Annotated in this window: 40 protein-coding genes and 5 pseudogenes; 30 read left to right on the top strand and 15 right to left on the bottom strand. The window is 69.6% G+C overall.

Annotation, left to right across the window (positions count from 1 at the left end; genetic code table 11):
- The 8 genes and pseudogenes from ACH4U7_RS51300 to ACH4U7_RS51335 all read right to left on the bottom strand — a co-directional run.
- Positions 1-725, bottom strand: a 725-nt coding sequence (locus ACH4U7_RS51300; RefSeq protein WP_398534640.1) for a serine hydrolase domain-containing protein, incomplete at its 3' end; no start/stop codon positions are given.
- 74 nt (positions 726-799) lie between these two features.
- A pseudogene (locus ACH4U7_RS51305) lies at positions 800-1,162 on the bottom strand (transposase); the annotation flags it as partial.
- A gap of 273 nt (positions 1,163-1,435) precedes the next feature.
- A pseudogene (locus tag ACH4U7_RS51310) lies at positions 1,436-1,633 on the bottom strand (integrase); the annotation flags it as partial.
- A gap of 74 nt (positions 1,634-1,707) precedes the next feature.
- Positions 1,708-2,088 carry an IS3 family transposase gene (locus ACH4U7_RS51315; RefSeq protein WP_398534641.1) on the bottom strand — a complete coding sequence of 127 codons (381 nt, stop codon included), beginning with the start codon at positions 2,086-2,088 and terminating at the stop codon, positions 1,708-1,710.
- Entirely contained in the window at positions 2,076-2,366 is a 291-nt protein-coding gene (locus ACH4U7_RS51320; RefSeq protein ID WP_398534642.1) for a transposase, read from the bottom strand. Before ACH4U7_RS51320 ends, ACH4U7_RS51315 begins: the two co-directional genes overlap by 13 nt.
- A 381-nt stretch (positions 2,367-2,747) precedes the next feature.
- Positions 2,748-3,791, bottom strand: coding sequence for a LacI family DNA-binding transcriptional regulator (locus ACH4U7_RS51325; protein ID WP_398534643.1), 1,044 nt, complete (start codon positions 3,789-3,791; stop codon positions 2,748-2,750).
- Between the two features lie 159 nt (positions 3,792-3,950).
- Positions 3,951-5,333 (bottom strand): MFS transporter, encoded by a 1,383-nt coding sequence (locus tag ACH4U7_RS51330; RefSeq protein WP_398534644.1) that lies wholly within the window; start codon positions 5,331-5,333, stop codon positions 3,951-3,953.
- Between the two features lie 182 nt (positions 5,334-5,515).
- Positions 5,516-6,436, bottom strand: a complete 921-nt coding sequence (locus ACH4U7_RS51335) for a dihydrodipicolinate synthase family protein (RefSeq protein WP_398534645.1) — start codon at positions 6,434-6,436, stop codon at positions 5,516-5,518.
- Positions 6,437-6,603: 167 nt separating this feature from the next.
- Between ACH4U7_RS51335 and ACH4U7_RS51340 the strand changes: the two genes are divergently transcribed.
- Positions 6,604-6,909 (top strand): hypothetical protein, encoded by a 306-nt coding sequence (locus ACH4U7_RS51340; protein ID WP_398534646.1) that lies wholly within the window; start codon positions 6,604-6,606, stop codon positions 6,907-6,909.
- A gap of 23 nt (positions 6,910-6,932) precedes the next feature.
- Here ACH4U7_RS51340 and ACH4U7_RS51345 read toward each other — a convergent pair whose 3' ends face one another.
- Positions 6,933-8,168: an ROK family protein gene (locus ACH4U7_RS51345; RefSeq protein ID WP_398534647.1), complete on the bottom strand. Its 1,236-nt coding sequence runs from the start codon at positions 8,166-8,168 to the stop codon at positions 6,933-6,935.
- 231 nt (positions 8,169-8,399) lie between these two features.
- On the opposite strand from ACH4U7_RS51345, the gene ACH4U7_RS51350 reads away from it, so the two are divergent.
- From ACH4U7_RS51350 to catC, 26 genes and pseudogenes are all read left to right on the top strand, one after another.
- Entirely contained in the window at positions 8,400-9,578 is a 1,179-nt protein-coding gene (locus ACH4U7_RS51350) for a Gfo/Idh/MocA family protein (protein ID WP_398534648.1), read from the top strand.
- Positions 9,575-10,495 carry a sugar phosphate isomerase/epimerase family protein gene (locus tag ACH4U7_RS51355; protein WP_398534649.1) on the top strand — a complete coding sequence of 307 codons (921 nt, stop codon included), beginning with the start codon at positions 9,575-9,577 and terminating at the stop codon, positions 10,493-10,495. The genes ACH4U7_RS51350 and ACH4U7_RS51355 overlap by 4 nt, the downstream gene beginning before the upstream one ends.
- Positions 10,496-10,524: 29 nt before the next feature.
- Positions 10,525-11,634 carry a Gfo/Idh/MocA family protein gene (locus ACH4U7_RS51360; protein WP_398534650.1) on the top strand — a complete coding sequence of 370 codons (1,110 nt, stop codon included), beginning with the start codon at positions 10,525-10,527 and terminating at the stop codon, positions 11,632-11,634.
- 32 nt (positions 11,635-11,666) lie between these two features.
- Positions 11,667-12,554 carry a sugar phosphate isomerase/epimerase family protein gene (locus ACH4U7_RS51365; protein ID WP_398534651.1) on the top strand — a complete coding sequence of 296 codons (888 nt, stop codon included), beginning with the start codon at positions 11,667-11,669 and terminating at the stop codon, positions 12,552-12,554.
- A gap of 103 nt (positions 12,555-12,657) precedes the next feature.
- Complete coding sequence (locus ACH4U7_RS51370; protein ID WP_398534652.1) at positions 12,658-14,166, top strand: ABC transporter substrate-binding protein; 1,509 nt, start codon at positions 12,658-12,660, stop codon at positions 14,164-14,166.
- A gap of 40 nt (positions 14,167-14,206) precedes the next feature.
- A complete protein-coding gene (locus tag ACH4U7_RS51375; RefSeq protein WP_398534653.1) occupies positions 14,207-15,148 on the top strand; it encodes an ABC transporter permease in 942 nt (313 codons plus the stop codon).
- Positions 15,145-16,914, top strand: a complete 1,770-nt coding sequence (locus ACH4U7_RS51380) for a dipeptide/oligopeptide/nickel ABC transporter permease/ATP-binding protein (protein ID WP_398534654.1) — start codon at positions 15,145-15,147, stop codon at positions 16,912-16,914. The genes ACH4U7_RS51375 and ACH4U7_RS51380 overlap by 4 nt, the downstream gene beginning before the upstream one ends.
- On the top strand, positions 16,911-17,738 hold the full coding sequence (locus ACH4U7_RS51385) for an ATP-binding cassette domain-containing protein (RefSeq protein ID WP_398534655.1): 828 nt from the start codon (positions 16,911-16,913) through the stop codon (positions 17,736-17,738). Before ACH4U7_RS51380 ends, ACH4U7_RS51385 begins: the two co-directional genes overlap by 4 nt.
- Complete coding sequence (locus ACH4U7_RS51390; protein WP_398534656.1) at positions 17,735-18,172, top strand: nuclear transport factor 2 family protein; 438 nt, start codon at positions 17,735-17,737, stop codon at positions 18,170-18,172. The genes ACH4U7_RS51385 and ACH4U7_RS51390 overlap by 4 nt, the downstream gene beginning before the upstream one ends.
- Positions 18,169-18,429 (top strand): hypothetical protein, encoded by a 261-nt coding sequence (locus tag ACH4U7_RS51395; protein ID WP_398534657.1) that lies wholly within the window; start codon positions 18,169-18,171, stop codon positions 18,427-18,429. The genes ACH4U7_RS51390 and ACH4U7_RS51395 overlap by 4 nt, the downstream gene beginning before the upstream one ends.
- Position 18,430: 1 nt before the next feature.
- Entirely contained in the window at positions 18,431-19,048 is a 618-nt protein-coding gene (locus ACH4U7_RS51400) for a response regulator transcription factor (protein ID WP_398534658.1), read from the top strand.
- Between the two features lie 29 nt (positions 19,049-19,077).
- On the top strand, positions 19,078-20,511 hold the full coding sequence (locus ACH4U7_RS51405) for an ATP-binding protein (RefSeq protein WP_398534659.1): 1,434 nt from the start codon (positions 19,078-19,080) through the stop codon (positions 20,509-20,511).
- A complete protein-coding gene (locus ACH4U7_RS51410; RefSeq protein ID WP_398534660.1) occupies positions 20,508-22,886 on the top strand; it encodes a family 78 glycoside hydrolase catalytic domain in 2,379 nt (792 codons plus the stop codon). Before ACH4U7_RS51405 ends, ACH4U7_RS51410 begins: the two co-directional genes overlap by 4 nt.
- A pseudogene (locus tag ACH4U7_RS51415) lies at positions 22,847-22,969 on the top strand (alpha-L-rhamnosidase C-terminal domain-containing protein); the annotation flags it as partial. The gene ACH4U7_RS51410 and the pseudogene ACH4U7_RS51415, both read left to right, overlap by 40 nt.
- Positions 22,970-23,060: 91 nt before the next feature.
- A complete protein-coding gene (locus ACH4U7_RS51420) occupies positions 23,061-24,275 on the top strand; it encodes an amidohydrolase family protein (RefSeq protein WP_398534661.1) in 1,215 nt (404 codons plus the stop codon).
- A gap of 131 nt (positions 24,276-24,406) precedes the next feature.
- Complete coding sequence (locus ACH4U7_RS51425) at positions 24,407-25,561, top strand: acyl-CoA dehydrogenase family protein (protein WP_398534662.1); 1,155 nt, start codon at positions 24,407-24,409, stop codon at positions 25,559-25,561.
- Between the two features lie 16 nt (positions 25,562-25,577).
- Positions 25,578-25,946, top strand: coding sequence for a hypothetical protein (locus ACH4U7_RS51430; protein WP_398534663.1), 369 nt, complete (start codon positions 25,578-25,580; stop codon positions 25,944-25,946).
- A complete protein-coding gene (locus ACH4U7_RS51435; protein WP_398534664.1) occupies positions 25,943-27,208 on the top strand; it encodes a Rieske 2Fe-2S domain-containing protein in 1,266 nt (421 codons plus the stop codon). The genes ACH4U7_RS51430 and ACH4U7_RS51435 overlap by 4 nt, the downstream gene beginning before the upstream one ends.
- A complete protein-coding gene (locus ACH4U7_RS51440; protein ID WP_358634707.1) occupies positions 27,198-27,722 on the top strand; it encodes an aromatic-ring-hydroxylating dioxygenase subunit beta in 525 nt (174 codons plus the stop codon). The genes ACH4U7_RS51435 and ACH4U7_RS51440 overlap by 11 nt, the downstream gene beginning before the upstream one ends.
- On the top strand, positions 27,719-28,480 hold the full coding sequence (locus ACH4U7_RS51445; protein ID WP_398534665.1) for an SDR family NAD(P)-dependent oxidoreductase: 762 nt from the start codon (positions 27,719-27,721) through the stop codon (positions 28,478-28,480). The genes ACH4U7_RS51440 and ACH4U7_RS51445 overlap by 4 nt, the downstream gene beginning before the upstream one ends.
- Before the next feature lie 39 nt (positions 28,481-28,519).
- Positions 28,520-29,473, top strand: coding sequence for a PDR/VanB family oxidoreductase (locus ACH4U7_RS51450; RefSeq protein ID WP_398534666.1), 954 nt, complete (start codon positions 28,520-28,522; stop codon positions 29,471-29,473).
- Between the two features lie 38 nt (positions 29,474-29,511).
- The gene (locus ACH4U7_RS51455) at positions 29,512-30,027 is read left to right on the top strand and encodes a flavin reductase (protein ID WP_398534667.1); all 516 of its coding nucleotides are present in this window, start codon (positions 29,512-29,514) and stop codon (positions 30,025-30,027) included.
- Positions 30,024-31,223 carry an amidase gene (locus tag ACH4U7_RS51460; protein ID WP_398534668.1) on the top strand — a complete coding sequence of 400 codons (1,200 nt, stop codon included), beginning with the start codon at positions 30,024-30,026 and terminating at the stop codon, positions 31,221-31,223. Before ACH4U7_RS51455 ends, ACH4U7_RS51460 begins: the two co-directional genes overlap by 4 nt.
- Entirely contained in the window at positions 31,220-32,323 is a 1,104-nt protein-coding gene (locus ACH4U7_RS51465) for a mandelate racemase/muconate lactonizing enzyme family protein (protein ID WP_398534669.1), read from the top strand. The genes ACH4U7_RS51460 and ACH4U7_RS51465 overlap by 4 nt, the downstream gene beginning before the upstream one ends.
- A 28-nt stretch (positions 32,324-32,351) precedes the next feature.
- Positions 32,352-33,224: a catechol 1,2-dioxygenase gene (catA, locus tag ACH4U7_RS51470; RefSeq protein ID WP_398534670.1), complete on the top strand. Its 873-nt coding sequence runs from the start codon at positions 32,352-32,354 to the stop codon at positions 33,222-33,224.
- A 16-nt stretch (positions 33,225-33,240) separates the two neighbouring features.
- Positions 33,241-33,519, top strand: coding sequence for a muconolactone Delta-isomerase (gene catC, locus ACH4U7_RS51475; RefSeq protein WP_398534671.1), 279 nt, complete (start codon positions 33,241-33,243; stop codon positions 33,517-33,519).
- An 867-nt stretch (positions 33,520-34,386) separates the two neighbouring features.
- Here catC and ACH4U7_RS51480 read toward each other — a convergent pair.
- Positions 34,387-35,502 (bottom strand): integrase core domain-containing protein, encoded by a 1,116-nt coding sequence (locus tag ACH4U7_RS51480; protein WP_398534672.1) that lies wholly within the window; start codon positions 35,500-35,502, stop codon positions 34,387-34,389.
- 122 nt (positions 35,503-35,624) lie between these two features.
- On the bottom strand, positions 35,625-36,362 hold the full coding sequence (locus tag ACH4U7_RS51485) for an SDR family oxidoreductase (protein WP_398534677.1): 738 nt from the start codon (positions 36,360-36,362) through the stop codon (positions 35,625-35,627).
- A gap of 94 nt (positions 36,363-36,456) precedes the next feature.
- Between ACH4U7_RS51485 and ACH4U7_RS51490 the strand changes: the two genes are divergently transcribed.
- The gene (locus ACH4U7_RS51490) at positions 36,457-37,296 is read left to right on the top strand and encodes a LysR family transcriptional regulator (protein ID WP_398534673.1); all 840 of its coding nucleotides are present in this window, start codon (positions 36,457-36,459) and stop codon (positions 37,294-37,296) included.
- Positions 37,297-37,677: 381 nt separating this feature from the next.
- Here ACH4U7_RS51490 and ACH4U7_RS51495 read toward each other — a convergent pair whose 3' ends face one another.
- Together ACH4U7_RS51495 and ACH4U7_RS51500 are read right to left on the bottom strand one after the other, a co-directional pair.
- A complete protein-coding gene (locus ACH4U7_RS51495) occupies positions 37,678-38,337 on the bottom strand; it encodes a hypothetical protein (protein WP_398534674.1) in 660 nt (219 codons plus the stop codon).
- Positions 38,338-38,346: 9 nt separating this feature from the next.
- A pseudogene (locus tag ACH4U7_RS51500) lies at positions 38,347-39,373 on the bottom strand (integrase core domain-containing protein).
- 229 nt (positions 39,374-39,602) lie between these two features.
- On the opposite strand from ACH4U7_RS51500, the gene ACH4U7_RS51505 reads away from it, so the two are divergent.
- Entirely contained in the window at positions 39,603-40,004 is a 402-nt protein-coding gene (locus ACH4U7_RS51505; RefSeq protein ID WP_398534675.1) for a GNAT family N-acetyltransferase, read from the top strand.
- Between the two features lie 358 nt (positions 40,005-40,362).
- On the opposite strand, the gene ACH4U7_RS51510 is transcribed toward ACH4U7_RS51505, so the two are convergent.
- Together ACH4U7_RS51510 and ACH4U7_RS51515 are read right to left on the bottom strand one after the other, a co-directional pair.
- The gene (locus ACH4U7_RS51510; RefSeq protein WP_383154218.1) at positions 40,363-40,791 is read right to left on the bottom strand and encodes a type II toxin-antitoxin system VapC family toxin; all 429 of its coding nucleotides are present in this window, start codon (positions 40,789-40,791) and stop codon (positions 40,363-40,365) included.
- On the bottom strand, positions 40,788-41,039 hold the full coding sequence (locus tag ACH4U7_RS51515; RefSeq protein WP_398534676.1) for a hypothetical protein: 252 nt from the start codon (positions 41,037-41,039) through the stop codon (positions 40,788-40,790). The genes ACH4U7_RS51510 and ACH4U7_RS51515 overlap by 4 nt, the downstream gene beginning before the upstream one ends.
- Positions 41,040-41,204: 165 nt before the next feature.
- Between ACH4U7_RS51515 and ACH4U7_RS51520 the strand changes: the two are divergent.
- Positions 41,205-41,494 (top strand): annotated as a pseudogene (locus tag ACH4U7_RS51520) (integrase); the annotation flags it as partial.
- Positions 41,495-41,608 lie beyond the last annotated feature (114 nt).

Raw genomic sequence — 41,608 nt, forward strand, 5'->3', positions numbered from 1 at the left:
GTCAGCGCGGCGGCGCGGGTGAGGTCGGAGTGGCTGGTGCGGGTGGAGCGGTAGAAGCCGGTGAACTTGCCGGTTTCGCCCATGCGGGCGGCGGCCGCGTGGCGCGGGGTGCCGAAGGTGTGGTCGGCGACGTGGTTGACGAGTTCCTGGCCGGCCCAGGAGGCGCTGCCGTCCTTGCCGTCGCCGTTGTACGCGACGTACACGCCGGTGTCCCGGTCGGGCAGCAGCGCGAGGTTGTCGTGGAAGCCGGGGATGTCACCGTCCTTGACCAGCATGCGGTGGCCGTCCCGATCACGCTGCTCAAGGATGTAGCCGATGCCGGGCAGCCTGGGGTCGTTGGCGAACTGGCGGTGCTGCATGGCCCGGGTCAGCCGCTCACCGAGCACCCGGTGGCCGTCGAGGCTGCCGCCCGCGAGCTGGGCGAGCATCAGCCGCCCCATGTCGGTGGCGGTGGTGACGGCCGCGGCGCCGGTCGGGGTCCAGGCGCCGTACTGGCCCTCGGCGGGCACCTGCCGCTTGCCGTCGGGGCGGTAGCCGTCGGCGCGTGCGGTGGCGATGGCGGCGGGGTGCGGCTGGGCGAAGGAGGTGCGGGTCATCCCGAGGGGCCGCAGGATGTGGCGGTCGACGTACGCGGCGAAGGGCTCGCCCGAGGCCAGCTCGACCAGGTATCCGGCCAGCGCCACGCCGTAGTTGTCGTAGCTGGACACCTTGCCCGGCGGGCGCACCCGGGGCGGCTGGTGTTCGGCCAGGCTGTCGCGGAGCCGCTCGGCCCGGCCGGGCGCGGCCCCCTCGCGGCGCCGTCGTGCTGCCAGGCAGCGCCGAACACCTTCTTCCCCGACCGTTTGAACAGGGTGTCATCGACCGCGACCTGCAGCGGTGCACCGTCCGGGAGAAGACGTGCCACGACCAGAGCCGCCAGGGCGAGGCCGACCTCGTCGGCCGACCAGCGGGTGGTGGAGAACAGGCGGTGACACCGGGCGTGGTGCCACACCCGCTCCAACCCCGTGCCCAGCAACATTCCGCACACCGTGCGGCGGCGCGTCTGTGTGATCAGCCCGGTCAGCAGAACACAGGACGTGCGGAACGTCGGAGTGGTGAAGCAGGAACGGCAGACAGCCAGCAAAGCGGATAAGGACGGCGGTATCGTGCCCACTGGAAGCATCGGCGGATCACTCTCAACTGGGTGAAACAGACACCGCCGATGCTTCTGCCTACCTGTCACATTCCATGACCAGTACAGTCTCGCGCCACCCAATCGAGCGCATCAACGAACACCCGTCCACCGACCCAGTGATCCCAAAAGTGCGAAACACGAGGGACTCTGTCGCCCGATTCAGTCGACCTGGCGAAACCGGCGGACCGCTGGCGGGGAACGCCCAGGTGGCGCTGATCGAGTCGGTCCTCAACGCGGATCGGGCGACAGAGTCCCACAGGGTGGCAGGTGCCGTGCGAGAGCGGAGAGCACGGCACGATCAGCCCATGAGAGCCGCGGCCGCTCGATCTGCCGGCGAAGCACAGCGACCTCATGGCGAAGGGCAAGGATCTCGGCGTTGTTCGCGGCGGTCGATCGGCTCAGCAGGAGGAGGCAGCCCAGTAGTCGGCAGAAGATCAGGTAGAGCAGTCGCAGACCCACGATCAGTGATCATGCCCATACTTGAGCGATCGCAAAGCCCCAGGTCAACCTCCGTAGGGCAATAAAGACACCTTTCAGGCTTTCCGCTTGCCGGGGCGGGTCAGCGAACGGCGTCGGCGTGGCGGCTTGCGGCCCTGCAGACCGAGCTCCGCCATGATCTCGGCGACGGTGTTCTGCGACACCTGCCATCCCTCCTCCCACAGGTCCAGCGTGATCCTCGGCGAGCCGTACGTCTGTCCCGAGCGGTCGAAGAAGTAGCGGATCCGCTCGGCCAACACCGCCCGCCTGGCCTCGCGCTTCGTCGGCTCGGACGGCCGGCGGCGCCACTTGTAGAACCACGCCTCCGACATGCCGAGCGCCCGACAGGAGGTGCGGTGCGGAACGCTGTGCACGGTCTTCTGGTCGCTGATCACCCCGACGAGCACCGCCGGGTCCGCCACAGCTACTTCACCCACAAGACCATGCAGCGTTTGAGCACGTCACGCTCCATGGCCAGCTCCTTGTTGTCCCTCTTCAGCTGGGCGTTCTCCCGCCGCAGCCGCGCGAGTTCCTCGCTCTCACCCACCGGCCCGGCCCCGCCGGCCCCGCGGGCCCGGGACACCCAGCTGGCCAGCGTGGTCTCGTTGATCCCCAGATCCTTCGCGACCTGCGCGATCGGCTTGCCAGTCTCGGTGACGATCCGCACAGCCCCCTCACGGAACTCCGTGTCGAACTTCCGTCTCTTGCCCGCCATGACTCCCAACTTCCCCTGCAGCTGTGGTCTCTACGCTAAGAGGGAAAGGTCACAGGCCCTGGCCTTCTGGAGCTGAAGCCGGCGTTGCGGTGGTCTCCGGCGTCGGAGGACGCGGTGTGTGCCGGGCCGCTGGGGGCCGGTGCGGGTGGTGGCAATAGGCGCCACCACCCGCCGGGCACGCACTGTCGGCAGGCCGCTCGCCGCTGGAACCGCTGGTTGAGGCCGCTGTCGCGGGCGTACGAGGATGGCCTCGACGACTTGCTCACCTCGCCGACCGGGCGGCCGGAGCGGGTGTGGAGGTCGGGCCGGAGGTGTGGCCGAGGATGGTCCGCGCATGGCAGGTGGTGGGTTCGTCGTGCGTCGGGTTGGTGTCGCCTGTGGTCAGGCTGCGCGCACGGTGGTGCGGCGGGGGATGAGGGTGGGGGCGAAGGTCCGGGTCTCGGCGGGTGCGCCGTTGATGAGGTCGATGAGTTGGTCGACGGCTGCGGTGGCGATGGCGTCGAAGGGGACGCGAACGGTGGTGAGCGGCAGGGCCAGACGGGCGGCGAGGGGGATGTCGTTGTAGCCCGCGACGGAGAGGTCTTCGGGTACGCGCAGGCCGGCGCGTTGGACGGCGGCGAGCACGCCGATGGCGGTGTTGTCGTTGACGGCGAACACCGCCGTGGGCCTCGGGGTGAGGGCCAGCAACTGCTGGCCGGCTTCCTCGCCGCTTTCCATGCTGAAGGTGGAGGGCAGGATCAGCCGTTCGTCGAGGGGGAGCCCGGCTTCCCGGAGTGCTTCCTGGTAGCCCGCGCGGCGCCCCAGGGCGCTGGAGGCGTAGGTGGGGCCGGCGATCAGGGCGATGCGCTGGTGGCCGAGGTCGATGAGGTGGCGGGTGGCGAGATAGCCGCCGAGGTGGTCGTCGCCCACCGCGGCCGAGCTCTCCCCGTACCTGCGCAGGGCCAGGACGTGTGGCACACCCTTGTGCGTCAGGTCCTGGCAGAAGCCGCCGTCGGTGCGGGCGGTGGTGAGGATCAGGCCGTCGACGCGGCGCTGGAGCAGGACGTCGCCGTTCTCGTGTTCGCGGGCGGGGTCGTCGTGGGTGGTGGCGACCAGTGTGTGGTAGCCGCGCCTGAGACTGGCGGCCGCGACCTCTTCGTACAGCATGGCCATCACGGTGTCGGTGAGGCGGGGAACCAGCACGCCGATGGTGTTGGTCTGCCGCCGGCGGAGGTTGGACGCCACGGGATTGGGGGCGTAGCCGATGGCGTCGGCGACCTCGCGGATCCGTGCGGCGGACGGGCTGCGGTAGAAACGGTGTTCGCGGTTGAGCGCGCGGGAAACCGTGGAGGGACTGACCCCGGCGGCCCTGGCCACATCGGCGATGGTCGGTGGTTTGTTACCGGCTGCCGCAGGCGTGGAGTCCCTGGCTTCCGGACTGCCCATCGTCTCGATGTCCCCTCTCCCGGCCCGTTCGACACGCGAAGCCTACCCCTTTGTGCAACTCGTTGGAAAACGATTGCACAACCGATGGGCGTCGTTGGTCCGGTAACGCCAACCCCGTCCGCGGAAGGAATCCGCGGACGGGGCGGGTCGGGCACGTGTTCAGGGCGACAGTTCCTCGAGGACTCTTCCCTTGGTCTCGATCGCGAAGACTGTGGTCACCAGGCCGCCGATGAGGGCCACGGCGGCGAAGGCCGTGAAGACGTACCGGATGCCGAGGTCGGCGACGATCCAGCCCACCATGACCGGTCCGATGGAGGATCCGGCCCTGAGCCAGGCGCTGCCGAAACCGGTACCGATGGCGCGCAGTCGGGTGGGGTAGAGCTCGGCGGAGTAGAGGTAGAGCGAGAAGGAGATGGTCTGCAGGATCGCGTAGGCGATGGGGGCGAGGACGACCACCTGGGTGGCGGTGGTCGCGCCGAGTGCTGTGAGCAGGAGCAGCGGCACGGTCGCGACCAGGAAGGCGGTGGCGTACCAGCGTTTGCGGCCGACCCGGTCGATCAGCAGGGCGCAGATGACGGAGGCGACGACGCCGACACCCGAGGTGATCCAGCCGTAGGCAAGGCTGGTCTCCAGCGGGAGGTGGAACACCTTCTTGTAGAGGGTGGGCAGCCAGGTGACCAGGCCGTTGTTGATCGTGTAAACACAGATCCACAGGACCCAGATCATGAGGGTCCGCTTGAGGTAAATGCCGCCGAAGAGCTCTCGCCAGCCCGAGCGGGCCGCGGACTTGGTGTCCACGGGACGGATGGTCGGCTCGGGCAGTGGAAGCCCCTGCCTGGTCGCGTCGTCCTCCAGCTTCCGGATGACGGCGTCGGCCTCCTCGTACCGCCCCTTGGCGGCGAGCCAGCGTGGGGATTCCGGCATCACCCAGCGCAGTGGGATGGCGAGCACGGAGGGGATGATGCCGACGACGAACAGGGCCTTCCAGCCGAAGATCGGCACCAGGAAGTATCCGGCGATCCCGGCGAACATGAGGCCGGTCGGAAAGATGACCTCGTACAGAAGGAAGAAGCGGCCGCGTTTGCGGGCGCCGATGAACTCATTGATATAGGCGCTGGCCACCGGGACCTCACCGCCGGTGCCGATGCCCTGGATGAAGCGGAACACCATCATGGACGTGCCGCTCCACGCGAACAGGCACGCGAGGTCCATCGACACGAAGAGCACGATGGTGATAAGCAGGGTGTGCAGGCGTCCGATCCGCTCCGCCAGCGCCCCGAAGACGAGCGCTCCGACCAGCTGGCCGAGATAGCCGGCCGACAGGATGAGCCCGACCTGGGACGAGCTGAGGTGCCAGGCGTCCACCAGTTCCGGCATCGCGAACGCGATGGCCAGGACGGTGTAGGCGTCGAAGAAGGTGGCGCTGCCGACGATGACGCGGATCAGCATCAGCCGGCGTGTGACGGGGAGTCGTTCGAGGCGGGCCACCAGTGCGGCGCTGGTGGCTCTTGCTGCTCCCGGGTCGGCGACAAAAGTTGTCATGTGGTTCCTCGCCGTTGAGGTGGGGTTGCTGGCCGGCGGGTGGGGACACAGGACCGGCAGCTTTCCGCTGCCGGTCCTGCCAGGGCCCGGCCGGGAGGTCCTGACCGGGTAGGGAAGACCGTGGATCTCGCCACGGCCGGGCGGGGCTGGGCGAGGTCTGGTGTCGAGCGGCGGGATGCCGGTCAGACGATCCCGGCCTGCTTGAGGGCGAACTCGATCTCGGCCACCGCGGTCTCGCCGAGCGGCTGCAACGGCTGCCGGACGGTGGCGTCCTTCAGGATGCCACGGGCCTTCAGGCCGATCTTGAGAGCGACGGTGCCCTCCATATGGGAGCCGCGGTGGTAGACGGCCTTGGTCACTGGCAGCAGCCGGTCGTGGACCTCTCGCGCCTTGGGGTAGTCCTTGGCCTTGCCGGCAGCGATGAGTTCGACCAGCGGCTCGGGGGCCAGGCCGCCGTAGCCGACGAGGGCGCCGTCGACATCGAACATGGTGTGCAGCAGGTATTCGTCGTGGCAGGTGAGGATCTGCAAGCCGGGGAAGTTCTCTCGCAGGACCGGGATCTCGGTGTCCCAGCGACGCATGTTGCGCACCCCGTTCTTGGTGGCCACCACGCCGGGCTGTGCCGCGATCTCCAGCTGGGTCTCCAGGTCGTATGTGGCCTTGGTGGCGTCCGGGTACTGGAACAGGATGCACTGCAGCCCGGACTCCTCGTGGATCGCCCGGTAGCGCTCCTGCGGCGCCCCGGGCTGGAAGCCGAAGCGCAGCCAGCCGTGCGAGGGGTAGACCAGGGCGCCGATCGCACCGGCCTCCGCCGCCCGCTTGGCCTCCAGGGCCGCGGTCTTCGTGCCCTCGCCGGTGATGCCCGCGATGATCGGCACCCTGTCGCCGACGGCCTCGACGAGCGTGCGGATGAGCGCCACCTGCTCCTCGGCCGTCAGGTAGGTGCCCTCACCGGCATGGCCGAGACAGACCAGGCCCTTGACCCCTTCGACGGAGATCAGCCAGCGCGCGAGGTCGGCGTTGGCCGCGTGGTCGACCTCGCCGTCGGCCGTGAACGCGGTGACCGGGGCGGGGACGAGACCGCGCAGATCCATGGGATTCATGACACGCACTCCTTGTGCAATCGATGACGGCATCGATTGCACAACGGGATGCCCAGCACGTCAAGGGGTGTGATGGTGAGAAACAGCGGTGTGGGTTGGGCGGTGCCGGGGCGAGTGTCCCGGCACCACGGTCCGCTGCGACGGGCGGGCCATGGCGGTGTTCTGCAATGGCGTCAATCCGGGAGCACCGTGGCAAGTGTCAGGAGGACCTGCACACCGCTGGTCTGGAGGCGGTGCCGAAGCTGTTGGTGAAGTGCGCGCCGCGGTCCCGGATGGGGAACCTGATTGTCTCGGAATGGTTGCCGAGGTGCATGCGGCAGCTGCGCGCTTGGCAGGCGATCCAGGCGCACGGCCACGTGTCCGCGGCGGAGACAGCGAGCGCCTGGTGCGCGCGCTTCGCCGCGCATTCCGAGATCCCGTTGGGCGTCTTTCTGCTCAACGGCGGCCCGGAGGCGATTTCGGCCGCTCGCTGATCCGGCCCGGTCCAGGATGCGCCCTAAACGCCCGCCCCGGGTGCGTCGGCCAGGAGTCGCGCGATGCCCGCGGGCCCGAAGACGTCCTGTGTGGCGAGGGCGATTCCGCCGTGCAGTCCGGAGCTGCCCTTGAGCTGTGTCGCGGTGATGGTCAGTTTGCGGGTGGCCAGGGGAAGGGCGCGCTGGTACACAGCGGCTCGTACGGCGGAGACCAGGTCGTCGCGGAGTTCGCTCAGCGGGCCGGCCAGGATCACGCTGCGCGGGTTGAACATATGGACCAGCATGGCCACCACCTCGCCGATCTCCGTGGCGGCCTGACGCACGGCATGCAGGGCCGTCGGGTCGCTGTTGGCGATGCGCTCGGCGAGCACGCGCGTGCCGTACAGCAGGTCGTCATCCGTTGACTCGGGGATGCCGAGGCCGCGCAGGACGGCCCGGTGGGAGGCGATCGCGCCGACGCAGCCGATGTTGCCGCAGACGCACAGGACGCTGCCGCCGCCGACGGCCCGGATATGGCCGATGTCGCCGGCGGCTCCGTCGGCGCCGCGGTACACCTGGCCGGTCGCGGTGATGAGCCCGGACCCGATGCCGGTGGAGATCTTGATGCACAGCAGGGGCGTCTCGGCCCCGCCCTGTACGGCTTCGCCCAGGGCCATCAGGTTGACGTCGTTGTCCACCACGGCGGGGGCGCGGAAACGTGTCCGGAGGTGGTCGGCGACGGGGTAGCCGTCCCAGCCGGGCATGCCGGTCGGCTGTACCGCGCAGCCCTGCTGGAAGTCGACCGGTCCGGGCAGGCCGATGACCACCTCGCGTACGCGGTCGGGATCGCGGTGGTGTTTCTCCAGCAGCTCTCGCAGCCGCTCGGTCACCGCGTCCAGCACCGCCTGCGGGCCGGCGTCGATCCGGATGTCGACCGTGCTCTGTGCGATGAGCCGGCGGGTGAGATCGGCGATGGCCACGTGGGAGGCGGCGGTGTCGACGTCCGCGACGACGACGGTTCCGGCCTGTGGGCTGATCGTCAGCACCCGGGGCGGCCGCCCCCGGACGGACCGCCTCGACTCGACCTCCTGCAGGATGCCGGTACCGACGAGGTGGTCGACCTGCTGGCCCACGGTGGACCGGGCCAGGCCGCTGCGCCGGGCGATTTCGGCGCGGTTGGTCGCCTCCCCGGAGACCACGAGGCCCAACACCCGGCGCAGGGCCTGCGAGACCGATCCGGGGGCAGGTGGTTCCTCAGCGTAGCCGTCGTCTTTATGCATTCAAGTGACCGTAATGAAGCATGCTTGTGTTCGTCAACGGTTCTCTTCTCAGGCCTGTACCAATGCCCTCCATCAGGAGTTAATGGGGCATGACGACCGAAGATTGGCCGAACTTAGGCCTTGAAAAAAATTAAATATCCCATCTTGTGCTTGCTGTGTGAACTAAACGATGGTGATGCGCAGCGCGGCGTTCAGGCTGCGGTCGACTGCCGGACGGCGGAGGTGCACACGATGAATGACTCGCTTCGGGTGGTGGTTTCCGGGGCCGGGATGATCGGTGCCGTGCACGCGGCCGCGATCCGGGCGGCCGGGGGCGAACTCGCCGGAGTGGTGGCCTCGACCCCCGAGCGAAGCGCGCGGGCCGCCGATGAGTGGGGAGTGCCTGGCCGCTACCCGGACTTCGCGGCGGTGCTCGCCGACGACAGTGTCTCGGTGGTCCATGTGTGCACCCCGAACGCGCTGCACGTCGGGCAGGCCGAGGCGGCGCTGCGCGCGGGCAAGCATGTGATCTGCGAGAAGCCACTCGCCACCACGGCCGCCGACGCGGAACGGCTGACGCGGCTGGCCCGGGAAGCGGGCCTGGTGCTCGCGGTGCCTTTCGTCTACCGCTACCACCCCCTGGTCCGGGAAATCCGCGAGCGCCGGCTGCGTGGCGAGTTCGGGGCATGGCAACTGCTCCACGGCAGCTATCTGCAGGACTGGATGCTCTCCGAGAACGCCATGTCCTGGCGGGTCGACCCGGCTGACGGCGGACCGTCGCGGGCGTTCGCGGACATCGGATCGCACTGGTGCGACCTTGTCGAATGGGTGACCGGGGTCCGCTTCACCACACTGACCGCGCGGCTCGGCACCACCGTCGCCACGCGCCCCGCGGGCACGGGCGCCAGCTTCGCGACGACGGGCGAGGGCCCGCGGGTGCGGGTGCGTACCGAGGACGTGGCGACGGTGCTGCTGCGCACCGACGGCGGTGTCCTGGGCACGCTGACCGTCTCCCAGGTGTCGGCCGGCCGCAAGAACCGGCTGTGGTTCGAGCTCGACGGCTCGGCCGCGAGCGCGGTCTTCGACCAGGAGAGCCCCGAGACCGTATGGCTCGGCGCCCCGGACGGAGCGCGTGTGCTGGTCCGGGACCCGAACCACGGATCGGCCGAGCAGCGACGGCTCTCCCGGCTGCCCGCCGGTCACGCCCAGGGCTACGCCGACTGTTTCAACTCCTTCGTCGCCGACGCCTACGCGGCGATCCGCGGCGAAGCGCCCGAGGGATTGCCTACCGGGGAGGACGGCGTCCGCTCGGCCCGGATCGTCGAGGCGGTGCTGACCTCCTCCGCCTCGCTCAGCTGGGTCGACGTCGACCCCGCACCGACAGCACCCGTAGCACCGACTGCACTGACAGCCCTGGAGTCCACCGCATGAAACTCGGCATGCTCACCGCCTGCCTGCCCCAGCTCTCCCTCGCCGAGATCGCCTCCTGGGCGGGCGCCGCCGGATACCAGGCGCTGGAGGTCGCCGCCTGGCCCCGCACCGGAGGCCGTGACTTCGAGGCGTCCCACCTTCCGGTGACCGGGTTCGACGACCGCGCGGCCGACGAGACCCGGGCGCTGCTCGGCCGCCACGGCCTGGACATCTCCGCGCTCGCCTACTACGAGAACAACCTCCATCCCGACCCCGGGCGGCGGGCCGAGATCCACACCCACCTCAAGGCGGTGGTGGACGTGGCGCAGGCGCTGGACGTCCCGTACGTGGGCACCTTCGTCGGCCGCGACTGGACCAGGCCCGTCGCCCACAACCTCGGCGAGGCCCAGAAGATCTTCCCCGAGCTCGTCGAGTACGCGGGGGAGCGCGGGGTGCGGATCATCATCGAGAACTGTGTGATGGAGGGCTGGCACCCGGACGGCTATCCGGGCAACCTCGCCTACTCACCAGAGCTGTGGGAGTGGATGTTCTCCCTCGGGCTGTATCTGAACTGGGACCCGTCACATCTGACCTGGATCGGCATCGACCCGGTGACGACCATCGCGCCCTACGCCGACAAGATCGTGCACGCCCAGGCCAAGGACCTCCAGATCCTCCCCGGCAAGGTCGACCGCTACGGCTTCTTCGGCAAGGCGGTCCGGCGCGAGGACCCATGGGACACCGGCTGGTGGCGCTACCGCGTCCCGGGCCGCGGCCAGGTCGACTGGAACGCCGTCGTGGACGCGCTGTACGAGAACGGCTTCACCGGGACCCTCTCCGTCGAACACGAGGACCCGGTGTGGAGCGGCACCGAGGAGAAGGTCAAAACCGGTCTGGAGATCGCCCACCGGACACTGCGCCCCCTGATCGTCGCCTGACCCAACTCACCACGTATCGCAGGAGATTCATGGCTCAGCAACCAGCACGGCACCGCATCGGGATTCTGGGCGCCGGCAACATATTCGGCCGCTACGTCGAGGGCCTGCGCAACTTTCCGGAGCTCGAAGTGGTCCGTGTGGCCGACGTCGAGGAGGCCCGCGCGAAGCAGGCCGCGTCCGAGTACGCCATCCCCGCCTGGGGCGGCGCCGACGAACTGCTCAGCGACGACGCCGTCGAGATCGTCATCAACATCACTCCGCCGCGGTTCCACGCCAAGACCGTCATCGCCGCGCTGGAAGCCGGTAAACACGTCTACGTCGAGAAGCCGATCGCGGCCACCGTCGAGGAGGCCCGCGAGGTCCTGGAAGCCGCCGCGGCCGGCGGGAAGCTGCTGGGCTCGGCCCCGGACACTTTCCTCGGCAGCGCCGTGCAGACCGCCCGGCAGGCCATCGACACCGGCCTGATCGGCGAACCCGTCGGCGCCACCGCCTTCGTACGCTCCAGCCGCGCAGAGACCTGGCACCCGGACCCCCGCGCCTTCTACGGACCGGGTGGCGGGCCCGTGCTCGACATGGGCCCCTACTATCTGGCCGCGCTCGTCAACTGCCTCGGCCCGGTCCGGCAGGTGTCCGCCGCCACCCGCATCGGCGCCAAGACCCGCAAGGTGACCAGCCCCGAGCGGGTGGTCGACGAGATCACCGTCGAGGTCCCCACCCACGCCTCGGCCGTGCTGACCTTCGCCTCCGGGGCCATCGGCACCACCCTGATGAGCTTCGACGTCTGGGACACCGAACTGCCGCGCATCGAGATCTACGGCACCGAGGGCACCCTCGCCCTGCCCAACCCCAACTTCTTCGACGGCGATGTGCGCATCAAGCGCCACCAGGACGAGGACTGGCGGGTGCTCACCCCGGTCACCGAGCTCTTCGGCGCCGTGGACACCCCCGAGCAACACCGCCGCGGACTGGGCGTGCGGGACCTCGCGGGCGCCATCGACGGCGGCCCGCACCGCGCCAATCCGCAGTTCGCCTTCCACACCCTCGAGGTGCTGGCGAGCTTCGAGACCGCACAGCGGGAGAACCGGGTCGTCCAGCTGCGGAGCAGCTGCGAGCGCCCCGAGCCGCGCTACGCCCACTGATCCGTGACCGGCCACTGAAAGGACCACAGACGATGAAGATCAGGCAGGACCGCCTCGCCATCAACCCCCTGCAGTGGGTCGCGAGCGCCGACGGCTGGATCGATCCCACGCTCGCCCCGCCCCTCGACGAGCAGCTGGCCGTCATCCGCGACGCGGGCATCAAGGCCCTGCACAGCGCCGTGCCCGGCGACCTGACCCCGAAGGCGTACGCGGCCCGCCTCGCCGACCACGGCATCAGCCCCGCGCCCGGCTACATCCCCGTCCGGCTCACCGACGACGACGCCGAGCGGCGGACGTTCCGGGACACCGCGGCGCGCGTCGCCGGACACCACGCGGAGCTGGGCGTGGACACGGTCTTCCTCGCCATGGGGATGGCGAAGGACGCGGAGCGGGTGGCCCGTCCCGCGGTCGGCCACCTCGCCGACCAGGGGCGGCTGGAGCGGGTACGGGACCTCCTGGCCGAGATCGCCGGGATCATCCGGGCCGAGGGGATCGCCCCCGCCTTCCACCCGCACGTCGGGACCTGGGCCGAGACCGAGGAGGAGACCCGCTTCGTCCTCGACACCGTCGACGCCTCCGTCCTCGCCTTCGGGCCGGACATGGGCCATCTGGCCTGGGCGGGCGCGGACGCCGCGCAACTGGTGCGCGACTACGCGGACCGCGTGGCGAGCGTCCACATCAAGGATCTGGACCTCGGCCTCGCGGCCCAGGCCAGGGAGGCGGGCTGGGACTACCGCAAGACGGTGCTCGCGGGGCTGTGGTCGGAGCCGGGCCATGGAAACGCGGACATCGAGGGCTTCGTCGGCGCGCTGCCCGACGACTTCGATGGCTGGCTGATCGTCGAGGTCGACCGCGGGGCCCGGCCGACCCCCGAGGAGAGCGTGCGGCTGTGCGGGGAGTGGGCCGCCCAGTACGCGTAGCCGTGACCGGGTTACGCGGAGCTGGACCGGCTTCGCACGGCCGACGGCAGGGCGGTACGGGGGACAACGAGGTGATCCAGTACGTGAACCAGGTGGAGAGAACATGCGCAAGACAGTGGCGATCATCGGCGCCGGACTTCTGACAGCGACGGCGACGGCCTGCGGCGGCGGTACCCAGGCCGCCGGCGGCGACAAGACACTGACCCTCGCCGAGTCGGTCACGGCCACGCCGTGGGACCTGGCCAAGGCGAGCATGGGCCCCGAGGCCCAGTACTACCAGCCGGTCTTCGACACGCTGATCCGGCTCGACGCCAAGGGTGAGCCGACCCCCAACCTGGCCACGTCGTGGTCGTACGACAAGACCCAGACGACCCTGACGCTGAAGCTGCGCACCGGGGTGAAGTTCACCGACGGCACGGCGCTCGACGCGGACGCGGTCAGGCAGAGCCTGCTGCACACCAAGAGCGGCACGGGCACCGCCGCCGGAGAGATCCAGGACATCACCGGTGTCGACGTCGTCGACGCCCACACGGTGGCGATCAAGCTGAGCCACCCCACCGCGTCACTGCTCTCGGCGCTGGGCCAGGTCTCCGGCATGATCGCCGGCCCCAAGTCGCTCAAGAACCCGAAGGTCCCGGTCGGCTCGGGCCCGTACCAGCTGGACACGTCGGCCACCACCGCCGGGCAGACGTACACCTACAAGCGCAACCCCGACTACTGGAACACGAAGGCGTTCCCCTACGACAAGATCGTCGTCAAGTACCTGGCCGACCCGACCGCGCGCACCAACGCGCTGCTGTCCGGGCAGCTCGACGGCGCCACCCTGAACCTCAACCGGGTGGCGACCGTCAAGGGCCGCGGTCTGAACGTCGTCACCTACCAGCCCGGCGACATCGAGGGCCTGTACATCTGGGACCGCGCCGGCAAGAAGGTGCCCGCCCTCGGCAAGCTGAAGGTCCGCCAGGCGCTCAACCACGCCTTCGACCGGCAGGCCATCATCAAGTCGGCCAAGACCGGGCTCGGCACGCCCACCACGCAGCTGTTCGCGCCCGGTGAGGATGGTCACGACGCCGGGCTCGACGACACCTACTCCTACGATCCGGCGAAGGCCAAGAAGCTGCTGGCCGAGGCCGGCTACCCGGACGGCTTCTCCGTCACCATCCCGGACCTCTCCGCGATGTTCCCGCAGGAGCAGGCCGCGCTCACCCAGTCCCTCAAGGACATCGGCATCAAGGTGAAGCTGGACAACCTGCCGGGCGACCAGGTCTTCAGCAGCATGCTGTCCGGTAAGTACGCGATGTCGTACTTCAAGCTGGGTGCGCCCACGGTATGGGACAAGGTCCAGCTTCAGCTGACGAAGAAGTCGACCTGGAACCCCTTCAAGTACGACGACCCGAAGGCCGACGACCTCGTCGCACGCATCGGCAAGGCGACCGGAGCCAAGCGGTCGGAGCTGTTCAAGGAACTCAACACCTACGTGGTCGAGCAGGCGTGGAACGCGCCCTGGAACGTCATCGCCAACGCGTACGCGACCGCGAAGGACGTGAAGGTGACGCCGCAGGCCGGCACCCAGTACCCGCCGATCTACAACTACGCACCGGCGGCCAAGTAGCCACCGGGCCCGCTTCGACACGCGGAAGGAGGAACTGACCGTGCTCGTCTTCTTGTTCCGGCGCATAGCCGCCGGTGCCGTCCTGGTGGTCGTCGTGGCCACCGCGACGTTCCTGTTGCTGAACCTCACGGGCACCGACGTCGCCCGCAACGTTCTGGGCGAGACCGCCTCACGGTCCGCCGTGACCGCCAAGAGCCATGAACTCGGTCTTGACCAGCCCCTGGTGGAGCGCTACTGGCACTGGGTCGAACAGGCCGCGCAGGGAAACCTGGGCAGCTCGTGGTTCACCGGCGACTCGGTGAACCGGTCCCTGATGGACACGTTGCCGGTCACCCTCTCCGTGGTGCTGACCGGCCTGCTGATCGCCGCGGTCCTCAGCGTCGCCCTGGGCGCGGCGGCGGCGCTGCGCGGCGGCTGGGTGGACCGCGTGGTGCAGTTCGCCGCCGTGCTGGGCACCGCGGTGCCCAGCTTCCTGATCGCCCTGGTCCTCGTGGTCACCCTGGCCGTCCAGCTCGGGTGGCTGCCCGCCACCGGCTATGTCGCCCTCGGCACCTCCGCCACCGACTGGTTCCGCTCGATCATCCTGCCCGCGATGTCCCTGGCCGTCGCCGCGACCGCGGCCACCGCGATGCAGGTGCGCGGCGCGATGATCGACGTACTGCGCGCCGACTTCGTGCGCACACTGCGCAGCCGTGGCCTGAGCACCCGCAGCGTGGTGTTCAAGCACGCGCTGCGCAATGCCGCCCCGCCCGCCCTGACCGTCATCGCCCTGCAGTTCATCGGCCTGATCAGCGGCGCCGTCGTGGTGGAGAAGGTGTTCGGCCTGCCCGGCATCGGGACCCTCGCCAACTCGGCCGCCGTACGCGGTGACGCGCCCGTGCTGCTGGGCACGGTCGTGGTCACCGTCGGCATCGTCGTCGCCGTCAATCTGCTGCTGGACATCGCGTACGGCTGGCTCAACCCGAAGGTGCGTGTCTCATGACCGCCGTGGAGACCCCTCCGGCCCCCCAACGGGACGGCGTCGTGCGCCGGGCGCTGCGCGATCCGCTGGCTGTCGGCTGTCTCGTCGTGCTGGCGCTGCTGATCGTCGCGAGCCTGGCGGCACCGCTGCTCACCGGCTACGAGCCCGACCACAGCGTCATGGCGGACACGCTCGCGCCCATGTCGGGCAGCCATCCGCTCGGCGGCGACGGCGTCGGCCGGGACGTGCTCTCACGGCTGCTGTACGGCGGCCGCACCAGCCTCGTGGGCGGCACGCTCGCCGTCCTGGTCGCCTTCGCGGTCGGCGGGCCGCTCGGTCTGATCAGCGGCTTCTACCGCGGCTGGTTCGACGCCGTGGCCGGCTGGATCGTCAATGTCATCATGGCCGTGCCCGCCATCATCGTGATGCTCGTCGTGATGGCGGCCGTCTCGCAGGACCTCAACGTCGCCATGGTCGTCCTGGGCGTCATCATGGCCCCGATGGTCTTCCGCCTCATCCGCGCATCGGTGATCGCGGTCCGCGAGGAGCTGTACGTGGACGCCGCCCGCGTCTCGGGGCTCGGCGACGGGCGCATCATGCGACGCCACGTCCTGCCCGTGGTGATCGCCCCGTCCCTCATCCAGGCGACCCAGGTGTTCGCCGTGGCGATCGGCATCCAGGCGGGGCTCGCCTTCCTCGGCCTGGGCAAGGCGTCCCAGGCCAGCTGGGGCGCGATGCTGGGCGACGCCTTCACGAACATCTACAACGCGCCCGCGCTGCTGGTCTGGCCGGGCGCCGCGATGGGCCTGACCATCCTGGCGTCGAGCCTGCTGGGCAACGCGGTGCGCGACGCGCTGGGCACGGCCGAGCCCCGGGTGGTCAGGCGCCGCAAGCGCGTCGAGCGAAGGTCCGCGGCCCCGGTGGCCGAGGTGGCCGAGGCGCCCGCGGACCGCCTGCTCACCGTGGAGGGGCTGCGCGTCGGCTACCCGAAGCCCGGCGGCGACAAGACCGTCGTGGACGGGGTGAGCCTCGCCGTGGCACGCGGTGAGGTGCTGGGCCTGGTCGGCGAGTCCGGCTCGGGCAAGAGCCAGACGGCGTTCTCCGTCCTCGGGCTGCTGCCGAACGAGGCCGAGGTGACGGCGGACCGGCTGGTCTTCGACGGGAAGGATCTGCTGGGCCTGGACCTCGCCGCGCTGAACGCCCTGCGCGGGCGCGGCATCGGCTACATCCCCCAGGAGCCCATGTCCAACCTGGACCCGTGCTTCCGGATCGGCTCCCAGCTCGTGGAGCCCATGCGCAAGCACCTGGGGCTCTCCCGGGCCGAGGCCCGCGCCAAGGCGCTCGAACTCCTCGCACGGGTCGGCATCCCGGACCCGGAGCGGGTGTTCAGGTCGTATCCGCACCAGATCTCCGGCGGTATGGCCCAGCGCGTCCTCATCGCCGGCGCCGTGTCCTGCGACCCGCGGCTGCTGATCGCCGACGAGCCGACCACGGCGCTGGACGTCACCGTGCAGGCCGAGGTGCTGGACCTGATGCGCTCGCTCCAGCAGGAGCGCGAGATGGGCATGATCCTGGTGACCCACGACTTCGGTGTCGTGGCCGATATCTGCGACCGGGTCGCGGTGATGCAAAAGGGCCGCATCGTGGAGACCGCTCCGGCCCGGCAGATCTTCGCGGCGCCGGAGCACGGGTACACGCGCATGCTCCTGGACTCGACGCTCGAAGGCGGGCCCGCGCGCGGTGAGCTGCGCGCCCCCGACAAGCCCCTCAAGGAGGTGACGTCATGACCTCACCGCTGCTCGAACTCGACGACGTCGTCGTGGAGTACCCCGGAAAGGGCCGAGGCAGGAAGCCCTTCCGCGTCCTGCACGGTGTCTCCCTGGCCATCGAGCCCGGCGAGACCCTGGGCCTGGTCGGCGAGTCCGGCTCCGGCAAGACGACCCTGGGCCGGGCCGTCCTCGGCCTCGCACCCGTCACCGGCGGCGAGATCCGGTACGAGGGGAGGCCCATCTCCCGGCTCGGCAAACGGGAGCGGCGGGGGCTCAGCAAGGACATCCAGGTCGTCTTCCAGGACCCGTTCACCTCGCTCAACCCGGCCATGACGGTCATGGACATCCTCACCGAACCGCTGCTGGTGACCGGTGTCGCGCGCGCGGACGCGGAAACCCGGGTGCAGAAGCTGCTGGACCACGTGTATCTCCCCCAGGACGCGGCCCGGCGGCTGCCCCGTGAGTTCTCCGGAGGCCAGCGCCAGCGGATCGCCATCGCACGCGCCCTGTGCCGGGACCCCAAGCTGATCGTCTGCGACGAACCGGTCAGCGCCCTGGACCTGACGACACAGGCCCGGGTGCTCGACCTGTTCATCGAGATCCAGGAGGCGACCGGTGTGGCGTACCTCTTCGTCACCCACGACCTGTCCGTCGTACGGCACATCAGCCACCGGGTGGCCGTGCTGTACCGCGGCGACATCGTGGAGTCGGGCGACGCGGCCCGGGTCACCGAGTCCCCGGAACACGCCTATACCAAGCGGCTGTTGCTCGCGGCGCCGGTCCCGGACCCGGAACGGCAGGCACAGCGGCGCGCGGAACGGCTGAGGCAGGCCGCCTCATGAACGCGTACGAAGCGTGCTCGGCCACCCTGACCCGGTATCTCGCGCTGTGCGACGTACCGGCGGGTGCTGAGGGCGAGCTGGGTGACCTGTTCACCGAGGACGCCGTCTGGGAGGGCGGCGGCAGCGCCTACGCCGAGAAGTTCGGCCGCACCGAGGGCCGCGAGGCGATCGTCGCGATGCTGACGGCCTATCTGCCGCCCCACCCCCACTTCCGTACCAATGTGCACCTGCTGTTCCCCGGCACCGTCGACGGGGGCGGGCGCGGTGTGCGGGGGAGCTGGCCGATGCAGCAGCTCTCGCGGTACGAGTCGGGCGAGGCCGAGCTCATGGTCGCCCGGCTCGATGTGACCTTCCGGCTCGACCCGGACCGGCCCCGTATCTCCGCCTTCCGCACCGAACGACTCTTCACCGCACCGCTGCCGGGGGAGCGATGAACGACCGCACCATGCTGCTGACCTGCTACGCGGACACCCACAACTACGGCTGGCACCACGTCGACCTGTTCGTGCACGACGGCACGGGCCGGGAGGTCAACTGGGTCCACTGGCAGGTCGACGAGGACGGCCCGGACGGCGCGGACGCGGCGACCGCACGCGTCGAACCCACTCTGCGCCGCACCACCGAGTGGCGGCGCGGGATCAGCGCCGACGGAAGCGAGTACTGGACCGCCCAGGCCGTCTGGAGCGGCTGAGATGTGCCTGGTCTACATCGTGGACGACGACGAGGAGCTGAGCGCGTCGCTGGCCTGGCTCCTCGAATCGATCGGCATCCGCTCGGAGCGCTTCCGGGACGCCCGGACCTTTCTGCGCTCCTACGACCGCGCCCGACCCGCCTGCCTGGTGCTCGACGTCCGTATGCCGGAGCTCAGCGGCTTCGACGTCCAGCGGCTGCTGAACGAGACGGGGGCACCGCTACCCGTCGTCTTCGTCTCCGCGCACGGCGACATCCCGATGTCGGTCCGCGCCCTGCAGAACGGGGCCGTCGACTTTCTGGAGAAGCCCTACGACCCCCAGCACCTGCTCGACGTCGTGCAGGCCGCCCAGCGCACGGCCCGCGAGCGCTTCGCGTGGGCGGCCCGGCAGAGCGAGCTGCGGGCGAAGCTGGACGGTCTGACCGTACGGGAGCGGGAAGTGCTCGCGCTGGCCGTCGACGGTGAGCCGAACAAGCGGATCGCGGGGCGGCTGGGCATCAGCGCCAAAACCGTCGATGTGCACCGTGCCCGCATCCGGGAGAAGACCGGCGCCGAGAGCATCGCCACCCTCGTACACGACGTGCTCCGGCTGGGGCTGCGCCTCCCGGCGGGCGAGTGAGGCCAATGAGGCCAATGAGAGGAACGGCCGTGGATCCCCTCGCCCCCGCCGACTTCCGGGAGCTGACCCAAGCCCTCAAATACTGCGTCCTGCTCCATGACGCCCGCACCTACCAGATCCTGTGGGCCAATCGCGCGGCCTGCGACCTGCTCGGCTGGACCGTCGACGAGCTGAGGCCGCTCAAGGCGCCGGACATGAGCAAGAACGCCCGCCAGTACAGCCGCGAGCTCGGACACCGCTGGCTCGGGCAGGCCGTCGAGCACGGCACCAGCGCCACCGAGTGGTGCTACCGGTCCAAGAGCGGCGAGGAAATCCTCACCGAGGCGATCGCGATCCGCGTCGACCTGCCGGTCCGGACGGTGGTGATGGTCCAGTTCCGCGACATCGCCGAGGAGAAGGCGATCCGGCACGACCTGTTCCGCACCGAGAGTCGGCTGCGCACTTTCCTGGGCAGCCTCGCCGAGGGCATCGTCGTCCTCGACGACGCGGACCGTGTCGTCTTCGCCAGCGAGTCGGCGGTGCGGCTGCTCGGCGACGGCATCTATGGAGCGGACTTCGCCGACTACTGCCGCGACGGCGCCGTGCCGGCCCGAGAGGGCCGCTACCGGTTCGCCGCACCCCGAAGCGCACCGCGCTGGTACGCGGCGACCTGCCAGTACATCGAGATCGAGAGCGATCTGCGCGGCCGGATGCTTCTCTTCTACGACATCACCGACCGGGTGCGCGCAGAGGAGGAGCACCGCCGCGACACCCAGCACCTCGACCACCTCGCCCGGTACAACGCCATGGGCGACATGGCGATGGCCATCGCCCACGAGGTCAGCCAGCCGCTGGCCGCCGCGTACAACTTCGTTGAAGGAGCGCGCGGCCGGCTGGGCAGTGGTGACGAGTCCGTGGTGTGGGGGCTGGACAACGCCGTCCGGCAGATCGAGCGCGCCCGGCGCATCCTGGGCAGCCTGCGGCAGTACGTGGGCCGCTTGGAGCCCTCCGAGCGGCTGACCGACCTCAACGCGATCGTGCGCGACTGCGCGTACTTCATCGAGCTGCGGGCCCAGGAGCACACGGTGGCCGTCGAGCTCGACCTCGCCACCGAGCCGCTGCCGGTGCGCTGCGAGAACGTGCTCATCGGGCAGGTCGTGATGAACCTCGCCTTCAACGCGATCGACGAGATGGCCCGTTGCCCGTCACCCGAGCGCAGGGTGCGCATCGCCACGCGGCCGGTGGCGGACGGGGGCGTGGAACTCATCGTCCAGGACCGGGGCCGCGGCCTGCCGCCCGGCGACCGGATCTTCGACGGCGTCTTCACCTCCAAGGAGAACGGCAGCGGCATCGGCCTGGCACTCAGCCACCGCATCATCACCCGCCACGGCGGCCACATCGACGCCGGCCCGAACCGGCCGCGCGGCGCGGTCTTCCGGTTCACGCTGCCGGCGGTCAAGACACAAGGAAGAGCGAGTCCATGACCGACCATCGCCTCCGCGTCACCGGCCTCGGGGCCGAGCACCACGAAGAACCCCTCGGCATCGGGGAGAGGCGCCCCCGGCTGTCCTGGCGGACGGTCACCGACCGGCCCGGCTGGAGCCAGACGGCCTACGAGATCCGGCTCACCGACGGCGATCGCGAGGTGCGCCGCGCCCACCGCCCGTCGGCCGACTCCGTCCTCGTGCCGTGGCCGGGCGAGGCGCTGTGCTCCCGTCGGCGGATCGGCGTCGCGGTCCGGGTGTGGGGACCGGGGGATCAGGGGCCGTCCCCCTGGTCGGAGATGCTGACGGTGGAGGCCGGGCTGCTGGAACCGGCCGACTGGTCGGCTCGCTTCGTGTCCCCCGCCTGGCCGGAACCCACCGACCGGCAGGTTCCGCCGCCCGTGCTGCGCGGCCGGTTCCGTCCGCGTGCCCCCGCCGTCTCGGCACGTCTGTACGCCACCGCCCACGGTCTCTACGAGGCCGAGATCAACGGCGTGCGCGTCGGTGACCAGGTTCTGGCCCCCGGCTGGACCCACTACACCGAGCGCCTGCGCTACCAGACCCACGAGGTCACCGGGCTGCTGCGCGAGGGCGACAACGAGATCCGGGTCCTGCTGGCCGACGGCTGGTTCCTCCGCGGGCGGCTCGGCATCGGCAGCGGCCTGCGGAACAACTACGGGGACTGGCTGGCCGCCCTCGCACAGATCGAGGTGCGGTACGCCGACGGCACCGCCGAGACCGTCGGCTCCGGCCCCGACTGGCAGACCGCGCACGGCGCGATCCTGAGCTCGGGGATCTACGAGGGCGAGGAGTACGACGCCCGCCGCGGCCCGTCGGACTGGAGCGCGGTGCAGGTCGTGGCGTACGGCCCGGCGCGCCTGGTCGCCCGCGACGGCCCGCCCGTGCGCCGCACCGCGACGCTGGACCCGGTCGCCGCCTGGACCTCGCCCTCCGGCCGGACGATCCTCGACTTCGGCCAGAACCTCGTCGGCCGGCTCCGCATCCGGGTCAGCGGAGAGCCCGGACGTACGATCACCCTGCGCCATGCCGAGGTGCTGGAAGACGGGGGACTCTCCCTCCGGCCGCTCCGGGAGGCGCGGGCCACGGACACGTACACCCTGCGGGGCGTGCCCGGCGGGGAGGAATGGGAGCCGCGGTTCACCTTCCACGGCTTCCGCTACGCCGAGATCACCGGCTGGCCCGGGGAGCCCGCGCCGGGCGATGTCCAGGCCGTCGTCCTGCACACCGACATGCGCCGCAGCGGATGGTTCGAGTGCTCCGAGCCGCTGTTGAACCGCCTGCACGCGAACGTGGTGTGGGGCATGCGCGGTAACTTCGTCGACATCCCCACCGACTGCCCGCAGCGCGACGAGCGCCTGGGCTGGACCGGTGACCTCCAGGTCTTCGCGCCCACCGCGACGTTCCCGCACCGGTGCCCGGGGCTGCTCCGCTCGTGGCTGGCGGATCTCGCCGCCGGGCAGCACCCGGACGGCAGGGTTCCGATGTACGTGCCATACATCGCCACCAGGTTTCCCGAACTGCGCGCCGCGGCCTGGGGGGACGCGGCCGTGATCGTGCCCTGGGTGATGTACGAGAGATACGGCGAACTCCGGATTCTCGCCGACCAGTACGACAGCATGAGGGCCTGGGCGGACGGCATCACGGCGGTCACCGGCGACCGGCACGTGTGGGACACCGACCGGCAGCTCGGCGACTGGCTCGACCCGGCCGCCCCGCCGGACCGCCCGGGCGAGGCCAGGACCGACCCGCACTTGGTGGCCACGGCCCACTACGCCTACTCGGCCGAACTGCTCGCCAGCACGGCCAAGTCGCTCGGCCGCCACGACGACCACGCCCACTACGCCGAGTTGGCCGACGCCGTGCGGGCCGCCTTCCGCGCGCGGTACCTCACCCCGGACGGCCGTCTCACCAGCGACGCGCAGACCGCGTACGCCCTCGCCCTGCGCTTCGGGCTCCTGGCCACGGACGAGCAGCGCGCACGCGCCGGCCGGCGGCTGGCCGAACTCGTCCGCGAGGAGGACTTCCACATCGGCACCGGCTTCGTGGGCACACCGCTGATCTGCGACGCCCTGTGCGAGGTGGGGGAGTACGACACGGCCTACCGGCTCCTGCTGCAGCGGACCTGCCCGTCCTGGCTCTACCCGGTCACCATGGGCGCGACCACCGTCTGGGAGCGCTGGGACAGCATGCTCCCGGACGGCACGGTCAACCCCGGCGAGATGACGTCCTTCAACCACTACGCCCTCGGAGACGTCACCGACTGGCTGCACCGCACCGTCGCCGGACTCGCCCCGCCGCCCCCGGCTACCGGCGCATCCGCCCCCGCCCCCGCCCCCGCCCCGGCGGCGGGCTGAGCCACGCCCGCGCCGCCCACGACACCCCGCACGGCCGCGCCGAGGTGTCCTGGTCCCGCACCGGGGGTGAACTGCGCGTCGTCGTCACGGTCCCGCCCGGCACGACCGCGCTGGTCGATCTGCCGGACGGGCAGGAGCCCGTCCAGGCACCCACCACTTCCGAACGGAGCTGTCATGACCACCCGATACCAGCACGCCACCCTCATCGACGGAACCGGGGCCGCCCCCGTCCCCGACGCGGTCCTCATCGTGGACGACGACGGACTGATCGCGTACGCGGGCCCTGCGGCCACCGCGCCGCCGACGCCCGCCGCCACGACGGCCGACCTGGGCGGGAGGACCCTGCTGCCCGGCTTCTTCGACTGCCACGCCCATCTGTGTATGACCCCGGAACGCGGGCTGATCGCGGGGCTGGCGGCCGACCCGACGGTGACGACCTTCGAGATCGCGGGGCGGCTGCGCGCCACCCTGGAGGCGGGCGTGACGACACTGCGCGACCTCGGCGGTGTCCCCGCGGGATACCGAACAGCGATCGAGCGAGATCTGATCGAAGGCCCCCGGCTGCAGGTCGCTGTGAAGGTGATCAGCCACACCGGCGGACACGCCGACTGCTCGCTGCCCGGCGGGGTCGATGCCGCCCCCCACCTGGGCGAGCTCGCCGACACGGCCGACGAGGCGCGGCTCGCGGTCCGGCGGGTGTTGCGCGCGGGAGCGGACGTGGTGAAGGTCTGCGCCACCGGCGGCATGGGCAGCCCGCACGACGACCCCGACGACGAGGGACTGACGCACGAGGAGATGGCCGCCGTCGTCGACGAGGCGGCACGGCACCGCGGGAAGCCCGTGGCGGTGCACGCCCAGGGGAGCGCCGGCATCCGCAATGCCCTGCGGGCCCGGGTCACCAGCATCGAGCACGGTTACGGGATGACCGACGAACTGTGCGATCTGGCGCTGGAGACGGGCACGTTCCTCGTCCCGACCCTGTCCACCGTCTTCGCTCCACTCGACCCGGCGGCGATGGCCGAGCACCACTACCGCAAGAAGAGCCGCTGGGCGGGGATCAGCAAGGAGAACATCGCACACGCCATCGGCCGAGGCGTCCCCATCGCCCTGGGCACCGACGCCGGAGTCGTCCCGCACGCCCGCAATCTGCTCGAACTCTCCTACCTGGTCGAACTGGGCATGGACACCCTCGACGCGATCACGGCCGGCACCTTGAACGGAGCCCGCCTCCTCGGCGTCGACGACCGGCTGGGCTCCTTGGAGGCCGGCAAGGAAGCCGACTTCGTGGTCGTCGACGGGGACCCGCTCCGCGACGTCGCCGTGCTCGGCAGCCCCGGGAATGTGGTCCTGGTCGCGCAGGCCGGAGTCGTGCGGAAGAACCTCCTGTGACCGACCCTTATCCGTACGGGAAATCCCCTACGCAATGCGGCCAACTCCCGATTGTGGGCGATCGGCCACCCCTCATAGCGTGATGACAAGGCGGGCGGGACAACCGTCCGGCAACGCGAGGGGAATCGCTCATGACGCAGATACTGGATGGAGCGGCGGCGGCCGCAGGGCGGTCGTCCACGGCGTTCGACCGGGTGCTGGCCGTGGTCGCCGAGCGGCGCGGCGAATTCGAGGAGAAGCGGCACATTCCCCGGGATGTGATCGCCGAATTCAAGAACGCGGGAATCTACCGGGCGAGTACACCGAAGAAATTCGGCGGCGACGCCCTGCCGCCCGCCGAATTCCTCCGGATGATCGAACGGATATCGGTCGTCGACGGATCCGCCGGCTGGGTGGCGAGTTTCGGCTCGTCCCTCGTCTATCTGGCCGCGCTTCCGCTTCAGAGCCAGGCCGAGCTGTACGCCTATGGGCCCGATGTGGTCTTCGCCGGCGGACTGTTCCCGGTGCAGCCCGCCGAGCGCGTCGAGGGCGGCTACCGGGTCTCGGGGCGCTGGAAGTTCGCCAGCGGCTGCAAGGGCGCCGACGCCCTCGGAGTCGGCATCAAGGCAGGTCAGGACAGCGCCGGTCGCCCGCTCACCGCCGTACTGCGGCCCGGGCAGGTGGAGATCGTCGAGAACTGGGACGTCATCGGCATGCGCGGCACCGGCAGCCACGACCTGGTCGTCGACGGGGCGGTCGTCCCCGAGGAGTGGACGTTCGTCCGCGGCGGTGAGCCCACCGTCGACGAACCGCTCTACCGCTACCCGACCGTCCCGTACGCCGCTCAGGTCCTGGCCGTCGTCGGCCTCGGCGTCGCCCGCGCCGCGCTCGACCAGGCCGTCGCCGCCGGCGGCCGAGCCGGGTACACCGGGGCGCCCAAGCCCGCCGAGCGCGCCACCTACCGCATCGCGGTGGGCCGGGCGGAGGCCGAACTGCGGTCGGCGCGCGCCTTCTTCTACGAGGCCACCGAGGAGGCGTGGGCGACCGTGGCGGCGGGCGATCCCGCGACCGCCGACCAGGCCAGTGCGCTGCGGCTCGCCTCCGCCCACCTCGCCAAGACCTCCTTCGAGGTCGTACGCGCCGCCTATCAGCTCGGCGGCATCGCCGCCATCGCCGACGGCAGCCCCACGCAGCGGTACCTGCGCGACGCCTCGGTCGTGCCGCAGCACGCCTTTCTGCAGGAGGGCGTGTACGACGGCGCGGGCGCGGTCCTCATGGGCGTCCAGCCCTTCCCCGGCTACCTCTGACAGACAGGAACCCTCCATGCCCGAACCCTCGAATTCCCCGCTGCGCGTGCTGTTCTGCATCGGCGTCAACCAGAACTTCTTCGACCTGCCCACCGGCCAGGGCAAGTCCGTCTGGGACGGCTTCACGACCATGCTCACCCAGCTCTACGAGCTGCCCGGGGTGACCGTCCTCGGCACCATCGACGACGACCAGCACATGGTCGGCCCCTCCGATTCCTGGCCCTGGACCTGTTACGTGTTGGCCGATGTCGTCGACCAGCCGACGGTGGCCGCCGCCTGCAACCTCTTCCGCACGGTCCAGGTCGGCGAGCACGGCCTGTGGCGCTATATGAAGATCGAGGCGCGTCTCGGCCGTCCGCTGCCCGAGCCGGAGGCCGTCCGATGAGCGCGACCCCCGACATCGGCTCGCTGGTCGACTCCGACCGCGTCGCAGGCACCCTGTACACCGACCCGGCCCTCTTCGAGCGGGAGATGGACCGGATCTTCCACCGGACCTGGGTGTGGGTGGCCCACGAGAGCGAGATCGCCAAGGCCGGCGACTTCAAGACGGCGTGGGTCGGCCGCCGCCCGGTCATCGTCACCCGGGACCGCCGCGGCGGGATCAACGTCCTGCTCAACCGCTGCCGCCACCGCGGCGCCAGCGTCTGCGAGACGCCCAAGGGCAACGGCAACGGCTTCACCTGTCCGTACCACGCCTGGTCCTACGCCCTGGACGGCACCCTGCGCGGCATCCCGTACCCCGAGGGCTACGAGGACGTCGTCGAGAAGAAGGACCTGCCGCTCCAGCGGCTCAAGGTCGGCACCTACGCGGGCATGGTCTTCGCCAGCTTCGACCACGACATCGAGCCGCTGGAGGACTTCCTCGGCGGGGCCCGGCTGTGGATCGACCGCTTCATGAAGCAGGGCGCGGGCTATCCGATCAAGGTGCAGGGCGAGCACAAGTTCAGGTTCCAGGGCAACTGGAAGATCCAGCTGGAGAACACCACCGACTGGTACCACTTCCCGATCGTGCACCGGTCCTGGATGTCCTCGGTGGACGCCGAGACCGCGAGCATGCTCTCGATCATGACCGATGAGACCGCGGTCACCCACGCCCTCGGCAACGGCCACAGCGTGTCCGTCTCCGTCGCCGGGCACGTCGACCTCGACGTCGACGACGGCACGGAAAAGCTCCAGGACCGCTTCGCCCACATCGTCGAGGAACTGTCGAAGGACCTGCCCCCCGAGCGCGTACGGCGCATCGTCCGATCGCTGCACGGCGCCGGGTTCAACCTCAACCTGTTCCCGAACGTCGCCATGTCGATGAGCTTCTTCCGCGTCCTGCGGCCGATCTCGGTCGCGGAGACCGAGATCCGGCATGTGGCGCTCGGCCTGAACGGCGGCCCGGAGATCGTCAACCGCGAACGGCTGCGCATCCACGAGCACTTCCAGGGCCCCTTCGGCTTCGGCAGCCCCGACGACGCCGAGGCGTGGAACCGCGTGCAGCGCGGAGTGGCCGGCGGCGCGGACATGCCGATTCTCGTCAACCGCGGCCTCGGCCGCGAAAAGCCCAACGACCTCGGCCAGGCCACGTCCCACGCGACCGACGAGACCGGGATGCGGGAGGCCTACGCGATGTGGAAGGCGATGATGACCGATGCCAGGTGACACCCTCAGCACAGCCGTCGCGGCCGCGGAGCTCCCGCTCGACGACCCACGAGCCCTCGCCGCCGTCTCCCTGATCTGGCGCGAGGCCCACCTGCTGGACGCGCGGGCCTACCAGGAATGGGACCGGCTGTGGGCCGAGGGTGGCGAGTACGTCGTCCCGATCGACCGCGACGCGACCGACTTCGCCTCCCGGCTCAACCTCGTCTACGACGACGACCGGATGCGCCGGATGCGCATCGAACGCCTCACCGGCGGCTTCTCCATCTCGGCTGCCGCCGCCGCCCGGACGGTCCGCTCGCTCTCCCGGTTCGTGGTGACCGGACGTGAGGAGGACGCGTTCGAGATCCGCTCGGCACAGATCCTGGTCGGCTACAAGCGCGAGGAGACCTTCGTCCTGGCGGCCGACGTCACCCACCGGATCGTGTTCGGGGAGGGCGGCGCCAGGATCCACCGGAAGGTCGTACGGCTGGTCAACTCCGAGGACACCGTCACGGCATCGGGGTTCCTGCTGTGAGCCCGCACGAGGACGGCAACGGGCGGGTCGCGCTCGTCACCGGAGCCGCCCGCGGCCTGGGCGCCTGCATCGCGGGGCGGCTGTACGACCGGGGCTACCACGTCGCGCTCACCGACCTGGACGAGGAGGCAGCGGCGAAGGCCGCGGCGGACCTCGACCCGGACGGCGGTGCCGCCGTCGGACTCGGTCTCGACGTGCGCGACAAGGACGCCTTCGCCCGGGTCCGCGACCAACTGGTCGAGCGCTGGGGCGCCGTCCATGTGCTGGTCAACAACGCCGGTCAGGCGAAGGCCGAGGCGCTGATGGAGATCAGCCCCGACAGCTTCGAGCGGACCGTGTCGACCAACCTCAACGGCACCTTCTTCGGCTGCCAGGTCTTCGGCGCCTACTTCGCCGAGCGGGGCTGCGGACGCATCGTCAACATCGCCTCCCTGGCCGGCCAGAACGGCGGCACGGCCACCGGCGCCCACTACGCGGCGGCGAAGGGTGGAGTGGCCACCCTGACCAAGGTGTTCGCCCGCGAACTCGGACCGCACGGAGTGACGGTGAACGCCATCTCGCCGGGACCCCAGGACCTGCCGGTGGTCCGCGAAATGGTGCCCCCCGACCAGCTGGCCGCCATCGAACAGGCCATTCCTGTCCGACGGTTGGGGCGTCCACGGTTCATCGCGGATATGGCCGTGCTGCTCGCCGCCGAGCACGCGGACGCGGTCACCGGAGCCTGCTGGGACGCCAACGGCGGCCTGTTCATGCGCTGACAGCGCCGTCAGCACCACACCGAACGCGAAGGCAGACGGATGTTCACTGTCACCGTCACCGAGACCCACGCCGAAACCGACACGATCAAGGTCCTGCGGCTCGTCCGCTCCGACGGCGCCGCCCTCGCTCCGTACCCGGCGGGCGCGCACATCGACGTGACCGGGCCCACGGGGATCACCCGCCCGTATTCGCTGTGCGGACCGCCCGAGGACACCGGTGCGTACACCATCGCCGTCAAGCGCGAGGAGAATTCCCGGGGCGGCTCCCAGGCCCTGCACGACAAGGTCGAGCCGAGTACGGAGCTGACCATCGGCGCGCCCCGCCGGCTGTTCGGCCTCGCCCCGGAGGCGGGGGAGCACCACCTGGTGGCGGCCGGGATCGGGATCACGCCCCTGCTGGCGATGGCGTACGAACTGCACGCCCGGAAAGCGGAGTTCCGGCTGCACTACGTGGCGCGGAGCCGGGCCGAGGCGGCTTTCGCCGGTTTGCTGGAGAAGTCCGCCTTCGCCGATCGCGTCGTCCGCCACTTCGGGGCCGGCCGGCAGGCTGTGGCCCGCGAACTGACGGGAGCGCTGGCAGGGCTTCCGTCCGACGCGCATGTGTACGCCTGCGGGCCCGAGGGCTTCATGGCACAGGTCCGCGCCCTCGCGGCCCGCGCCCTGTCCGAGGAGCAGATCCACTCCGAGCCGTTCCAGGCGGGGACACCGGCGGATAACGGGGCCGACGACGGCTTCGAAGTCGAACTGGACACCGGCGAGGTCTTCACCGTGCCACCCGGGAAGAGCATGGCGGACGTACTGGAGGAGAACGGCGTCCCGCTGGAGACCTCCTGCCGCGAAGGCATCTGCGGAACCTGTGTCCTGCGGGTCGTCGACGGCGAACCCGATCACCGCGACCACTGCCTGTCCGCCAAGGAGAAAGCGGCCGGAGACCAGATCGCCGCCTGTGTCTCGCGCGCGAGGTCACCACGGCTGGTGGTCGAGCTGTGGTGAGCGAGTCCGAACCGAACCAGGAGAGGAGCGGCACAGCCGTGACCCCCAGCCAGGCCGACTTCCGGGAGGCGATGGCCCACCTCCCGGCGGCCGTCAACATCCTGACCACGGACGGCCCGAACGGCCGCTGCGGCATCACTGTCAGCGCCGTCTGCTCCGTCACCGACGAACCGCCGACCCTCCTGGTCTGCCTCAACCGCGGCAGCGCCATGCACGGCGTCTTCCGGGCGAACGGGCGGGTGTGCGTCAACGTCCTGGCCGGAGAGCAGCAGGAACTCGCCCTGCACTTCGCCGGGGTCACCAAGGTGGCCATGGCCGAGCGCTTCACCTGGGAGGTGTGGGACCGCGACCAGGACCTGCCGGTCCTCAAGGACGCCCTGGTGACCGCCGTCGGGACCATCAAGCACGCCGTTCCCATGGGCTCCCACAGCGTGCTCTTCGTCGACATCGAGCAGATCCGCACCCGGACGGGCGGCCAGAGCCTCGTCTACTTCAACCGGGCGTTCCACCGCCTCGACGCCACGCCCCTGGTACCGGAAGGCGCGCGGCCGTGACGGCCCCGCGCACGGCCGCGGTCGACGACGCGCTGCGCCGCCTGGAGCAGACCGAACCCGAGATCCGGGCCTGGGTCCGCGTGGACCCCGCCGGTGCCCGCGCGGCGGCCGAGCGGGCACCGAACGGACCGCTGCGGGGCGTGCCGTTCGGAGTGAAGGACATCATCGACGTTGCCGGGCTGCCCACCGAATGCGGCACCTCCCTGCGCCGCGGGCGGATCGCCGCACACGACGCCTGGCTGGTGGACCGGCTGCGCCACGTCGGCGCGGTCCCTCTGGGCAAGACGGTCACCACCGAGTTCGCGTACTTCCAGCCCGGGCCCACCCGCAATCCGCACCACCCGGCCCACACCCCCGGCGGCTCCTCCAGCGGCTCGGCCGCCGCCGTCGCGGCGGGCGTGGTGCCGCTCGCCCTGGGCTCGCAGACCGCTGGCTCGCTGACCAGGCCCGCCTCCTACTGCGGTGTCGCGGGGTACGTCGCCCCCGTCGGCGCCTGGTCTACGCGAGGCTTCACCGGACTCAGCCCGAGCCTGGACGCGCCAGGGCTGCTCGCCACCCGAGTGTCCGACCTGGCCGGGGCCGTCGAGGCTGTCGACGGCACCCGGGCCGAAGAGCCGGAGTCCCCGCGGATTCTGGTGTGGCCCGGCACCGAACTTACCGACGTCGCTCCGGAGATGCTGGACGCCCTGCTCCGCACCAGGCAGGCGTTGGCCGCCTCCGGGGCGGCGACGGACGACCTCGGCACCCAGGCCCGTACATCCGCGCTTGCCGACGCACACGCGACAGTCATGGCCTACGAGGCGGCCCGTACGCTCGCCGCCGAGCACGCCGCGCATCCCGGGGCGCTCAGCACACCCCTGCGCGACCTGCTGGACCGCGGACGCAGAACACCCGAGGCCGACTACCGGGCGGCCCTGGACACCGCCCGCGCCGCCCGCGCCCGGCTGCTGGAGCTGCTGTCCGACGCCGACGCGATCCTCGGCCCCGCCGCCCCCGGGCCCGCCCCGCACGGCCTCGGCGCCACCGGTACGCCCGTCCTCAGCCGCCCCTGGCAGCTCCTCGGCCTGCCGGTCGTCACCGTCCCCGGCCACCGCGACCCGCGCGGCATGCCGCTCGGCCTCCAACTCGTGGGACACCCCGACCGCGTGGGCCGACTGCTCGGGATCGCCCACAGGGCCGACGAGGCCATCCGATGAAGATCGCCGCGATCGAGGCCATTCCGTACGCGATCCCGTACACGAAGCCGCTGCGCTTCGCCAGCGGCGATGTGCACACCGCCGAACACGTCCTCGTCCGCGTCCGCACCGACGAAGGGCTGACCGGAGTGGCCGACGCGCCGCCCCGCCCCTTCACCTACGGTGAGACACAGGCCTCCGTGACCGGCGTGATCGAGCGGATCTTCGCCCCCCAGCTGACCGGCATGGATGTCCTCGCCCGCGAGCGGATCCACGCCCGGCTGCACCGCACGGTGGGCAACCCGGCCGCCAAGGCGGCGATCGACATGGCCCTGTGGGACATCGCGGGACAGTCGCTGGGGCTGCCGGTCAGCCGGCTCCTCGGCGGCTGGTCCGACCGGATGCGGGTCGCCCACATGCTCGGCTTCGACACCCCGGAGCGCATGGCCGCGGAGGCCGGGCGGATGCGGGACACCTACGGCATCACCACCTTCAAGGTGAAGGTCGGGCAGCGCCCGGTCCGGCTCGACATCGAGGTGTGCCGGGCCCTGCGCGATGCGCTGGGTGGTGAGGCCGAGCTGTACGTGGACGGCAACCGCGGCTGGACCGCCTCCGAGTCGGCGGCGGCCCTGCGAGAGCTCGACGCCATCGGCATCACGCTCGCCGAGGAACTGTGCCCCGCCGACGACGTCCTGGGCCGCAGATGGCTCGTACGCAACAGCCCCGTGCCGTTCGTCGCGGACGAATCCGCCACCACCCCCGCCGAAGTGACCCGCTCGCTCCTGGACGGAGCCGCCACCGCGATCAGCATCAAGACCGCCCGCACCGGCTTCACCCACTCCCAGCGCGTGCTCTTCCAGTGCGAGGGGATGGGCGCCGAGGTCGTCATGGGCAATCAGATCGACGGCCAACTGGGCACGGTGTGCACGGCGGTCTTCGGCGCCGCCCACGCCTCGTCCGCGCGCCGTCCCGGTGAACTCTCCAACTTCCTGGATATGAGTGACGACCTGCTCACCGAGCCACTCGCCATCACCGACGGCGTGCTCGCCGTACCGGACCTCCCCGGCCTCGGCGTGGCGATCGACCCGGAGAAGCTCCACCGCTACCGCCAGGACCGCTGAACCCTGACTGACAAAGGAGTCGCCTGATATGTCCGATGCCACCGCCAAAGCCGCGGTCAAAGCCACCGCCACCGCCGCCGCATCCGGCGCCTCGGCCACGGAACGATTCCTGACCGACAAGACCGGTATCCCCGCCCCGGGCGCTGACACCGAGCGTGTCCACATTCTCGCCACGGAGATGATCAGCGCCGTCCACGACATCGTGCGCCGGCACCAGGTGACATATGAGGAGTACAACGCCCTCAAGTCGTGGCTGATCTCCGTCGGCCGGGACGGAGAGTGGCCGCTCTTCCTGGATGTCTGGGTCGAGCACGTCGTCGAGGAGGTCGCCACCGCCGCCCGTCAGGGCAGCAAGGGCACGATCGAGGGCCCGTACTACGTCCCCGGCGCCCCCGAACTCCCCAGCGTCAGCTCCCTGCCGATGCGCGACAAGGAGGCGGGTACCGAGCTCCTTTTCCAAGGGCAGGTCATCAGCGCGTCAGGTGAACCCCTGGCCGGTGCGCGGCTGGAGATGTGGCAGGCCGACGACGAGGGGCTGTACTCGCAGTTCGCCCCTGGTATCCCGGAGTGGAACCTGCGCGGCAGCGTGGTCGCCGACGACGAAGGCCGGTTCGCGGTGACGACGATCCAGCCCGCCCCCTACCAGATCCCCACCGACGGCTCCTGCGGGCGGCTCATTTCCGCCGCAGGCTGGCACCCCTGGCGCCCCGCCCACCTGCACCTGAAGGTCTCCGCACCCGGACACGGTTCGCTCACCACCCAGCTGTACTTCAAAGGTGGCGAATACGTCGAGGACGACGTGGCCCGCGCGGTCAAACCCGAGCTGGTGATCGACCCGCGACCCACCGGAGACGGCGGGTGCGAGGTCACCCACGGCTTCGTCCTCGACCCCGCTTCCTGACCGACGGAAGACCGCCATGCTCTTCGCCGTCCACATGACCGTGAACCTCCCGCCTGACCTGGACGCCGAGGTCCGTGCCACGACCCTCACCGCCGAGAAGGAGTACGCGCAGCGGCTCCAGCACGGCGGCGAGTGGCTGCACCTGTGGCGCTGCGCGGGGCAGTACGCGAACCTCAGCGTCTTCGATGTCGCCGACAACGACCGGCTCAACGAAATCCTGTGGGGTCTGCCGCTCTTCCGGTACATGGACATCACCGTCACGCCGCTCGCCCAGCACCCGTCCGCGCTCCACTGACATTCAGCGGAGCGGCGGCACGGCGCCCCACCACCTCGCACAGCGCAGCTCCCATTCCAAGGGGCTGCGCTGACGAGACTTCGGGTGCCGATTACTACGTCCAGCCTGGTGAGAAGCGCGCTTCTTCCTGATGGGCGGGAGGCGCGTGGCGTGGCGAGTTTGGATCTGTGCTGGGTATGGCTTCGGGCGTATACTGTACATATGCGACGCCCGGTCACGATGCCAACTCTCGGTCAACTCGGGACGCAGAGGCCGAAAGAGGGAGACTCCTTTACTCGGCTGATTGTTCAGTGTGACCTGGGAGAACGGACCGGAGCACGCCGCTCAGCTTCGACGCAACTGGGGGTCAAGGGGTCGCAGGTTCAAATCCTGTCGTCCCGACCAGCGTTTTCGCAGGGCGGAGGCCGTTTCCGCGGGTAGCGGAGGCGGCCTTAACCATGTCCGGGCTGGGAGCAAGTGGGAGCCCTCTGGGAGCCCTCGTGCTCCCAACTCGCAGACGTGTCAACGGTGCCCGATTCGTCCGTCACCCGATCAGGTAGACCTACAGCGCCGTACCGCGCCCCCACGCGCCGTCGTCAACCACAAGCCCCCGATGTCACCCGATCGATCCGGATGTCTTCTGCATCGAGAGGCATAAGGACCCCATGTCGGCTCTCGAGCACCTTTCGCGGTGGGAGCACCGATCTCGTGCTCCCCATGCGACAGGGGGAAGCTGCGGGTTTAAGGGCCTCGGTTGGCGTGTTTCCGCAGGCAGCCGGTGCTCGGGTGTCCCGACCGCAAGGTTGTCCTTGCCGAGAACTTCATCCATGCAGGTCAGGCAGCATGGTGGTATTCGTGGAGGATGCCTGAAGGGTGTCTTTATTCCAATTAGGCTGCTGAGCTGGGCGTTTCCTGGGGAGGACGCGGTAGCCGGGGTGGCATGGTGTGGTACTCGTTGAGCAGTCCGCCAAGTACCGGCTGGCGCCTGACCCTGGCAGAGGACAGGGGGATGACGTTCGGGTCGTCGTCGGGTGCTCGTAGGTCGAGGCTGCGGTGGGCTCGTCCCCCGTTGTAGTGCTCCGCGTACGTAGTGAGGACCGTGCGCAGGTGTCGTTCGCCGGTGATGAGGAGTCGGTCGGTGCATTCGGTGCGGGCTGTGCGTATCCATCGTTCGGCGAATGCGTTTGACCGGGGGCTTTGCGGCGGGGTCGGGATGACGGCTGTGCCGTTGCCGGCGAGGACGGCGTCGAACGCGGTGGTGAACTTGCTGTCCCGGTCCCGGATGAGGAACCGGAAGCACCCAGCAGCGCTCTCCTCGAGATCCATGAGCAGGTTGCGGGCGAGCTGGGTGACCCATGCGCCGGTCGGGTGGGCGGTGGCACCCAGGACGTGGACGCGCCGGGTCTTGATCTCCATGACGAAGAAGACATAGAGACGTCTGAGGAAGACGGTCTCTACGTGCATGAAATCGCAAGCGAGCAGTGTGTGGGCTTGGGCTCGGAGGAAGGAGCGCCAGGTCTGCTGGGATGCGCGCTGCGGTGCGGGGGGTAGACCGGAGCGGCGCAGAACGCGTCGGACAGTCGCAGCGGCGACCCGATGACCAAGCCGGCGCAACTCCCCTTGGATCCTGACGTACCCCCAGGTCGGGTTCTCTCGCGCCAGGCGCTGGATGAGCGCGACCGTCTCTTCCGCCAGCGGTGGTCGGCCGGGTCCGGTTGGGGTCTGGCCCCATTTCCAGCGCACGAGACGGCGGTGCCAGGTCAGCAGTGTGCCCGGGGTGACCAGTCGATGGCGGCGTAAGACGGGTGGCAGATGCCGTGCGAGAGCGGAGAGCACGGCACGATCAGCCCATGAGAGCCGCGGCCGCTGTACCTGCCGACGAAGCACAGCGACCTCATGACGAAGGGCAAGGATCTCGGCGTTGTTCGCGGCGGTCGAGCGGCCCAGCAACAGGAAGCAGCCCAGTAGTCGCCAGAAGATCAGGTAAAGCAGTCGCAGACCCACGATCACTGATCATGCCCACACTTGGGCGATCGCAAAGCCCCAGGTCAACCACCATACGGCAATAAAGACACCCTTCAGGGCGGCCGCGGTCTGATCGACGGGAAACGCATCCGAAGGCCAGGTCACCAGGGCACGACCCCGTTGTCGTCGAAGAGCTGGCCGGTCGGACCGTCGTCCGGCAGGGTCGCCAGTCGGATGGCGATCGCCGCGCCCTGTTCGGGGGTCTGGGTCCCGCTGAATCCGTTGAGGTCGGTGGCCACGTAACCGGGGCAGGCGTTGTTGATCAGGATGTTGGTGCCGCTCAGCTCCTTGGCGTACTGGATGGTGGCGGCGTTGAGGTAGGTCTTCGTCGGCGCGTAGGCCCCGCTGATCCCCCCGAGGTCGACGCCGGGCGTGGTCTGCAGTGTCAGGGAGCCGACGTGGCTGGACTGGTTGACGATCCGCGGGTGCGCCGAACGGCGCAGCAACGGCAGCATCGCGTTGGTGACCCTGATGACGCCGATGACGTTGGTCTCCACCAGTCGCCGCACGGTCTCGAGGTCGATGGTGGTGGGTTCCTCCGGCCAGCCGCCGGCAATGCCGGCGTTGTTGACCAGTACGTCGAGCCGTCCTGCACGCTCCTCGATCAGTTGGACCGCGGCGGTCACGCTCGCGCTGTCGGTCACGTCCAGGGGTACGCCGAACGCGTCGGCACCAGCCGCGCGCAACTTCGCCACGGCGTCCTCCCGGCGCTGCTCGTCCCGGGCGCCGACACCGACACTCCAGCCCCGCGCACCCAGCCCGGCCGCGATCTCATACCCGATTCCCTTGTTCGCGCCGGTGACCAGCGCGATCGTCTTCTCGCTCATGACAGCGAGCATGCCTGCGCCGCAGCCGGGCACCAACACCATCTCGGTAGTGCAGCAATACCCGAGCGATATCGATCAGCCGTCTGCCCGTCATTAGCCTGTACTCATGGAAATACGCGAGCTGCGGTACTTCGTCGCCGTCGCCGAGGAGCTGCACTTCGGCAAGGCTGCCCAGCGCCTGGGGATAGCCCAGCCGCCGCTGTCGCGCACGATCACCCAGCTCGAACGGCGGCTCGGAATCGCACTGCTGGAACGCAACAGCCGCAAGGTCACGCTCACCGAGGCCGGAGCCGTGCTGCTGGCCGAAGGACGAGCGATCCTCAGCGCAGTGACCGCAGCTGAGCGGCGTACCCAACGGGCCGCGACAGCACATCCCAGCCTCGTCCTCGCCGTCAAATCCGGCACCGTCGGCGAGCTGCTGACAAAGTTGCTCGACGCCTACGCTGCGGAACCCGGCGCAGCCACCGTCGATCTGCTGCTCTGCGAGGCACACCAGCACCAGCAGCTGCTGCAGGACGGGCAAGCCGACGTGGCTCTGCTCCACCTGCCCTTCGACTCAGCAGTCGGGCTCGACACCGAAACCCTGTACACCGAGAAGCAGGTCGCGATCCTGCCGACCTCACACCCGCTCGCCAGCCGCTCCCAGGTCCGGATGGACGACGTCACCACACTGCCAAAGCTCCCGATGGCCCGCTGGCCCGGCCCCGGCGGCAGCTACCCAGAAGGACCTGGCGCAGAGGTACGGAACCTGACACAGCTCTTCCAGCTGATCGCGCTCGGCCGCAGCACCGCGGTCATCCCCGAGTCAGCCGGCGCCGACCTGCGCCGAGACCTCGCCGCCGTGCCGGTCCTGGACGCTCCGCCCGTGACAACGGTGATCGCCTGGCCGCCGCACAGCCGCCTTCGTCCAGTTGCTGACCTCATCCGCGTTGCAACACGTCTCTGAACCCGGATGAGGAGTGCAGCCGCCCAACGACGGTCCCGATCAAGCAACTGGCAACTCAACGCTCCTGCATCAGCGAGGTAGTGTCCTTGACCGTCTGGCCCTGGGTGGACATCAGCACCACGATCGCCCACCGCAGCCGCACCGGGTCCTTCGCCGTCCGACTGATCCGCTGCAAGCGGCGGCCTTCCTCCATGCTGACCCGCGGGTGAACACATTCGATCGTGTGCCGTTCAGAAATCCATCGCTGCTGGTCAGGCTACATGGCTGTGCTCATTGATGAGGTTGTCGAGGATGTGCGTGCGGGGTAGGCGTGGCGGGGTGCTTGTGCTGGCGAAGGCTGTGTTGAACGACTCGGTCTACTTGCTGTCCTTGTCGCGGGGGTCAGGTTGAGTGCTTGCTGCGTTGTCCAATGTTCGGTGGGGTGAGCGGTGACGTCGGCCTGCCCAGCGGATAGCCGATCTCCGTGATGTCCCCCGCGAGGTCGGCCAGCGTGACCTCTGGGTTCAACGCGCTGACCACACCTTCGGTCAGCGGACGTGAGGAATAGACGTGACGAACGGCCTCCAAGTCGACCGGGGCCTCGTAGTAGTCCTGAGCCCACCGTTGAAACGCTTCCGCCGAGCGTTCCACCAGCAGTTGGAACAAGGACCCGGCGCCGTCCGGATCTCCCGTGGTCTCCTCGGGGAAGTCGATGGTCCCCGTCTTCCAGTCGTTGTCTCCTGGCTCCCGCCACATACACACGGTGACGACGGGCATCCCGTCTTCGTCCGAGAACGCGGGTTCTTCAACCCACGACCGGAAGACTTCGGGTACATCATCGAGCACGCCGGGCCATGGCCCGTCCTGTGCGTAGGGGCTCATGGGCGACTCGTGAGCGAACCCACGGACGTAGGCGCCGGCGGCCGAGAAAACGATCGAGTACTCGTCGCCCGAACCGTTACGCATCGAGGCCATCGACTCCGTGTTGGACCAGTGGGCGTCGAAGGAATGGTAGCGGTCCTCCCACTTGGGACTCAGCACCTGCGGGTGCCGATAAATCATCCGTGCAGTTCACGCCGCTCGTTGGTACTCGTGGAGGGTTCCGCCGAGTCGGTCTCGTCTGTGGACTTCCAAGGGGGCGAGTTGGGCTGGTTGGGTGATGGGTGTGGGTAGTGGGCGGCAGGGGGCGGCTTGTTCCAGGGCCCTGTGCGGGCGGTGCTCGTTGTAGAAGGATTCGTACTCGCGCAGGGCGTGGAGGAGGTGGCGCTGGTTCCAGATCAAGGTCCGGTCCAGGGGTTCCCTGCGGCAGGTCTGTATCCACCGCTCCATGACGAGTTCATCCGTGGTATCCGAATGCCGGTGGTGACGATCTTGAGACCGGCATCGGTCATCAGGGCGTCGAAGGCGGCTGTGAACTTCGAGTCGCGGTCGCGGATCAGGAACCGTGCCCTGCTGCCCGCGTCTTCGAGGTCCATGAGGAGGTTGCGTCCGAGCTGCACGATCCACTCGTGGTGGGGTGTGCGGTGGTGCCGAGGACTCTGATGCGGCGGGTGGTGTGCTCGATGACGGCGCAGACGTACAGGCACGCTCCGGTCAGAGTGTGGACTTCGAAGAGATCGCAGGCGAGAAGGGCCTTGGCCTGGCTGCGGAGGTAGTCGGCCCAGGTGGTGCTCTGCCGTTCGGGTGCGGGTGGGATGCCGTGCTCGCGGAGGATCTCCCAGACGGTGGAGGCGGCGACCTTGATCCCCAGGGCTGCGAGTTCGCCGTGGATTCGTCGATACCCTCACGAGGCATTCTCCCTGGCCAGGCGCAGGACCAGGGCGCGGATCGACCGTAGGGTGCGTGGGCGTCCGCGTCGCCTGGGTACGCAGGTCGCGGCATGGCGCCGCCGTAGCAGCTCGCGATGCCAGCGCAACACTGTGTCGGGGCGGACCAGGAGCAGAAGGGTTCGCAGTCTGTTTTTGGGGAGGTGGTGGAGCAGGCCGGCGAGGACGGCACGGTCGCTGTCGGTGAAGGTCGGTTTGCCGACCTGGCGCTGCAGGACCAGCAGTTGGTGCCGGAGGACGAGGATCTCGATGTCCTTGTCTTTGTCGCTCATCGGCAGGAGGTGTAGGAACGCCAGGGCGTTGGTCGTGGCGAGGTAGGCCAGGCGCAGGAGTACGACAGATCATGATGCCGCCGGGGCCCCGTGTGGGTGAAGCACTTGGGGCGGATGACAAGGAGAGCCGAAGATCCGTGATCAGGCTCCCGACCTGCGTGGATGATTTATCGGCACCCGCAGTGCCTACGCGGCCGAGGTCAGCCGCCGATCGATAAGGAAGTAGCTCATGGACATCCGACAATGCCGAAAAGAAGATCTTGACCGCCTGGAGAGGCACATGCCCTCGCCCGGGCGGACACAACGCCACGCGATGCGGTTCGAAAGGCAACAGCAGGGTCTGAGCACCTTCCTGGTCGCCTGGTCCAACGGAAGCCCCGTCGGGACGGCTCAGATTCTGTGGCAAGGATGCGAAGCGCCCGAGGTGCGCGATCGCTTCCCCGAGTGCCCTGAGTTGAACGGTCTGGGAGTCTGGCCGCCGCAGCTGCGGTCCCAGGGCATTGGGACAGCCATCATCCGCGCGGCGGAAAACCAGGCCCTGCCCTTGCCGAAAATCTCATCCGCGCAGGTCACGCTGCATGCCGGTATTCGTGGAGGATGCCGCCGAGGCGATCGTGCCGGCGTATGTTGAGGTGGGCTAACGTGTCCGGATCGTCGATCGGTGGGGGCAAGGGGTGCAGCGGTCTGCCGTTCGCGATGGCCTGGTGTGGTCTGTGTGCGTTGTAGAACTGCTCGAACTCGCGCAGGGCGTGGAGGAGATGCCGTTGGTTCCAGATCAACGTCCGGTCCAGGAGCTCGCGGCGACAGGTCTGTATCCTGTGCCGTTCAGGGAAGCGTCGCTGCATTCTGCGGCTCTCAGCGACGCTGGTGCGTTGGTCGTGGAGTCCGGGCACCCGCGCGAGGTGCTCACCAACCCCCGGCACGAGCGGACCCTGTCCGGCGCGCGGATGTATGTACTCGCGGTGACCTGATTCCTGATAGACCCCCGCCTATCCCTGATAGTGCCAGGGATTAACCAGTTCGACGCCGGTACGGGTCAGATGTTTGGTGTTGCGGCTTGCGAGGGTCCAGCGGTTGGCCAGGGCTGTGGCGGCGATGAGGGCGTCGGGTGGGTCGATGGGTTGGCCGGTGGTCTTCAGGGCCTTGTGGAGGGTGAGGTAGGCGGTCGCCTCTGGTTCGCCGATTGCGGCGATGCGGTGGCGATACTCGCTCCGTAGCGTGGTCAGGGCTTGGCGGTAGCGGGCTTGGCGGAGTGGATCGGAGGTGGCGGCGACGCCGGCTTCGATCTCGGCCACAGTGACCACGCTGAGGTAGAGGTTCGGGCTGGGCGTGGAGTGGAACCAGGCGATGACGTGGGGATCTGGCTTGGGACGGGTGGTGAGCTCAGCGACGACGTTGGTGTCGAGCAGGTAGATCATTCGGGTCCCTGAGCCTCGTCGTACGATCGAGTGCCGAACTCAAGATCTTCGAAGGGGGCCTGCTGGAGGAAGTCTACGAAGCCGTCGTGTGCGGTCGTGGCCCAGCGGGTGAGCATGGCGGGGAGGTCGTCAAGATCAGTCACGGCCAGTTCGGCGTCGAAGTGGGCGACCTGGTCGGCGGGGAGAGCCTCTCTGATGTCACGGATGGTACGAAGTGGATGGGCCGGCTCGGAGGAAGAAGGTCCCACGGGATGATCATGTGCTGTGCTCATGGCATCCTCCCAGTTGGTCGCTGCGACCCTCAATGATATAGATGACTTCGTCGCTAGACGCGCCCACGCTCTGGTGTGGTTGACAGTCTGGTACTGAGCTGAATAGCGCAGTACGGCTAGTGATCGGCGTTGCAGGGCAGGGGGTACGTCAGGATCCAAGGTGAGCTCCGACGGCTCGGTCATCGGGTCTCAGCCGCCACCATCCGGCGCGTTCTGCGCCGCTCCGGTCTACCGCCCGCACCGCAGCGCGCCTCCCAGCAGACCTGGCGCTCCTTCCTCCGCGCCCAGGCCCACACGCTGCTCGCCTGCGACTTCATGCACGTAGAGACCGTCTTCCTCAGACGTCTCTACGTCTTCTTCATCATGGAGATCGCCACCCGGCGCGTTCACGTCCTGGGTGTACCGCACGCCCTACAGGCGTATGGGTCACCCTGTGGGTGCCGGAAACGGGGCTCTTGCAAGATTTTCGTGATGGGGTGACAGTGCGTCATCTTGGTGTCATTGTGCGGAGTGTGTGACGAGCTGCTGGGCATCGTGTTCCCGCA

Origin of the sequence: Streptomyces sp. NPDC020845 (genome assembly GCF_044334165.1) — a bacterium.
Taxonomy (GTDB): domain Bacteria; phylum Actinomycetota; class Actinomycetes; order Streptomycetales; family Streptomycetaceae; genus Streptomyces.

What these genes read in the sequence shown, in the direction of transcription:
- ACH4U7_RS51320 (WP_398534642.1), bottom strand. Translation starts at nt 2,366, where the DNA reads ATGGCGGGCAAGAGACGGAAGTTCGACACGGAGTTCCGTGAGGGGGCT.
- ACH4U7_RS51325 (WP_398534643.1), bottom strand. Translation starts at nt 3,791, where the DNA reads ATGGGCAGTCCGGAAGCCAGGGACTCCACGCCTGCGGCAGCCGGTAAC.
- ACH4U7_RS51330 (WP_398534644.1), bottom strand. Translation starts at nt 5,333, where the DNA reads ATGACAACTTTTGTCGCCGACCCGGGAGCAGCAAGAGCCACCAGCGCC.
- ACH4U7_RS51335 (WP_398534645.1), bottom strand. Translation starts at nt 6,436, where the DNA reads ATGAATCCCATGGATCTGCGCGGTCTCGTCCCCGCCCCGGTCACCGCG.
- ACH4U7_RS51340 (WP_398534646.1), top strand. Translation starts at nt 6,604, where the DNA reads ATGGCGTCAATCCGGGAGCACCGTGGCAAGTGTCAGGAGGACCTGCAC.
- ACH4U7_RS51345 (WP_398534647.1), bottom strand. Translation starts at nt 8,168, where the DNA reads ATGCATAAAGACGACGGCTACGCTGAGGAACCACCTGCCCCCGGATCG.
- ACH4U7_RS51350 (WP_398534648.1), top strand. Translation starts at nt 8,400, where the DNA reads ATGAATGACTCGCTTCGGGTGGTGGTTTCCGGGGCCGGGATGATCGGT.
- ACH4U7_RS51355 (WP_398534649.1), top strand. Translation starts at nt 9,575, where the DNA reads ATGAAACTCGGCATGCTCACCGCCTGCCTGCCCCAGCTCTCCCTCGCC.
- ACH4U7_RS51360 (WP_398534650.1), top strand. Translation starts at nt 10,525, where the DNA reads ATGGCTCAGCAACCAGCACGGCACCGCATCGGGATTCTGGGCGCCGGC.
- ACH4U7_RS51365 (WP_398534651.1), top strand. Translation starts at nt 11,667, where the DNA reads ATGAAGATCAGGCAGGACCGCCTCGCCATCAACCCCCTGCAGTGGGTC.
- ACH4U7_RS51370 (WP_398534652.1), top strand. Translation starts at nt 12,658, where the DNA reads ATGCGCAAGACAGTGGCGATCATCGGCGCCGGACTTCTGACAGCGACG.
- ACH4U7_RS51380 (WP_398534654.1), top strand. Translation starts at nt 15,145, where the DNA reads ATGACCGCCGTGGAGACCCCTCCGGCCCCCCAACGGGACGGCGTCGTG.
- ACH4U7_RS51385 (WP_398534655.1), top strand. Translation starts at nt 16,911, where the DNA reads ATGACCTCACCGCTGCTCGAACTCGACGACGTCGTCGTGGAGTACCCC.
- ACH4U7_RS51390 (WP_398534656.1), top strand. Translation starts at nt 17,735, where the DNA reads ATGAACGCGTACGAAGCGTGCTCGGCCACCCTGACCCGGTATCTCGCG.
- ACH4U7_RS51395 (WP_398534657.1), top strand. Translation starts at nt 18,169, where the DNA reads ATGAACGACCGCACCATGCTGCTGACCTGCTACGCGGACACCCACAAC.
- ACH4U7_RS51400 (WP_398534658.1), top strand. Translation starts at nt 18,431, where the DNA reads ATGTGCCTGGTCTACATCGTGGACGACGACGAGGAGCTGAGCGCGTCG.
- ACH4U7_RS51410 (WP_398534660.1), top strand. Translation starts at nt 20,508, where the DNA reads ATGACCGACCATCGCCTCCGCGTCACCGGCCTCGGGGCCGAGCACCAC.
- ACH4U7_RS51420 (WP_398534661.1), top strand. Translation starts at nt 23,061, where the DNA reads ATGACCACCCGATACCAGCACGCCACCCTCATCGACGGAACCGGGGCC.
- ACH4U7_RS51425 (WP_398534662.1), top strand. Translation starts at nt 24,407, where the DNA reads ATGACGCAGATACTGGATGGAGCGGCGGCGGCCGCAGGGCGGTCGTCC.
- ACH4U7_RS51430 (WP_398534663.1), top strand. Translation starts at nt 25,578, where the DNA reads ATGCCCGAACCCTCGAATTCCCCGCTGCGCGTGCTGTTCTGCATCGGC.
- ACH4U7_RS51435 (WP_398534664.1), top strand. Translation starts at nt 25,943, where the DNA reads ATGAGCGCGACCCCCGACATCGGCTCGCTGGTCGACTCCGACCGCGTC.
- ACH4U7_RS51440 (WP_358634707.1), top strand. Translation starts at nt 27,198, where the DNA reads ATGCCAGGTGACACCCTCAGCACAGCCGTCGCGGCCGCGGAGCTCCCG.
- ACH4U7_RS51450 (WP_398534666.1), top strand. Translation starts at nt 28,520, where the DNA reads ATGTTCACTGTCACCGTCACCGAGACCCACGCCGAAACCGACACGATC.
- ACH4U7_RS51465 (WP_398534669.1), top strand. Translation starts at nt 31,220, where the DNA reads ATGAAGATCGCCGCGATCGAGGCCATTCCGTACGCGATCCCGTACACG.
- catA (WP_398534670.1), top strand. Translation starts at nt 32,352, where the DNA reads ATGTCCGATGCCACCGCCAAAGCCGCGGTCAAAGCCACCGCCACCGCC.
- catC (WP_398534671.1), top strand. Translation starts at nt 33,241, where the DNA reads ATGCTCTTCGCCGTCCACATGACCGTGAACCTCCCGCCTGACCTGGAC.
- ACH4U7_RS51485 (WP_398534677.1), bottom strand. Translation starts at nt 36,362, where the DNA reads ATGCTCGCTGTCATGAGCGAGAAGACGATCGCGCTGGTCACCGGCGCG.
- ACH4U7_RS51490 (WP_398534673.1), top strand. Translation starts at nt 36,457, where the DNA reads ATGGAAATACGCGAGCTGCGGTACTTCGTCGCCGTCGCCGAGGAGCTG.
- ACH4U7_RS51495 (WP_398534674.1), bottom strand. Translation starts at nt 38,337, where the DNA reads ATGATTTATCGGCACCCGCAGGTGCTGAGTCCCAAGTGGGAGGACCGC.
- ACH4U7_RS51505 (WP_398534675.1), top strand. Translation starts at nt 39,603, where the DNA reads ATGGACATCCGACAATGCCGAAAAGAAGATCTTGACCGCCTGGAGAGG.
- ACH4U7_RS51510 (WP_383154218.1), bottom strand. Translation starts at nt 40,791, where the DNA reads ATGATCTACCTGCTCGACACCAACGTCGTCGCTGAGCTCACCACCCGT.